The sequence below is a fragment of the Psychrobacter sp. CAL346-MNA-CIBAN-0220 genome (assembly GCF_040309805.1).
Lineage (GTDB): Bacteria > Pseudomonadota > Gammaproteobacteria > Pseudomonadales > Moraxellaceae > Psychrobacter.
In genome coordinates this window covers 1-55,787 of sequence record NZ_JBEOPF010000006.1, presented here as the reverse complement: position 1 = coordinate 55,787, position 55,787 = coordinate 1, and the positions used below count along the sequence as shown (strand labels likewise).

Annotated in this window: 66 protein-coding genes (1 of these 66 running past the window's edge); 53 read left to right on the top strand and 13 right to left on the bottom strand. The window is 42.5% G+C overall.

The genetic code is table 11. The annotated features are described in order from the left end of the window. The 22 genes from rplV to rplQ all read left to right on the top strand — a co-directional run. Window positions 1-141, top strand: partial view of a 50S ribosomal protein L22 gene (gene rplV, locus AAEY88_RS11415; protein WP_201556517.1) — the end only. 189 nt of this gene lie to the left of the window's left edge; the window shows 141 of its 330 coding nt (coding positions 190-330); the start codon falls outside the window, past its left edge; it ends in the stop codon at window positions 139-141. Window positions 142-144: 3 nt separating this feature from the next. Next, on the top strand, window positions 145-870 hold the full coding sequence (gene rpsC, locus AAEY88_RS11410) for a 30S ribosomal protein S3 (RefSeq protein WP_350562485.1): 726 nt from the start codon (window positions 145-147) through the stop codon (window positions 868-870). 3 nt (window positions 871-873) lie between these two features. Next, window positions 874-1,287 carry a 50S ribosomal protein L16 gene (gene rplP, locus AAEY88_RS11405; RefSeq protein ID WP_350562483.1) on the top strand — a complete coding sequence of 138 codons (414 nt, stop codon included), beginning with the start codon at window positions 874-876 and terminating at the stop codon, window positions 1,285-1,287. After that, window positions 1,287-1,484, top strand: coding sequence for a 50S ribosomal protein L29 (gene rpmC, locus AAEY88_RS11400; protein WP_010196696.1), 198 nt, complete (start codon window positions 1,287-1,289; stop codon window positions 1,482-1,484). The genes rplP and rpmC overlap by 1 nt, the downstream gene beginning before the upstream one ends. Continuing rightward, complete coding sequence (gene rpsQ, locus AAEY88_RS11395; RefSeq protein WP_350562481.1) at window positions 1,481-1,756, top strand: 30S ribosomal protein S17; 276 nt, start codon at window positions 1,481-1,483, stop codon at window positions 1,754-1,756. The genes rpmC and rpsQ overlap by 4 nt, the downstream gene beginning before the upstream one ends. Before the next feature lie 181 nt (window positions 1,757-1,937). After that, window positions 1,938-2,306 (top strand): 50S ribosomal protein L14, encoded by a 369-nt coding sequence (gene rplN, locus AAEY88_RS11390; protein WP_010196702.1) that lies wholly within the window; start codon window positions 1,938-1,940, stop codon window positions 2,304-2,306. 8 nt (window positions 2,307-2,314) lie between these two features. Further along, window positions 2,315-2,632, top strand: coding sequence for a 50S ribosomal protein L24 (gene rplX, locus AAEY88_RS11385; RefSeq protein ID WP_350562479.1), 318 nt, complete (start codon window positions 2,315-2,317; stop codon window positions 2,630-2,632). A gap of 21 nt (window positions 2,633-2,653) precedes the next feature. Further along, the gene (gene rplE / locus AAEY88_RS11380) at window positions 2,654-3,190 is read left to right on the top strand and encodes a 50S ribosomal protein L5 (protein WP_350562477.1); all 537 of its coding nucleotides are present in this window, start codon (window positions 2,654-2,656) and stop codon (window positions 3,188-3,190) included. Window positions 3,191-3,202: 12 nt separating this feature from the next. After that, window positions 3,203-3,508 carry a 30S ribosomal protein S14 gene (gene rpsN / locus AAEY88_RS11375; RefSeq protein WP_350562475.1) on the top strand — a complete coding sequence of 102 codons (306 nt, stop codon included), beginning with the start codon at window positions 3,203-3,205 and terminating at the stop codon, window positions 3,506-3,508. An 11-nt stretch (window positions 3,509-3,519) separates the two neighbouring features. Further along, window positions 3,520-3,918, top strand: coding sequence for a 30S ribosomal protein S8 (rpsH, locus tag AAEY88_RS11370; protein ID WP_350562473.1), 399 nt, complete (start codon window positions 3,520-3,522; stop codon window positions 3,916-3,918). 210 nt (window positions 3,919-4,128) lie between these two features. Continuing rightward, on the top strand, window positions 4,129-4,662 hold the full coding sequence (gene rplF / locus AAEY88_RS11365; protein WP_350562471.1) for a 50S ribosomal protein L6: 534 nt from the start codon (window positions 4,129-4,131) through the stop codon (window positions 4,660-4,662). Between the two features lie 11 nt (window positions 4,663-4,673). After that, window positions 4,674-5,024, top strand: coding sequence for a 50S ribosomal protein L18 (gene rplR, locus AAEY88_RS11360; RefSeq protein ID WP_068034619.1), 351 nt, complete (start codon window positions 4,674-4,676; stop codon window positions 5,022-5,024). Window positions 5,025-5,026: 2 nt separating this feature from the next. Beyond that, a complete protein-coding gene (gene rpsE / locus AAEY88_RS11355; RefSeq protein WP_350562469.1) occupies window positions 5,027-5,542 on the top strand; it encodes a 30S ribosomal protein S5 in 516 nt (171 codons plus the stop codon). A 20-nt stretch (window positions 5,543-5,562) separates the two neighbouring features. Further along, window positions 5,563-5,742 carry a 50S ribosomal protein L30 gene (gene rpmD / locus AAEY88_RS11350; protein WP_201556529.1) on the top strand — a complete coding sequence of 60 codons (180 nt, stop codon included), beginning with the start codon at window positions 5,563-5,565 and terminating at the stop codon, window positions 5,740-5,742. Further along, window positions 5,742-6,182, top strand: a complete 441-nt coding sequence (gene rplO, locus AAEY88_RS11345; RefSeq protein ID WP_350562468.1) for a 50S ribosomal protein L15 — start codon at window positions 5,742-5,744, stop codon at window positions 6,180-6,182. The genes rpmD and rplO overlap by 1 nt, the downstream gene beginning before the upstream one ends. Window positions 6,183-6,201: 19 nt before the next feature. Beyond that, window positions 6,202-7,533 carry a preprotein translocase subunit SecY gene (gene secY / locus AAEY88_RS11340; RefSeq protein WP_350562618.1) on the top strand — a complete coding sequence of 444 codons (1,332 nt, stop codon included), beginning with the start codon at window positions 6,202-6,204 and terminating at the stop codon, window positions 7,531-7,533. Window positions 7,534-7,564: 31 nt separating this feature from the next. Further along, window positions 7,565-7,681, top strand: coding sequence for a 50S ribosomal protein L36 (rpmJ, locus tag AAEY88_RS11335; RefSeq protein WP_010196721.1), 117 nt, complete (start codon window positions 7,565-7,567; stop codon window positions 7,679-7,681). A gap of 258 nt (window positions 7,682-7,939) precedes the next feature. Then, window positions 7,940-8,296 (top strand): 30S ribosomal protein S13, encoded by a 357-nt coding sequence (gene rpsM, locus AAEY88_RS11330; RefSeq protein ID WP_201556531.1) that lies wholly within the window; start codon window positions 7,940-7,942, stop codon window positions 8,294-8,296. Window positions 8,297-8,316: 20 nt separating this feature from the next. After that, window positions 8,317-8,706: a 30S ribosomal protein S11 gene (rpsK, locus tag AAEY88_RS11325; RefSeq protein ID WP_058368279.1), complete on the top strand. Its 390-nt coding sequence runs from the start codon at window positions 8,317-8,319 to the stop codon at window positions 8,704-8,706. Between the two features lie 48 nt (window positions 8,707-8,754). Further along, window positions 8,755-9,396 (top strand): 30S ribosomal protein S4, encoded by a 642-nt coding sequence (gene rpsD, locus AAEY88_RS11320; protein ID WP_010196731.1) that lies wholly within the window; start codon window positions 8,755-8,757, stop codon window positions 9,394-9,396. 113 nt (window positions 9,397-9,509) lie between these two features. Next, window positions 9,510-10,517: a DNA-directed RNA polymerase subunit alpha gene (locus AAEY88_RS11315; protein ID WP_087040762.1), complete on the top strand. Its 1,008-nt coding sequence runs from the start codon at window positions 9,510-9,512 to the stop codon at window positions 10,515-10,517. 19 nt (window positions 10,518-10,536) lie between these two features. Further along, window positions 10,537-10,896, top strand: coding sequence for a 50S ribosomal protein L17 (rplQ, locus tag AAEY88_RS11310; protein ID WP_201617858.1), 360 nt, complete (start codon window positions 10,537-10,539; stop codon window positions 10,894-10,896). Window positions 10,897-11,019: 123 nt separating this feature from the next. On the opposite strand, the gene AAEY88_RS11305 is transcribed toward rplQ, so the two are convergent. Together AAEY88_RS11305 and AAEY88_RS11300 are read right to left on the bottom strand one after the other, a co-directional pair. Continuing rightward, the gene (locus AAEY88_RS11305) at window positions 11,020-11,640 is read right to left on the bottom strand and encodes an L-threonylcarbamoyladenylate synthase (RefSeq protein WP_350562467.1); all 621 of its coding nucleotides are present in this window, start codon (window positions 11,638-11,640) and stop codon (window positions 11,020-11,022) included. A 194-nt stretch (window positions 11,641-11,834) separates the two neighbouring features. Continuing rightward, window positions 11,835-12,584, bottom strand: a complete 750-nt coding sequence (locus tag AAEY88_RS11300) for an elongation factor P hydroxylase (protein ID WP_350562465.1) — start codon at window positions 12,582-12,584, stop codon at window positions 11,835-11,837. 191 nt (window positions 12,585-12,775) lie between these two features. Here AAEY88_RS11300 and AAEY88_RS11295 point away from each other — a divergent pair, with 191 nt between their 5' ends. From AAEY88_RS11295 to lysM, 6 genes are all read left to right on the top strand, one after another. Continuing rightward, entirely contained in the window at window positions 12,776-13,372 is a 597-nt protein-coding gene (locus AAEY88_RS11295) for a YceD family protein (RefSeq protein ID WP_350562463.1), read from the top strand. 411 nt (window positions 13,373-13,783) lie between these two features. Further along, on the top strand, window positions 13,784-13,966 hold the full coding sequence (gene rpmF / locus AAEY88_RS11290; RefSeq protein ID WP_199507791.1) for a 50S ribosomal protein L32: 183 nt from the start codon (window positions 13,784-13,786) through the stop codon (window positions 13,964-13,966). Between the two features lie 420 nt (window positions 13,967-14,386). Beyond that, window positions 14,387-15,355, top strand: coding sequence for an ACP S-malonyltransferase (gene fabD / locus AAEY88_RS11285; protein ID WP_350562461.1), 969 nt, complete (start codon window positions 14,387-14,389; stop codon window positions 15,353-15,355). Further along, complete coding sequence (fabG, locus tag AAEY88_RS11280) at window positions 15,346-16,080, top strand: 3-oxoacyl-ACP reductase FabG (protein ID WP_350562616.1); 735 nt, start codon at window positions 15,346-15,348, stop codon at window positions 16,078-16,080. The genes fabD and fabG overlap by 10 nt, the downstream gene beginning before the upstream one ends. Window positions 16,081-16,342: 262 nt before the next feature. Continuing rightward, on the top strand, window positions 16,343-16,579 hold the full coding sequence (acpP, locus tag AAEY88_RS11275; RefSeq protein ID WP_195206327.1) for an acyl carrier protein: 237 nt from the start codon (window positions 16,343-16,345) through the stop codon (window positions 16,577-16,579). Between the two features lie 270 nt (window positions 16,580-16,849). After that, the gene (gene lysM / locus AAEY88_RS11270; protein WP_350562459.1) at window positions 16,850-17,359 is read left to right on the top strand and encodes a peptidoglycan-binding protein LysM; all 510 of its coding nucleotides are present in this window, start codon (window positions 16,850-16,852) and stop codon (window positions 17,357-17,359) included. A gap of 110 nt (window positions 17,360-17,469) precedes the next feature. On the opposite strand, the gene queG is transcribed toward lysM, so the two are convergent. After that, complete coding sequence (gene queG / locus AAEY88_RS11265; RefSeq protein ID WP_350562457.1) at window positions 17,470-18,636, bottom strand: tRNA epoxyqueuosine(34) reductase QueG; 1,167 nt, start codon at window positions 18,634-18,636, stop codon at window positions 17,470-17,472. Between the two features lie 209 nt (window positions 18,637-18,845). On the opposite strand from queG, the gene AAEY88_RS11260 reads away from it, so the two are divergent. Further along, the gene (locus AAEY88_RS11260; RefSeq protein WP_350562455.1) at window positions 18,846-20,639 is read left to right on the top strand and encodes an NAD(P)H-hydrate dehydratase; all 1,794 of its coding nucleotides are present in this window, start codon (window positions 18,846-18,848) and stop codon (window positions 20,637-20,639) included. Window positions 20,640-20,672: 33 nt separating this feature from the next. Here the strand turns inward: AAEY88_RS11260 and AAEY88_RS11255 are convergent, their stop codons facing one another. Beyond that, window positions 20,673-21,176, bottom strand: a complete 504-nt coding sequence (locus tag AAEY88_RS11255; protein ID WP_350562453.1) for a DUF4124 domain-containing protein — start codon at window positions 21,174-21,176, stop codon at window positions 20,673-20,675. 968 nt (window positions 21,177-22,144) lie between these two features. On the opposite strand from AAEY88_RS11255, the gene AAEY88_RS11250 reads away from it, so the two are divergent. From AAEY88_RS11250 to AAEY88_RS11215, 8 genes are all read left to right on the top strand, one after another. Beyond that, the gene (locus AAEY88_RS11250) at window positions 22,145-23,857 is read left to right on the top strand and encodes an acetolactate synthase 3 large subunit (protein WP_350562614.1); all 1,713 of its coding nucleotides are present in this window, start codon (window positions 22,145-22,147) and stop codon (window positions 23,855-23,857) included. Next, window positions 23,857-24,354: an acetolactate synthase small subunit gene (gene ilvN / locus AAEY88_RS11245; RefSeq protein ID WP_350562451.1), complete on the top strand. Its 498-nt coding sequence runs from the start codon at window positions 23,857-23,859 to the stop codon at window positions 24,352-24,354. Before AAEY88_RS11250 ends, ilvN begins: the two co-directional genes overlap by 1 nt. Before the next feature lie 179 nt (window positions 24,355-24,533). Beyond that, window positions 24,534-25,550, top strand: a complete 1,017-nt coding sequence (gene ilvC, locus AAEY88_RS11240; RefSeq protein ID WP_350562449.1) for a ketol-acid reductoisomerase — start codon at window positions 24,534-24,536, stop codon at window positions 25,548-25,550. Window positions 25,551-25,822: 272 nt separating this feature from the next. Next, window positions 25,823-26,248, top strand: coding sequence for a hypothetical protein (locus AAEY88_RS11235; RefSeq protein WP_350562447.1), 426 nt, complete (start codon window positions 25,823-25,825; stop codon window positions 26,246-26,248). A 394-nt stretch (window positions 26,249-26,642) separates the two neighbouring features. Then, entirely contained in the window at window positions 26,643-26,855 is a 213-nt protein-coding gene (locus AAEY88_RS11230) for a cold-shock protein (protein ID WP_057758834.1), read from the top strand. A gap of 327 nt (window positions 26,856-27,182) precedes the next feature. Then, window positions 27,183-27,743, top strand: a complete 561-nt coding sequence (locus AAEY88_RS11225) for a YetF domain-containing protein (protein WP_350562445.1) — start codon at window positions 27,183-27,185, stop codon at window positions 27,741-27,743. Between the two features lie 423 nt (window positions 27,744-28,166). After that, a complete protein-coding gene (locus AAEY88_RS11220; RefSeq protein WP_350562443.1) occupies window positions 28,167-28,919 on the top strand; it encodes an electron transfer flavoprotein subunit beta/FixA family protein in 753 nt (250 codons plus the stop codon). Window positions 28,920-29,051: 132 nt separating this feature from the next. Then, window positions 29,052-29,984, top strand: coding sequence for an FAD-binding protein (locus AAEY88_RS11215; protein WP_350562441.1), 933 nt, complete (start codon window positions 29,052-29,054; stop codon window positions 29,982-29,984). A 155-nt stretch (window positions 29,985-30,139) separates the two neighbouring features. Here AAEY88_RS11215 and AAEY88_RS11210 read toward each other — a convergent pair whose 3' ends face one another. After that, window positions 30,140-30,934, bottom strand: coding sequence for an RNA methyltransferase (locus AAEY88_RS11210; RefSeq protein WP_350562439.1), 795 nt, complete (start codon window positions 30,932-30,934; stop codon window positions 30,140-30,142). Window positions 30,935-30,989: 55 nt separating this feature from the next. Beyond that, window positions 30,990-31,973, bottom strand: coding sequence for a class 1 fructose-bisphosphatase (locus AAEY88_RS11205; RefSeq protein WP_350562437.1), 984 nt, complete (start codon window positions 31,971-31,973; stop codon window positions 30,990-30,992). 391 nt (window positions 31,974-32,364) lie between these two features. Between AAEY88_RS11205 and AAEY88_RS11200 the strand changes: the two genes are divergently transcribed. From AAEY88_RS11200 to AAEY88_RS11190, 3 genes are all read left to right on the top strand, one after another. Further along, window positions 32,365-33,438 (top strand): aspartate carbamoyltransferase catalytic subunit, encoded by a 1,074-nt coding sequence (locus AAEY88_RS11200; protein ID WP_350562435.1) that lies wholly within the window; start codon window positions 32,365-32,367, stop codon window positions 33,436-33,438. Window positions 33,439-33,568: 130 nt separating this feature from the next. Beyond that, complete coding sequence (locus AAEY88_RS11195) at window positions 33,569-34,750, top strand: dihydroorotase (RefSeq protein ID WP_350562612.1); 1,182 nt, start codon at window positions 33,569-33,571, stop codon at window positions 34,748-34,750. A 1-nt stretch (window position 34,751) separates the two neighbouring features. Continuing rightward, entirely contained in the window at window positions 34,752-35,291 is a 540-nt protein-coding gene (locus AAEY88_RS11190; RefSeq protein ID WP_350562610.1) for a DUF2127 domain-containing protein, read from the top strand. 112 nt (window positions 35,292-35,403) lie between these two features. Here AAEY88_RS11190 and AAEY88_RS11185 read toward each other — a convergent pair whose 3' ends face one another. The 3 genes from AAEY88_RS11185 to AAEY88_RS11175 all read right to left on the bottom strand — a co-directional run bounded on the left by AAEY88_RS11185 (window position 35,404) and on the right by AAEY88_RS11175 (window position 40,039). Further along, complete coding sequence (locus tag AAEY88_RS11185) at window positions 35,404-36,687, bottom strand: sodium:proton antiporter (protein ID WP_350562433.1); 1,284 nt, start codon at window positions 36,685-36,687, stop codon at window positions 35,404-35,406. 115 nt (window positions 36,688-36,802) lie between these two features. Further along, on the bottom strand, window positions 36,803-38,416 hold the full coding sequence (locus AAEY88_RS11180; protein ID WP_350562431.1) for a DUF2254 domain-containing protein: 1,614 nt from the start codon (window positions 38,414-38,416) through the stop codon (window positions 36,803-36,805). A gap of 111 nt (window positions 38,417-38,527) precedes the next feature. Further along, window positions 38,528-40,039 (bottom strand): YihY family inner membrane protein, encoded by a 1,512-nt coding sequence (locus AAEY88_RS11175; RefSeq protein ID WP_350562429.1) that lies wholly within the window; start codon window positions 40,037-40,039, stop codon window positions 38,528-38,530. A gap of 321 nt (window positions 40,040-40,360) precedes the next feature. On the opposite strand from AAEY88_RS11175, the gene wrbA reads away from it, so the two are divergent. Together wrbA and AAEY88_RS11165 are read left to right on the top strand one after the other, a co-directional pair. Next, the gene (gene wrbA / locus AAEY88_RS11170; RefSeq protein ID WP_350562427.1) at window positions 40,361-40,978 is read left to right on the top strand and encodes an NAD(P)H:quinone oxidoreductase; all 618 of its coding nucleotides are present in this window, start codon (window positions 40,361-40,363) and stop codon (window positions 40,976-40,978) included. Between the two features lie 215 nt (window positions 40,979-41,193). Next, complete coding sequence (locus tag AAEY88_RS11165; protein WP_350562608.1) at window positions 41,194-41,574, top strand: hypothetical protein; 381 nt, start codon at window positions 41,194-41,196, stop codon at window positions 41,572-41,574. Between the two features lie 157 nt (window positions 41,575-41,731). Here the strand turns inward: AAEY88_RS11165 and AAEY88_RS11160 are convergent, their stop codons facing one another. Continuing rightward, on the bottom strand, window positions 41,732-42,490 hold the full coding sequence (locus tag AAEY88_RS11160) for a DUF3108 domain-containing protein (RefSeq protein WP_407074455.1): 759 nt from the start codon (window positions 42,488-42,490) through the stop codon (window positions 41,732-41,734). Between the two features lie 533 nt (window positions 42,491-43,023). Here AAEY88_RS11160 and AAEY88_RS11155 point away from each other — a divergent pair. Both AAEY88_RS11155 and groL read left to right on the top strand, forming a co-directional pair. Next, window positions 43,024-43,314 (top strand): co-chaperone GroES, encoded by a 291-nt coding sequence (locus tag AAEY88_RS11155; RefSeq protein WP_144297704.1) that lies wholly within the window; start codon window positions 43,024-43,026, stop codon window positions 43,312-43,314. Between the two features lie 60 nt (window positions 43,315-43,374). Continuing rightward, window positions 43,375-45,018 carry a chaperonin GroEL gene (gene groL, locus AAEY88_RS11150; protein WP_350562425.1) on the top strand — a complete coding sequence of 548 codons (1,644 nt, stop codon included), beginning with the start codon at window positions 43,375-43,377 and terminating at the stop codon, window positions 45,016-45,018. A 133-nt stretch (window positions 45,019-45,151) separates the two neighbouring features. Here groL and yaaA read toward each other — a convergent pair whose 3' ends face one another. Continuing rightward, window positions 45,152-45,952 carry a peroxide stress protein YaaA gene (yaaA, locus tag AAEY88_RS11145; protein ID WP_350562423.1) on the bottom strand — a complete coding sequence of 267 codons (801 nt, stop codon included), beginning with the start codon at window positions 45,950-45,952 and terminating at the stop codon, window positions 45,152-45,154. Between the two features lie 309 nt (window positions 45,953-46,261). Here yaaA and AAEY88_RS11140 point away from each other — a divergent pair, with 309 nt between their 5' ends. The 7 genes from AAEY88_RS11140 (at window position 46,262) to AAEY88_RS11110 (ending at window position 51,425) form a co-directional block, all read left to right on the top strand. Next, on the top strand, window positions 46,262-47,461 hold the full coding sequence (locus tag AAEY88_RS11140; protein WP_350562421.1) for an NAD(P) transhydrogenase subunit alpha: 1,200 nt from the start codon (window positions 46,262-46,264) through the stop codon (window positions 47,459-47,461). An 86-nt stretch (window positions 47,462-47,547) separates the two neighbouring features. Beyond that, window positions 47,548-47,886 (top strand): proton-translocating transhydrogenase family protein, encoded by a 339-nt coding sequence (locus tag AAEY88_RS11135; protein WP_350562604.1) that lies wholly within the window; start codon window positions 47,548-47,550, stop codon window positions 47,884-47,886. Then, window positions 47,883-49,283, top strand: a complete 1,401-nt coding sequence (locus AAEY88_RS11130; protein WP_407074454.1) for an NAD(P)(+) transhydrogenase (Re/Si-specific) subunit beta — start codon at window positions 47,883-47,885, stop codon at window positions 49,281-49,283. Before AAEY88_RS11135 ends, AAEY88_RS11130 begins: the two co-directional genes overlap by 4 nt. A gap of 203 nt (window positions 49,284-49,486) precedes the next feature. Then, window positions 49,487-50,026, top strand: coding sequence for an acyl-CoA thioesterase (locus AAEY88_RS11125; protein WP_350562419.1), 540 nt, complete (start codon window positions 49,487-49,489; stop codon window positions 50,024-50,026). A gap of 106 nt (window positions 50,027-50,132) precedes the next feature. After that, window positions 50,133-50,345 (top strand): Fe-S cluster assembly protein IscX, encoded by a 213-nt coding sequence (iscX, locus tag AAEY88_RS11120; RefSeq protein ID WP_350562417.1) that lies wholly within the window; start codon window positions 50,133-50,135, stop codon window positions 50,343-50,345. A gap of 72 nt (window positions 50,346-50,417) precedes the next feature. Further along, complete coding sequence (locus AAEY88_RS11115; RefSeq protein WP_350562415.1) at window positions 50,418-50,936, top strand: GyrI-like domain-containing protein; 519 nt, start codon at window positions 50,418-50,420, stop codon at window positions 50,934-50,936. Between the two features lie 42 nt (window positions 50,937-50,978). After that, window positions 50,979-51,425 carry a GNAT family N-acetyltransferase gene (locus AAEY88_RS11110; protein WP_350562413.1) on the top strand — a complete coding sequence of 149 codons (447 nt, stop codon included), beginning with the start codon at window positions 50,979-50,981 and terminating at the stop codon, window positions 51,423-51,425. A gap of 163 nt (window positions 51,426-51,588) precedes the next feature. Here the strand turns inward: AAEY88_RS11110 and dapE are convergent, their stop codons facing one another. Together dapE and AAEY88_RS11100 are read right to left on the bottom strand one after the other, a co-directional pair. Beyond that, the gene (gene dapE / locus AAEY88_RS11105; RefSeq protein ID WP_350562411.1) at window positions 51,589-52,776 is read right to left on the bottom strand and encodes a succinyl-diaminopimelate desuccinylase; all 1,188 of its coding nucleotides are present in this window, start codon (window positions 52,774-52,776) and stop codon (window positions 51,589-51,591) included. Between the two features lie 105 nt (window positions 52,777-52,881). Then, window positions 52,882-53,652: a 2OG-Fe(II) oxygenase gene (locus AAEY88_RS11100; RefSeq protein ID WP_350562409.1), complete on the bottom strand. Its 771-nt coding sequence runs from the start codon at window positions 53,650-53,652 to the stop codon at window positions 52,882-52,884. Window positions 53,653-53,782: 130 nt separating this feature from the next. On the opposite strand from AAEY88_RS11100, the gene AAEY88_RS11095 reads away from it, so the two are divergent. Next, window positions 53,783-54,658, top strand: coding sequence for a 23S rRNA (adenine(2030)-N(6))-methyltransferase RlmJ (locus AAEY88_RS11095; RefSeq protein ID WP_350562407.1), 876 nt, complete (start codon window positions 53,783-53,785; stop codon window positions 54,656-54,658). 12 nt (window positions 54,659-54,670) lie between these two features. Beyond that, a complete protein-coding gene (gene pssA / locus AAEY88_RS11090) occupies window positions 54,671-55,603 on the top strand; it encodes a CDP-diacylglycerol--serine O-phosphatidyltransferase (protein WP_350562405.1) in 933 nt (310 codons plus the stop codon). The last annotated feature ends 184 nt before the right edge of the window (window positions 55,604-55,787 follow it).

Genomic DNA, 55,787 nt, shown 5'->3' with positions numbered 1-55,787 from the left:
TTAGATATTGACGACCTAAAAGTCGGCACTATTTACGTTGATGAAGGCATTACGCTAAAGCGTATCCTACCACGTGCCAAAGGTCGCGCTGATCGTATCAGCAAGCGTACCTGTCACATCACTATAAAGGTAGGGGAATAAGTTATGGGTCAAAAAGTACATCCAATCGGAATTCGTCTTGGTGTTGTAAAAAAGCATAACGCAAACTGGTATGCTAGCCCTAAACAATACTCAGAATACCTCATCAACGACATTCAAGTTCGTGAATATCTACGCAAAAAGCTAGATAACGCTATGATCAGCAACATCATGATCGAGCGTCCTACTGGCGCCGCTAAAATTACCATCGCCACTGCGCGTCCTGGTATCGTTATCGGTAAAAAAGGCGAAGATATTGAAAGACTTCAAAAAGAATTGACCAAAATTATGGGCGTACCTGCTCAGGTTAATATTGAAGAAATCACGTCACCTGACCTTGATGCTCGTCTGGTAGCAGACGGCATTGGTAGCCAGCTTGAACGCCGTGTTATGTTCCGCCGTGCCATGAAGCGCGCCGTACAAAACAGCATGCGTTCTGGTGCTAAAGGTATTAAAGTTGAGCTGTCTGGCCGTCTTGGCGGTGCTGAGATTGCTCGTACTGAATGGTACCGTGAAGGTCGTGTGCCACTGCATACGCTACGCGCTGATATTGACTATTCATCAGTACGTGCGGAAACTACTTACGGCACCATCGGTGTAAAAGTTTGGATTTTCCGTGGCGAAATTCTTGACGGTATGAACAGCGTATACAATCCCGTCAACGAAGAGAAGCCTCGTGCGCCAAAACGCCGTGGTCGTGGTGGAAACCGTCGAAACTCAGACAGAGGTTAAACTATGTTACAGCCAAAACGTACCAAGTTTCGTAAAATGCACAAAGGTCGTAACACTGGGCTAGCTCATCGTGGAAGCACCGTTGCATTCGGACAAATTGGTCTAAAATCTTTGACTCGCGGTCGTATGACAGCGCGTCAAATTGAAGCGGCACGTCGTACCATCACTCGTAAAATTAAGCGTGGTGGTAAAATCTGGATCCGCGTCTTCCCTGACAAACCTATTTCTAAGAAACCATTAGAAGTACGTATGGGTAAAGGTAAAGGTCCGGTAGAATATTGGGTATGCGAAGTCAAACCTGGTAAAGTGCTATATGAACTCGAAGGGGTCTCAGAAGAGCTTGCTCGTGAAGCTTTGACGCTTGCTGCGGCAAAACTGCCCTTTAAAACTACCATTGTTAAGCGGACGATAATGTAATGAAGATCAGTGAATTACGTGATAAATCATTAGAAGAACTGACCCAGTTACTTGATGAAAAGCAACTTGATGCTTTCCGTATTCGTATGGCTAAAGCAACCGGTCAGTTGGGAAATACCCATGAAGTCAGAGGCAATCGTCGTACGATTGCTCAGATTCAGACTTTGATTAACGAGAAACAACGAGGCGACTCATGAGCGATAACAATCAAGAAACTCAACATGTTAGCGTATTGACAGGACGAGTTGTTAGCGACAAGATGGACAAGTCCATCACGGTTTTGATTGAGCGTCTGGTTCGTCATCCTTTGTATGGCAAGCAGCTTCGTCGTTCTACTAAAATCAAAGCCCATGATGAGAATAATGTTTGCCAACAAGGCGACCTTGTACGCATCAAAGAAACGCGTCCAATTTCAAAAACTAAAGCATGGACTTTAGTTGATGTGATTGAAACAGTAGAAAAAATCTAAGTAAATTGCATTAAAAGTCAGAAGCTGTTAAAATAACCGCCTTTTTAGGGATGCTGATTGCGCCGAGCGTATATCACTCACATTAAGAGTAAAGTGCGGTTATTTTTATTAAATGCCGCCTACTCATACTGTGCTAGCGGCAGCAAATGGTTTTTATTGCCCATACGTGTGGAGTAACGCTATGATTCAGGTCGAGTCAATGCTGGAAGTTGCAGATAATAGCGGTGCAAGACGAGTTCAGTGCATTAAAGTACTGGGTGGTTCTCATCGTCGTTATGCATCAGTTGGCGACATTATTAAAGTAACGGTTAAAGAAGCCATTCCTCGCGGTCGTGTTAAAAAAGGCGATGTGATGAATGCAGTAGTTGTACGTACCAAAAAAGGCGTTCGTCGTCCTGATGGTTCTGTGTTACGTTTTGATGACAATGCTGCGGTATTGTTGAACCAAAATAAAGCACCGATTGCAACTCGTATTTTTGGACCGGTAACTCGTGAACTACGTGGTGATCAGTTTATGAAAATTGTATCCCTAGCACCAGAAGTATTGTGAGGTAACCCATGACAAAATTACGAAAAGGCGATACAGTCGTTGTGATTGCTGGTAAAGATAAAAGCAAGCAAGGTACTGTCCAAGCCGTAAAAAATGATCGCATCAAAGTTGAAGGCATTAATATTGTCACTAAACATCAGAAGCCAAATCAGGCAACTGGCGTTGAAGGTGGCATTCTTAAGCAAGAAGCTTTTCTGCATATTTCAAACGTCGCAATTCTAAATGCGCAAACCCAAAAAGCAGACCGTATTACTTACCAATTTAGCGAAGACGGCAAAAAACAGCGCGTTTATCGTTCAAATGGTGAAGTCGTGGCGACTGCGTAAGACACTAAGGGTGTAATGGTAATGGCAAGATTAAAAGCTTTATATAACAATGAACTAAAGCAACAGATCAAAGAAGAACTTGGTTTAGCTAACGTGATGCAAGTGCCTAAAATCACTAAAATCACACTTAATATGGGTGTGGGCGGCGCGTCTCAAGACAAGAAATTGCTTGAAGGTGCTGTAGCTGACATGACTGCGATTGCTGGTCAAAAACCTGTAGTCACCAAAGCGCGTAAATCAATCGCTGGCTTTAAGATTCGTGAAGAATGGCCAATTGGTTGTAAAGTAACGCTACGCGGTGAGCAAATGTACGAATTTTTAGATCGTCTCATTGCCATTGCGATTCCTCGTGTTCGTGACTTCCGCGGTTTTTCACCTAAAGCCTTTGATGGACGTGGTAACTACTCATTGGGCATTAAAGAACAAATCGTATTCCCAGAAGTAGACTTTGACAAGATCGATCGTATCCGCGGTATGGATGTGACTATCACCACGTCAGCTGGTACTGATGATGAAGGTCGTGCGTTGCTCAAAGCATTCGGCTTCCCATTTAAATAAGGTAAAGACGTTATGGCAAAAAAGAGCATGATTAACCGCGAATTAAAGCGCGAAAAAATGGTTGCTAAATACGCTGATAAGCGTATTAAGCTAAAAGAAACCATCGGTGATATGAATGCAAGTGATGAAGAGCGTATGAACGCGATGTTAGAGCTACAAGCCCTACCACGCAATTCATCGCCAGTACGTCTGCGCAATCGCTGTGCTATCACTGGTCGTCCTCATGGTTACTTCCGTAAGTTTGGCTTATCACGCAATATGCTGCGTGAGCGAGTCATGCAAGGTGATGTACCTGGTGTTCGTAAAGCAAGCTGGTAAGGAGTAACTACATGAGTATGCAAGATACCGTTGGGGATATGCTAACCCGTATTCGTAACGCACAAATGGCTAATAAAGTATCCGTAGCTATGCCAAGCTCAAAACTACGTAAATCAATCGCTGATCTATTAGTAAGCGAAGGTTATGTAGCTAGTGCTGTTGTTAATCCAGAAGATAACAACAAAGCAACGCTATCTATCGAACTAAAATACTTCGAAGGCAAAGCTGTCATCGAAACCATTCAACGTTTTAGCCGTCCTGGTTTACGCCAGCATCGCGGTAAAGACGCTATCCCTACTGTTAAGCAAGGTATGGGTGTTGCTATCGTATCTACCAGCCAAGGTATCATGAGCGATCGTGCTGCCCGCGCTGCTGGAATTGGTGGTGAAATCGTTGCGTTTGTTGCTTAAGGCAGCGTGATGATAAAGTTTATTTGTACTCTGTTAAGCTTATGATAAATCTTTATAAGATTGACATAAGCTTGTAATTCACTGAATATCTAGCAATTTGTATAAAATTGGTTGATGTTTAACGGGGTCAATTATGCTAAACTAGCAGGCTTTTTAGCCTGTTAGTTTTTTCGCTAATATAAGTCGTTAATTTTTTTAAGGAATATTCCTATGTCTCGTGTGGCTAAAGCCCCAGTGACGCTGCCAAACGGCGTAAGCGTTACTTTGAACGATCGGCAGGTCGAAGTGAAAGGCAAGAACGGCAATATGTCTTTACGCCTGCATGCATTGGTCGAGCTGAAACAGGAAGATGATGCTATTATTCTCTCACCTACAGTCGATTCAAAAGAAGCCATGATGCACACTGGCACCATGCGCGCTCTATTAAACAATTATGTTTTAGGCGTGACCGAAGGCTTTGAAAAACGTCTTCAATTAATTGGTGTTGGTTATCGCGCGCAAGCTACTGGTAATAAAGTAACCTTAAACGTTGGTTACTCACATCCAGTAGAATATACGCTACCTGAAGGTGTGTCAGCTGAAACCCCAACGCAAACTGAAATTGTTTTAAAATCAAACAATAAACAGCAGCTTGGTCAAGCAGCGGCTAATATCCGTGGTTTCCGTCCACCAGAGCCTTATAAAGGCAAAGGTATTCGTTATAGCGACGAACGTGTGGTTCGCAAAGAAGCTAAGAAAAAATAAGGTGAGTTGAAATGTTTGATAAAAAAGCAGCTCGTCTGCGTCGAGCTAAGAAAACCCGTGCACATATCCGTTTTTTAGGCGTTCATCGTCTAACGGTTAATCGCACACCAAAGCACATCTATGCCCAGATTATCTCTCCGAACGGTGGTGAAGTGATCGCTCAGGCATCTACCTTAGACGGCAGCTTGCGCTCAGGCGCGACTGGCAACGCTGATGCAGCGACGTCTGTAGGCCAAATGATCGCAGAACGCGCAAAAGCAGCTGGCATTACTAAAGTTGCCTTTGACCGTAGTGGTTTTAAATATCATGGTCGAGTAAAAGCTTTAGCTGAAGCAGCTCGCGAAAATGGACTGGAGTTTTAATCATGGCTAGAAATGATAAAAATGATAAAAATGACCAAACAGACGGTCTGGTAGAACGCCTTGTTACCGTTGATCGCGTTGCAAAAGTGGTCAAAGGCGGTCGTATTTTCTCTTTCACTGCGTTAACCGTAGTGGGCGATGGCAATGGCCGTGTTGGTTTTGGTCGCGGTAAAGCACGTGAAGTGCCAGCTGCTATCCAAAAAGCTTTAGAAGCTGCTAAACGTAATATGATTACGGTTGAGCTTAATGATGCAACTTTGTATCATCCGATCAAAGCACGTCATGGTGCAAGTAAAGTCTACATGCAGCCTGCATCTGAAGGTACTGGCGTAATCGCTGGTGGCGCAATGCGTGCGGTATTAGAAGTTGCTGGTGTCAAAGATGTTTTGACTAAATGTTATGGTTCTACCAACACTGCTAACGTTGTACGTGCAACGTTTAACGGTTTACGTGATATGTCAACTCCAGAAAAGATGGCAGCTAAACGTGGTAAATCTGTAGACGAAATTTTGGGCTAACTTAGACTAGGCGAGTTACGATGAAAACAATGAAAGTCACTCAATTAAAATCAGGTGCCCATCGCCTCAAGAGCCACAAAGCGAGCTTGAAAGGATTGGGTTTACGCCGAATTAATCATACTGTTGAAGTTGAAGATACTCCATCAACTCGTGGTATGGTCAATCGCGTTAACTACATGGTAAAAGTGGAGGAAGCGTAATGGGACTTAGATTAAATGAATTATCACCAGGTGTTGGCGCGAAAAAAACCGCCCAACGTCGTGGTCGTGGTATCGGTTCAGGTCTTGGTAAAACAGGTGGCCGTGGTGTAAAAGGTCAAAAATCACGTTCAGGTTCTGGTATTCGTACAGGATTTGAGGGTGGCCAAATGCCTTTATTCCGCCGTCTACCAAAATTTGGCTTTACCAGTAAAATGGCAATGACGACTGCAGAAGTCCGTTTGTCTGAACTGAATAAAGTTGAAGGCGATGTGGTCAGCGTTGAAACATTAAAAGCCGCTAACATTATCCGTCATGATATGAAGCGTGCTCGTATTATCTTGTCAGGCGATGTCACTAAAGCTTATACTTTTAAAGGTATTAAAGTGACTAAAGGCGCTAAGCAAGCAATCGAAGCTGCTGGTGGTAGCATCGAGGAGTAGTATCGTGTCAAAACAATCAATGTCATCGGCTGGTATTCCGCTAAACCCTTTTGCCTTCATACGTAAGTATGATGAACTGTGGTCGCGTTTGCTGTTTTTAATCGGCGCATTGATTGTTTATCGTTTAGGGTCGCACATTCCGGTACCCGGTATTAATCCGGTCAATCTGGCAGACTTATTTTCGCGTAATGAAAATACTATCTTGAGTATGTTTAATATGTTCTCAGGTGGTGCGCTTGAGCGTATGTCTATCATGGCGCTTGGCATCATGCCGTATATTTCAGCGTCAATTATTGTACAGATGATGTCAGCGGTATTACCGTCGCTTGAAGCACTCAAAAAAGAGGGTGAAGCGGGTCGACGTAAGCTTAATAAGTATACCCGTCAAGGGACGCTTGCTTTGGCCTTGGTACAGTCGTTAGGAATGTGTGCCGGTCTGATCAGTCAGAATCTGACCTTGTCTTCCGGTCTTACCTTTTATATTCCGGCGGTTACCTCTTTGGTAGCCGGCGCTATGTTCTTAATGTGGCTTGGTGAGCAAATTACAGAGCGTGGCGTGGGTAATGGTATTTCGATGCTGATTTTTGCCAGCATTGTGGCTGGTATGCCCGGCATGATTTCGCAATCTATTGAACAGGTCAGTCAAGGTCAAATGAACTTGATTGTGCTATTTATCTTTATCGTACTAGGAGTCGCGGTTACTGCCGGTATCGTCTATATTGAACGTGCCCAGCGCCGTGTTCCCGTAAACTATGCTCAAAAGCAACAACAAGGCCGCAAAATTTACGCTCAGCAGCAGTCACATTTGCCGCTGAAAATTAACATGGCAGGGGTTATCCCTGCTATTTTTGCAAGCTCATTGTTGTTATTTCCAGCAAGTTTAGGACAGTGGGTCGGGCAGTCAACAGACCCCACTTTTGTACAAAAGATATTACAAAATATGGCTCTAGTGTTGTCCCCCGGGCAGCCGCTGTATTTAGTTCTGTTCGGTGCGATGATTATCTTCTTTTGCTATTTTTATACGGCATTGGTTTTTAGTCCCCGCGAAGTTGCCGAAAACCTTAAACGTAGTGGTGCGTATATTCCAGGTATTCGCCCCGGACAACAAACTCAGCGTTATCTTGACCATGTATTAAATCGACTGACCTTTATTGGCGCAATATACATGACGGTTATTTGTTTAATGCCAATGGTCATCCAGTCAGCATTTGGTGTGCCGTTTAACTTAGGTGGTACGTCGTTACTGATTATGGTGGTTGTGGTAATGGACTTCATCTCGCAAATCCAAGCGCATTTGATGACCCACCAATATCATGATCAGACATTAATTCAGTCGCCCACTCAGTCTTAAATGAGCGGTGTGATATCTCAAGGAGCATGCGATGAAAGTTCAAGCATCAGTTAAGAAAATTTGTGGTAGCTGTAAAGTTGTACGACGTAAAGGCCGTGTGCATATCATTTGCACGGCAGAACCTCGTCACAAACAGCGCCAAGGTTAGTCATTAAGTAGAATAGGGCCGTTTGCCTATACTATAATGTGAATTAATACTTGAAAAACAATGGCGGATGCGATATCATCCGCCACTTGCCGTAGTTTATACTAAAACCTTTACCACTTGATTTTATAAGCCAGCTTGCTTAGCGAGCTTGGATTATGATGATAGGGCTAACGGAAGAGGTATTAACAGCAATGAATCTGAAGAATAATGTGCTGTTTTTAACAATAGTGCTTATTTTTCTTTAATGGAGAGAAATCAATGGCTCGTATTGCCGGTGTTAACATTCCGGATAATAAGCATGCTGTTATTTCACTAACTTACATCTTTGGTGTAGGTCGTACGACTGCTAAGAAAATTTTAGAAGCAGTTAGTATTGCCCCTACCACTAAAATCAGTCAGTTAGATGATACACAGTTAGATGCTATCCGTGCACAGATTGCAAATTACATGACCGAAGGTGACCTTCGTCGTGAGGTTTCAATTAATATCAAGCGTTTGGTTGATTTAGGCTGTTATCGTGGTATTCGCCATCGTCGTAACTTGCCTGTAAATGGCCAGCGTACGAAAACGAATGCGCGTACTCGTAAGGGTCCACGTAGAGCAATCAAAAGATAATTAACTTAGGAAGCTAAAAGATGGCAAAAGACACTCGTAGTCGCAAGAAGGTGACTCGTCGTTCAGTATCGGAGGGCGTCGCCCATATCCATGCGTCTTTTAATAACACCATTGTTACGATTACCGATCGTCAAGGTAATGCTTTGGCTTGGGCCACTTCAGGTGGACAAGGCTTCCGTGGTTCACGTAAATCTACACCATTTGCAGCCCAGGTTGCAGCTGAAGTCGCTGGTAAAGCGGCCCAAGAATATGGTGTTAAGAATATCGATGTTTTGGTCAAAGGACCAGGACCGGGTCGTGAGTCTGCGGTAAGAGCACTAGGTGCGTTGGGTTATAAAGTTAACAGTATCTCTGATGTAACCCCAATCCCACACAATGGTTGCCGTGCGCCGAAAAAGCGCCGCGTCTAATATTAAAGACGAAGCTTTTTATTTTAAAAGCTTACAGGAGACATGAATATGGCCCGCTATATTGGACCAAAACTTAAATTATCACGCCGCGAAGGTACAGACTTAGGCCTTAAGTCTGGTGTTAAACCTTATGACGTGAAAACGAAAAAAGCTGGCCGTCCGCCTGGTCAACACGGCGTTAGCCGTAATAAGACCTCAGAATATGCTCTACAGCTGCGTGAAAAGCAGAAAGTTAAGCGTATTTACGGCGTACTTGAGCGTCAGTTTGCAAACTACTATAAAGAAGCTGCTCGTAAACGTGGTGCTACTGGTGAAAACCTATTAGCCATGTTAGAGAGCCGCCTAGATAACGTGGTATATCGCATGGGCTTTGGCTCAACTCGCGCCGAAGCACGTCAGCTAGTCAGTCATCGTACTGTTATGGTAAAAAAAGCCGGCCGTGATGAGTTTGTTCGTGTGAACATTCCTTCAATTCAGCTGCAAGATGGTGATGTCATCGCTATCCAAGAGAAGTCTCGCGAACAACTGCGTATTAAAAACGCAATTGAACTGGCCACCCAACGTGGTATTCCAGAATGGCTAGATGTTGATCACAGCAAACTACAAGGCACGTTTAAACAAGCGCCTGATCGTATTGATCTACCTGCTGAAATCAACGAAAGCTTGATCGTTGAGCTGTACTCTAAGTAACTGACGTTACGACTGATGTTAATACTGATATCAATAAATATTGATATCAGTAAATAATATTAGTAAATATAAATAACGTTAATTAAACCAGTTAAATAAATCGAGGTGACATCATGATGCTAAATGCAACTGAGTTTCTAACGCCGAATGCCATTAACGTGGACACGGTTAATGAAACGATTGCGAAAGTCACGCTCGAACCGTTAGAACGCGGCTTTGGGCATACCTTAGGGAATGCCTTACGTCGCATCTTGTTATCTTCATTACCTGGCGCAGCCGTCATTGAAGCTGAGATTGATGGTGTTGACCATGAATACTCAACGCTTGAAGGTCTGCAAGAAGACGTACTTGACCTACTTTTAAACTTGAAAGGCTTGGCCATTACCCTTCATGACCAAAATGAAGTATTTTTGACCTTGGATAAACAAGGTCCAGGCACCATTACTGCTGCAGACATCGCCCTGCCGCATAATGTCGATATTATCAATCCAGAATTGGTATTGGGTACATTAAGCGATCGTGGTCATCTTAAGATGCGTCTGCGCGTAGTTATGGGTCGTGGATACGAGCCAGCAAATCAGCGCCGTGAAGATGGCGACACTAAAGCAATTGGCCGTTTAAAGCTTGATGCAAGCTTTAGCCCAGTACTTCGTGTTGCTTATCAGGTTGAGAACGCACGTGTAGAACAACGTACCGATCTTGATCGTCTTATCGTCGAGCTTGAAACTAATGGCACTATTGATCCAGAAGAAGCAATTCGTAAAGCAGCGACTATTCTACAACAACAGATTTCTATCTTTGTTGATCTAGAAGCTGAAGAAGCGCCTGAGCCTGTGAAAGAAAAAGAAGAGGTTGATCCGGTGCTATTACGCCCCGTGGACGACCTTGAACTAACGGTTCGCTCAGCCAACTGCTTGAAAGCTGAAAACATTTACTATATCGGTGATTTGGTCCAGCGTTCAGAGACTGAACTACTTAAAACCCCAAATCTTGGTAAGAAATCATTAACGGAAATCAAAGACGTGCTAGCATCTAAAGACTTAGAGCTTGGAATGCGCCTTGATAATTGGCCTCCAGCTGATTTACGTGTTGATGATCGCTTTTCTTATCGTAGCCGTTAAACTTTAAGGATATTTGACCATGCGCCATCGTAAGAGTGGAGTCAAGCTGGGTCGTACCGGCAGTCATCGCAAAGCAATGTTCCAGAACATGACCAACTCATTATTTGAGCATGAACTGATTAAAACAACATTACCAAAAGCTAAAGAATTGCGCCGTGTTGCTGAGCCTTTAATCACTATGGCTAAAGACGACAGCGTTGCTAATCGCCGTCTAGCATTCAGCCGTATGCGTAGCAAATCTATGGTAGGCAAACTATTTGGCACGTTAGGTCCTCGTTACCAAACGCGTCCAGGTGGCTATCTGCGTATCGTAAAATGTGGCCATCGTGATGGTGACAACGCACCAATGGCTTATGTAGAATTGGTTGATCGTGACTAATTTTATACGCTAATTGTATATTGCATAAAAAAAAGCTTCAATTTATTGGAGCTTTTTTTATGCTTATTATTCGAAATGTAAAGCTATCTAAAACATACTGCCTTAGTCAAAGCAGCTCTCCATTTACAATAACAATGAGCTGACGTCAGCTGCTCCCTGTCTAATGATTACAGGTTGGCCACTGGTCATGTCGACGATGGTGGTTAGCTTAGTGGTTTTAATACCTGCATTAATCAAGCCGTCTATCTGATTACCTAATAACTCTTCAATATCAAACGGATCATCTAATACATGATCATGGGTAGGCAGTATCATTGAGCTGGTCAATATTGGTTCACCCATTGCTGTCAATAATGCTTGAGCAATAGGATTACTGGGCACTCGAATACCAATAGTCTTCTTCTTAGCATGCGCCAGTTTTTTAGGAACATCTTTAGTAGCGTTCAAAATAAAAGTAATGGGTGCAGGCGTATGGGCTTTGAGCTGCTTAAATTGGACATTGTCTACTGCTGCATAAGTGGCGATCTCGCTTAAATCACGACACAGCAACGTAAATTGATGCTTATCATCAAGTTCACGGATTTGTTTGAGCTTATCGAGGGCATCTTTGGCCCCTAAACGGCAACCAAAAGCATAGCTAGTATCAGTAGGATATATAATTAATTTGTCATTACGAAGTAAGGCAGCCGCTTGTTCAATCAGGCGCGGCTGAGGGTCTTCAGGATGAATATAGAAGGTTTGCATGGCTAGCTCCTTATGTAGTACTGGCTGAATATTTTATTGGTTTTATGTTTTATACAAGATTAAAAATTACTTAATACTCAACTAGTATAGCGTTAAAGCGAAGGTAGGTCATAGAGCCGTGCCGTTAATAAAGGTAGGGAATCGTTAAGTCAGTCAATGATAAGCAGTAGTTTATAATACAGATGGTGTTTCAGCTATTCTAAAACGCATGTCGTTAATAGCGCTCGCAATAGTATTTTGGCATCTCGCGGTAGCTGTTCCGGTTGTTGAATATAAAGCTGTGCTTGCTGATAGACATCATCGGTAAAGGTACTGGCACTGGTATCAAAGGTGGAAAATAAATTATCTTGTGAGACCTGGAAAGGTCGTTTGCAGGCAAGGGCAAACAAGCACTCTAAAGCTTGGGGTTTGATCTCTACACGTTCAAAGGCCTGCTGCTGCGCTGCACTGCGGCCATCAGGTGCATACCAATAGCCAAAATCAGAGAGTTGCCTACGGTCATGACCGGCAACGCACCAATGGCTAGCCTCATGCAAAGCGCTGGAAAAGAAGCCATGTGCAAACTCAATACGCGCCACCCTAGCATCACTGGCAGGAAAGTATTCAGGCTCATGTTCACCGCGAACCAACCTTACTTTTTGAGCAGAAAACAAGTGATCAAATAATTTTATTAACCAGTCAGCAGCTGCTTTCTCGTTACGCTTAGCTAAAGTAGCTAACTCATTGTTGTTTGTATTACTCTGATCTTCAAGTCGATCAATAGTGGTTAATTTTTGCCATTGCTGTCTAAAACATTGTAAATACTCATCTACCTGGATGCTCATTGTCTCTAGAGGCTCTTTTCTTATTGCATTGTCTAACTCAATAAGACGTTGTAATAGTAATTTCTCATTATCGTAGATGAGCAAAGTCGTAAAATCAGGAGTTATAGTGTCAGATATCATAAATAAAACATTAACCAAATAAAAAATTTGTTTATTAAAACCAGCATTTTATTGTTTTTAAGCGCAAATAATAAAACGCTTCATCATACGAGGCGTCAAAAATATTAACATACTAGCGCTAGCGTCATACTACGCTTTCCGATAGTATGGCAGGCAATATTATACACCGTTTTTGATTAATGAGGCCGCGTATGTCAAGTACTCCAGCAAGCAAACCATCAGTGGTTCACGCTGATGATACCCAAGCGTCCATATCAGTGAGTATGCCTGAATATATTGCCTTAGATAAATGGGCAGACAGCGGTTTTGAATGGACAGGGCAGGTAGCACCAATATCATTTGAGCGCCTAGCCACCCAGCTGACCACAGAGCACGAGCAGCCTGAATTACAGATTGAGGCGAATCTATATCGCCGTAATAATGTACTGCATCTTGCCTTTAAACTCACCGGTGAAATATGGCTCAGTTGTCAGCGTTGCCTGCAACCTATCGCCATTGATCTAACAGATGATTACGATATCGCATTATTAGATGATGATAGCCAAGTGCGTTTGGTTAATAATGAGCAAGATTATTTATTATTAGCGGAAGTGGTCAGTGAGCAAACTCCTGAGCGTTTATTGCCATTTAAGAACTTAATTGAAGATGAGATATTACTCAAAGCACCAATGGCACCGAAGCATGATGATTGTGATATGGCTGTTGAGCAGTTCGGAGAGATACCAGAAGAAGAAAACGAAAGTCCCTTTGCCGCATTGGCGTCATTAAAAGGCAAACTGTCTGAGTAGCGGTTTCAAATATTATTTCTACATAGTGATTTAGAGCAATTCAATAATCGTACTGCTCTAACAATAAATAAACGTTAGAAATAGGCTGATAAACCGTTCTTTGTATTATCAAAGGTTATTTGTTGGCAGCTTTGTACATAAGAGTGCAAGGCAGAGCTTTATTAATCTTTTAAACATGCGTATAATGTCCGGTTTATTGCATTCTAGCAACAAGCTGCTTGTTGATAAAAACTGATTGAGCAAACTATCTATAAAGTTTAGATTTAATTAGTTTTTTAATGCATGTAGTAACCAATTAATTTAATGATGCGTAAGGTTTAGGTTGTTGTGGCTATTATAAGCTATAAGCCTGAGCCAGTATCGATTAAAGCTGAATTTCAAGCTTATCCCTTTAAGTATAGGAGCTATATCATGGCCGTTCAAAAAAGCCGCAAAAGCCGTTCACGTCGTGACATGCGCCGTTCACATCACCACATGACTGTGGCTGAGTTAAGTGTAGATGCCACCACTGGTGAAAAACATCGTCGTCATCATATGACTAAAGACGGTTTTTACCGTGGTCGTCAATTGTTTAAAGTCAGTCAAGACGCTTAAGTTATTGACTGGTTGATATTTGATGCGGAACTATCATAGTGATACCAATTAACTATAATAGCTCCGCATAAATGTCATTAGGCAGTAAGCGTTGAGCTAACAGAAGCCAAGTTATTTCGCTATCATATATTATGTAGCTAGATAACTTGGCTTTTTGTTATTTAGGCTTTATTAGAGAACAGTTAGCTTGAGGCAGTACTTAAAGCGATTGCCGTTATAAATTTAAAGGCGTTGCCTTGCATTACGGGCTGATATGATAAAGTAGCTGGCTATGATAATAGTACGCATCGGTGTATAGTTCAGTGACAATCAGTTATTATTGATAACCTACTAAAATACTATCTCAAAATAGCACTCAATCTTATAATATTACCCCATTCGTTCTAGGGACATTTCCAATTTACTTAAGGAATATTGGCTATGGCATCTGCACCTGATATAAAATCAACACCGCCATCTCGCATTGCAATCATCTTTCCTGGGCAAGGGTCACAAGCCGTAAACATGACTGCTGAACTTGCTGAACTTTATCCACAAATTCACGATACATTCAATGAAGCGAGTGAGGCTCTTGGCGAAGATCTGTGGGCAATTTGTCAAGATGAAGAGCGACTTAACCAAACTCAGTATACCCAACCTGCATTATTGACCGCCAGCATTGCCATTTGGCGTATTTTGCAAACTAAAATAAATAAAGCACCTTGCTACTTAGCAGGGCACTCTTTGGGTGAATATAGTGCGCTCTGCGCGGCTGGTGTCCTCTCTTTTGCGGATGCCGTACGACTGGTACATAAGCGTGGTCAGTTAATGCAACAAGCCGTTGAAGGTATTGATACGGCTATGGCAGCGGTATTAGGACTAGAAGATCATCGGGTCGAGACTTTATGTGAGCAGGCGACTGAGCATGTCGATGGTGCTATTGTTGGGGCGGCGAATTTTAATAGCCCAGGGCAAGTGGTCGTATCGGGTAATGCTGCCGGCGTTACTGCGGTGATTGATAAAGTACAGAATACTGGTAAAAAAGCCATTCCTTTAAAAGTTAGTGTGCCCTCGCATTGTGCCCTTATGAAGCCTGCAAGTAGTGCACTTGCTGAGGCCCTAGCAGCAATCAAATTTGATCAAGCGACTATTCCGGTTATCCAAAATCGTCATGCCAGAGTTGAGACTGGTATTCAAGGTATCAAGCAGGCACTAACCGACCAGCTAAGTGAACCGGTATTGTGGTCGCAGACTATGCAGGAACTGGCTGATAAACAAATTAATATCTTAATCGAATGCGGTAGTGGCAACGTTTTGAGCAATCTGGCCAAGCGCCAAGCACATCCTATCGCCAGCTATCCGGTAGACAAACCTGCCCGCCTAGACAAATTAATGGAGGTATTATCATGAGCCGAACGATTACATTAGTTTCTGGTGCCAGCCGTGGCATTGGTAAAGCAGTTGCCAAGCGTTTTGCTAAAGAAGGTCACTTTGTTATTGGTACTGCGACCACTGAAAAAGGGGCGGCACTTATTGATGCCTATCTACATGATACTGGCGGTATTGGTCGGGTTTTAGATGTGCGTGATGGAGCGCAGATTGATAAACTGTTTGAAGAGATCGAAAGCGTATACGGTGCGGTACAAGTACTGATTAATAATGCCGGTATCACCCAAGACGGTCTGCTAATGCGCATGAAAGACGACGATTGGGAAAATGTGGTTGATACTAACTTGTCATCAGTATATCGAATGAGCAAACGCGCTGTTCGTGGAATGATGAAAGCTCGGCGTGGCCGGATTATTAATATTAGCTCTGTAGTTGCTCAAATGGGCAATGCGGGACAGTCTAACTATGCGGCAACCAAAGCTGGCGTCGAAGGATTTAGTCGTACATTGGCACGCGAGATAGGGTCACGGCAAGTCACTATTAATTGTGTTGCCCCAGGTTTGATTGAAACTGATATGACCGATGAGCTCGATGAACGCTTGTTAAATTCTATGCTAGATGCGGTACCTATTAGTCGTCTTGGTCAACCAGAAGATATTGCTGCCGCGGTATCGTTTTTAGCAAGCGATGAAGCCAGTTACATTACTGGAGCGGTCATTCCTGTCAATGGTGGTATGTATATGTAGCACATTAATAGACGTTACGTTCGTACCATAAAACTTTGTGTGCACGAGTGTAAACTATAATAAATGGTGCTATAATAACGGACACTTTTGTGTCAAAGACCTGTATCATAACAAGGTCTTATAAGGCATCAAATAAAATGCAACGCTCGTTATGGTATGTTAAAGCTGGCATAATATATTGCATTCTACATAACGCCATCAGCTTGAACAAAGTAGCTATTTGGTGATTTTAAAAATTGATAGATAAAAAGGAGAAATCTATATGAGTAATGATACCGAGTTAAGAGTAAAATCTGCAGTAGCCGAGCAACTAGGTATGAATGTTGAAGACGTCAATAACGACGCCTCTTTCATGGAAGACCTAGGTGCTGATTCACTAGATCTAGTCGAATTGGTTATGTCATTTGAAAGTGATTTTGGCATTACTATTCCTGACGAAGATTCAGCAGAATTAACTACCGTTCAAAAAGCAATTGATTACGTACAAGCTCAACTGTAAGTAGCTCTTGTCATAGCAGATTTTGCTATACCGCTTATCTTTACGGATAAGCGGTTTTTTTGTGTCTGCTATTAACATAAGCGCTGTTAATTTAACATTACTCAACATACTCTTACTATCCAAAACTATCCAAAATACAAGCCTTTGATATACTCATAATTGGCAAGAAGCCAGTAAATCAAAATAAACTAATGGTAATAAACAGACATCATTAGCATCGTAATAGAAGAATCACTAATAATTAACAACAATACTCTAAGGAAACGTTATATGGGAATTTTTAGTTTTGCGAAAGACATTGGTGACAAAATCTTCAACCGTGATGATGAGAAGCATGATGCTAAAGTAGAAACTAAAGCAGATGCTAACATCCAAGCAAAAGATAGCGAACCTTCTGCTCAGTCGGTCGCGAGCCTCCTCTTACGCCGTATCCAACAACAACATCTTAGTATCAATAATCTAAAAGTTAAATATAACGGTTCAACAGATACTGCAGAAATCAGTGGTACGGCTAAAACTCAAGCTGACCGTGAAAAAGCAATTATTGCTATTGGTAACGTGCAGAATGTTGCAAAAGTTATTGATAATATTGACATCGAAGAAGACGCACCAGAATCTACTATGTATACGGTAAAATCTGGCGATAGCTTATCTAAAATTGCTCAAAACGTTTATGGTTCTTCAGCAGACTATACGAAAATATTTGAAGCCAACAAGCCAATGTTGTCTGATCCAGACAAGATTTACCCTGGACAAGTATTACGTATTCCTAAACCATAATGTTAATAACTGTTCTATTCAATATAGAATAATGAATAATAAAAAAACGCTTTTTAATATTAAAAGGCGTTTCTTTTACTGAATTTTTTGAATAGTTAACCTATTTATAGTCAATGTTTGATTATAATTAATTTTTCTCTTTGCTCGTCAATTGCCCAGTCGATATGCTCATCAAGCATGTCACCGTGAACGTTTAATTTAGACGTTAAATGCGCAATGATCTCCGTACTGGCATTAGCGTTACCCAGACCGATGGCAATATTGCGTAAAAAATTAACATAACCTGTGCGTCTGAGCGGACTACCTTGAGTATACTGCAAAAAATCTGCCTCTTGCCACTGCCACAGCTCAAGCAGACTGCTGTTATCAAGCTGATGCCTAGGCGCAAAGTCCTCGACCGTCGTCAGCTTAGCATAGCGATTCCAAGGGCAAATCAGTTGGCAATCATCACAGCCAAATACCCGATTGCCAATAGCGCGGCGGTACTTAGTATCAATCGCGCCATCATGCTCAATCGTTAGATAAGAAATGCAGGCTGCCGCATTGAGCTCATGAGGGGCGACAATCGCTTGTGTTGGGCAAATATCAATACAGGCGCTACAACTGCCACAATGAGCGGTTATAGGCTTATCATCGGGCAACTCAAGACTCAAGAACAGCTCACCTAACACAAAAAACGAACCGGCTTGTTTATTTAGCAGTAAAGTATGCTTACCTGTCCAGCCAAGTCCGGCGGCATCTGCTATTGGCCGCTCAAAGATAGGGGCGGAGTCACTAAACGGTCGAAAGATAAATGGGGTTTCAGCGCCAATCGCTAAATGCTGCCATTCAGGGAGCATGGACTCGATCTGTAGTGCCAACTGTTTTAAACGACCACGCATGGTTTTATGATAATCGCGACCGCGAGCATAGCGAGCGATAATGCCACTATTAGGTCGATTATTATCATCGATAGCTCGCGGCGTTGGTGCTTGGGTGAGGTAATCCATACGCACACTGATGATAGTCTTTGCGCCTTGAACCAGCTGCTCTGGATGCGCACGCAAGTCATGATTATTATGCATAAACTGTAATTGGCCCTCATAGCCTTTATCTAGCCAACGTTGTAGTTGCTGCATCTGCTTAGTAAATAAAGGATGGTGCACCGACAAAAACCCGCAGTCAGCAAAGCCTAATGCCTGAGCTTTGGTTTTAATCCAGCGTTTTACATCCTCTGCAGTAGTAAAATTTGTGGTAGCAACCACGTCAATTGTTTTCGGCGACACTTTAATATTCATAAATAGCTATAAAAGGTTAGGTCAATGCCATTATGATAAGCCAGATATCTGAGAGCGCAAGTATAAAAGAAAATAAATAGACACTTATAATAAATGGGTACTCATATTGATACATAATGCTAAGTAAGCTTTTGCTAAGCTTATATAAGTGAATAGCAAGTCATAGCAGTTACGTTATAAAATCTTAGAATAATAAATGAGGATCAACCATGCAAACCCAAACGTCTCCACTTTCAACAGGTTCGTCACTGCCTATCGCGCTATATAGCAGTCAACAGGTTTATAATATGGAGCGTGCTTGGTTTGCACAAGGTTATAGTAGCTTTGGTCTGATGCAGCAAGCAGCTTGGCAAATGGCACAACGTGTTATGCGGCTTTATGACCAGCAACAGCAATCGAAAACCTTTGGTCAAGGTATGGATATTAGGCGCGATAATAGTCAGCTGCGAGCCAGTATCTGGGTAGGGAGTGGTAATAACGGCGGTGATGGTTGGCTAATCGCACATTACTTACAGCAAGCCGGCTGGCAAGTACACGTCATGACCGTTGGTATTGATGAGATTGAAGATATTAGTGTTTCTGAAAATGCTGATTCAGCATCCTTATCTGATTCAATACAAGCACAGCGAATGGCACTAGCAGCAGGTTGTTCTTATCAGCGTTTTGAGGACAATGCCTGTGATCAAAACCAAACAGCTCAAAGTGAACAAGAGAAGCAAGACTCTCACATACTACAAAATAAAATTACTGCAAAATTTCCTGCTGATGTTTATATCGATGCGCTATTTGGTATTGGCCTTGATCGAGCACCCGCAGGTATCTATAAACAAGCGATTACGATATTTAATTATGCCGCTAAACAAGTCAAGGCTTTAGTAATAGCAGTCGACATTCCCAGTGGTTTGGTTGCCTCAACTGGACAAGTATTTGACCATGTAGCAATACAAGCCGACGTCACCTTATGTCTAGTTGCGCGTAAGTTTGGACTTCATACTAAAGACGGTATGGACTACGCTGGAGAAGTGTTCGATATACCGCTGATACCTCATGTAACAACTGAGGTAGCGGCTACGTTACTTACCACTGCATATGGCCTCTCTACACGCCGAAATAACAGTTATAAAGGCAGCTATGGACACGTTTTAGTCATTGGTGGTAATAGGGTAAATGGCTCACAAGGTATGGGCGGGGCGGCCATATTAGCGGCTGCCAGCGCTATGGCTACTGGAGCGGGTAAAATAACTGTCGCTTGTCATGATGCTTTTTACGGTGCATTATTAACCTCGCTACCGGATGCTATGACTATTGATTTGCACGATATAGACGGGGTGACACGCCTAATTAAAGAGGCCAGCATTGTGGCTATTGGTATGGGACTGGGCCGTGATGAAAAGGCACAGGGTTTATTTACAAGCTATATTCAAGTAGCAATAGCAGAGGGTAAACCGATAGTGATAGATGCTGATGGCCTTTATCATTTGGCATCCCTACCAGAGGACAATCCTAAGTTGGTCACCCAGCTTCGAGAACACAGTCAAAATTACCAAGTCTGCTTGACCCCGCATAGCGGTGAGGCGGCTAGATTATTGAATAAAAAAGTCACGGATGTAGAAGCTGATCGATTAGCGGCAATAAAGCAGTGCGCTGATATTTATGGTGGAAACTGGGTTCTTAAGGGGGCAGGTTCCTTGGTACTAGAGCAGGTATTAGAACAAGAGCAAATATACGTCTGCGCTGTCGGTAATGCTGGTATGGCAACAGCTGGTATGGGTGATGTGTTGTCTGGTGTGACCGCAGGCTTGTTAGCACAGCAGGATTTAGAGGGCGGACAGCGGAGCTTACGTCAGGCAGTAATCATTCATGGGTTAGCAGGGGATACATTGGTTAATCAGCAATCATGTGACTCTAATAAAAACGCTCAGTTATTTATCGGACAGCGGGGCTTGCAAGCACAAGATATGCCGGTAGCTATTCGTCATGTAATGCAGGTAATCACCAACTAAAAATAGCAAGATATAGACAGTCTAGTTGAACGCTCAAGTAGTAGTGTCCTTGCAGTATTGACTGAGCGCTTGCTGAACACGCTCCCGCTTAAGCTCAATCTCGCGGCTATCTAAATACTCACGCTTACCGCTAGCGTCCATCTCATAGATACGCCCGCCAACATTGAGATTGGTCAGATTATTACGTAGCGACTGACAGCGCTGAGTATTTGCTTGCGCCTCTTGGTCTTTGATACGTGCTTCTAATTGTGCGACTCGCTGTTCCTCAGCGTTTTGGGTATTCTTATTTTGGTTAGCCTCAGTTTTGCCTGCCATTTGCCCGGTATTGGTTTGGCGACCATCATTACGAAACTCAAGAATCTCAATATTTTTACCGTTTTTCGGTGGATATTGGCTGTACTTAATCTCCCCATGGACACCAATAGATTTATACACCTCTATAGCATAGCCGACATTCATGGTAAGCACCAGCATACACACCGTACTGATACTAATAAGCAGTTTGGCAGCCGTATTTATCCTAGGTGTACAGACCATAGTAGCTATCCCTTCAATTAAATAACAAGTGTATGTCTTTATCAGTGGACATCGTATCAGCGTATGGATACTCATGCTGATAGGATAGCGCTTGATTTTAACAAAAAATACTTATCAGTGTATATTATTTAATAACTAATAGTTAAGGGTGGGCTTCACAAATTTTTCTTGACAATAGTGCCTAAACCGCCGAATATAATAGCAGTTGGTTGGTCAGTGAGCGGCTTTTATACTATTGCCGTAGCACTTGAAGACTAAATCTACTTAGCTGCTTATCAGTAGTTAAGAGAGATTTATTTTCTTTGTGACAATAGCGCAGTAAAAATAGCGATCTTAACGACCGTTCTTGATAACTGTGTTTTTTGTCTCCGGACTTATCGGTCTACAATGACTAAAGTAAACTTATTGTTTTGAACACGCCAAATATGATGTCTATATTGGGTAATGGCAAGTACGATATAATCTGCTAAGCGATTTTTAAGGTACCTTACTAATAAGACTATCTTGATCTTTAATATTAGCTTCAATAGTTATTCTATTGTTATATGTCATTACATTTATAGTAAATTATGATAGCGCGTTGATTGCAAATAATAAGCCTCTTTTATAGATGCATTCGCATCTAGTCACGGTATGTCGATAACCTCCTATCACAAAGCTGACCCTATAAATTGCTGTGTACAAGTCGCAGGCTGTCTCATAAAGCAGCTGTAATTTGGCATGGTGGGCACATATTCTTGATATGGACAAAGACTAGCAAAGTGTTTTATTGAGTAGTAGACAATCACGTTTTGACGTATATATTGTTACTCATAACATAAAGCCAGTCTGCGCCGCAAAAAAAGGTGATGACAGTGACGCAAACCACGCAAAGTCCAAACATGACTGGACATACCCAAACGGGTAATGCCGCCAAAGGTTTTGATAAGAAACAACAACTGCTCGCTGAAGGTAGCGATAAGCCAGTAATGCTGTCCGGTGCTGAAATGCTGGTACAAGCGCTGACTGATGAGGGTGTCAAATATATCTTTGGCTATCCAGGCGGTGCTGTTTTACATATCTATGATGCCTTATTTCAACAAGATAATATCGAACATATCTTAGTGCGCCATGAGCAAGCAGCGGGACACATGGCAGATGCTTATTCGCGGGTGACAGGCAATACGGGAGTGGTGCTGGCAACCTCAGGACCGGGTGCGACCAATACGGTGACTGCTATTGCTACTGCCTTTATGGATTCGGTGCCAATGGTAGTAATCGCAGGGCAGGTGCCTAGTAGCTTGATTGGTGAAGATGCCTTTCAAGAGACTGACATGATTGGGGTATCACGTCCCATCGTCAAACATAGCTTTCAAGTGCGCCATGCTAGCGAAATTCCAATGATTGTCAAAAAAGCCTTTTATATTGCTCAGTCTGGCCGTCCCGGCCCTGTGGTCATTGACGTCCCTAAAGACATGACTGCGCCTAGCGAAAAATACGCCTATGAATATCCAAAAGAGGTATTTGTACGGTCATATCAACCTTCTATTAAAGGCCATCACGGTCAAATTAAAAAAGCAGTTGAAACCTTACTCGCAGCCAAACGTCCAGTAGTATATGCTGGTGGGGGTGTCATCTGGGGTAAGGCTCATGAAGAATTGACCGATCTTGCCCACCGTTTGAACTTACCCGTGACCAATACTTTAATGGGTCTTGGCACCTTCCCTGGTTCTGACCGTCAGTTTTTAGGAATGCTGGGGATGCATGGTACTTATGAAGCCAATATGAGTATGCATCATGCGGATGTCATTTTAGCAGTTGGGGCACGTTTTGATGATCGTGTGACCAATAATGTCAAAAAGTTCTGTCCTAATGCGACCATTATTCATATCGATATTGACCCTACTTCTATCTCAAAAACTATCTTTGCTCATATTCCTATCGTCGGCGACGTTAAGTCGGTACTTAGCGATATGTTAGAGATTATTGGTGAGGACAAAACCCTAGAGCAGCCTGCGCTATTAGATTGGTGGTCGCAAATTAATGAGTGGCGTAAGCGTCATGGTTTGCGTTATGACACCAGCACAGAACAGGGTATTAAACCGCAAAGTGTTGTACAGGCTTTATGCAAAGTGACTAACGGCAACGCTATTATTACTAGTGATGTTGGTCAGCATCAAATGTTTGCGGCGCTCTATTATACCTATAATGAGCCACGCCAATGGCTTAACTCAGGTGGTCTTGGTACTATGGGAGTTGGTTTGCCATATGCGATGGCTGCTAAGCTTGCTCATCCTGATCGCGATGTGGTTTGTATCACAGGAGAGGGCTCTATTCAGATGAATATTCAAGAGCTGTCAACTTGCTTACAATACAATTTACCGGTCAAAATTCTGAACATAAACAATGCGCAGTTGGGTATGGTCAAGCAGTGGCAAGATATGCTCTATGAGGGCCGTCATGCACATTCTTATATGAATTCCTTACCAGATTTCGTTAAATTGGCTGAAAGCTACGGTCATGTGGGTATCAAAATTACTGATCCTGAAACCATGGAAGCACAGATTGCTGAAGCAATGGCAATGACAGATAAGCTGGTATTTATTGACGTTTATGTCGATCGTAATGAGCATGTCTATCCAATGCAAATCGCTGGGCAGACAATGCGTGATATGTGGTTATCAAAAGGAGAGCGTACCTAATGCAACAACAACATCTGATTTCGGTATTAATGGAAAACGAAGCGGGGTCGTTGTCGCGGTTAGTCGGCTTATTCTCCCAGCGTGGCTATAATATTGAGACTCTAAACGTCTCACCGACAGACGATCCAAGCATTTCACGTTTGACGTTAACATCCATTACCTCACCTGAAAAAATTGAGCAAATCACCAAGCAATTGCATAAGCTGATTGAAGTGGTTAAGGTTCTCAATTTATCAGATACGGTGCATGTCGAGCGCGAGCTGATGCTGATTAAAGTTCGTGCTACGGGCAACGTGCGTGAAGAAATTAAACGCAGTGCGGATATCTTTCGGGCGCAAATTGTGGATGTTAATGCCAATTTATATACCATTCAAATCGTTGGTGATACCGCCAAGCTTGATGGCTTTATTGATGTCATCGGTCGCGAACGTGTCTTAGAAGTAGTACGCTCAGGTGTGATAGGTATTGCACGTGGTGAAAAAACACTAAGCGTATAATATTTTTTGTCACTGGCATTTAGCTTATTAATATACCCGCACCAATCAAAATTTACGGTATTTAAAACGTATTCAACACTTAACATCATGCTTATAATGCATACCATTTTAATATAGTGGTTTTGACATAAGCGTTTATTACCCATGGCTCTCCATGATTGAGGAAAAGGACTCTACCTATGAAAGTATTTTATGATAAAGACTGTGACCTATCTATTATCCAAAGCAAAAAAGTTGCCATTATCGGTTATGGCTCACAAGGTCACGCGCATGCGTTAAACCTTAAAGAATCTGGCGTTGATGTGACGGTTGGTCTACGCACTAATTCAACCTCATGGAAAAAAGCTGAAAATGCTGGCTTAAATGTCGCCGAAGTAGAAGAGGCGGTAAAAGCAGCTGACGTGGTGATGATTTTAACCCCTGATGAGTTCCAAAGACAGCTATACAATGACGTAATTGAGCCTAATATTAAAGAAGGGGCGACGTTAGCCTTTGCTCATGGTTTTGCGATTCATTATAATCAAGTGGTACCGCGTACTGACCTTGACGTTATTATGGTGGCCCCCAAAGCACCGGGTCATACGGTTCGCTCTGAGTTTGTAAAAGGCGGCGGTATTCCTGACCTTATTGCTATCTATCAAGATGCCTCAGGTCAAGCAAAGCAATTGGCCTTATCTTACGCAGCAGGCGTTGGTGGTGGTCGCTCAGGTATTATTGAGACTACTTTTAAAGATGAAACTGAAACTGACCTTTTTGGTGAGCAGGCAGTACTTTGCGGCGGCGCCGTCGAGCTGGTAAAAATGGGCTTTGAAACCCTAACAGAAGCCGGCTATGCACCAGAAATGGCTTACTTTGAGTGCTTACATGAACTGAAGCTTATCGTTGACTTGATGTATGAAGGCGGCATCGCTGACATGAACTATTCGATCAGCAACAACGCTGAATATGGCGAATATGTGACTGGCCCTGAAGTTATCAATGAGCAATCACGTGAAGCCATGCGCAACGCTCTAAAACGTATCCAATCTGGTGAATATGCTAAAATGTTTATTAGTGAAGGTATGAGTAACTATCCATCAATGACCGCTCGTCGTCGTAATAACGCAGAGCATGATATCGAAGTTACAGGCGCTAAATTGCGCAGCATGATGCCTTGGATTGGTGGTAATAAAATCATCGATAAAGATAAAAACTAAATTACTATTAAGTATTTAATAAAATAGCTATTCATTAATGAGTCAGTTGATCGGCCATTAAGTAGTGATTACCCATGTTATCAAATCGATAGCATGGGTTTTTTATAGCAAAGTTTACATAAATAGGTCTGTATAGACAGGTTTGTCATTGCTGCATTATTTAACTTGAAAAGTAATAGACTTTGCCTCATATAACAGTCTGGCATAATGCTTAATAGGCTAACTGCTACTTTAATTATTTTCTCTTATTTTCAAATCATAGGTTGTGTGTTGTGCAAATATCTTTTCCAGACTGGCTGACGCCGCAATTCGCATATATTGTCCTGAGCGCCGTAGTCGCTGTCCTGATTTGGATAGAAGGGGAGATGCTTAAGCGCAATGCGGGTAAACTGCCTAAATCCCCTTTGTTTAAGTTTAGCTCATTGCTTGATACCGCATGGTTCTTTGTTTCTACGATTATACTCTATATGATTGACCTGACGTCACTAGCGATAGCCGTCCCAGCTGCGTATGGTATTTATACGGTCTTTGGCTGGATATATGGCACGCGTCTGCTTAAGCGTAAAGGGATTCCTGACTCGCCTAAGGATTTAGTTATACCTTCTAAATATATTGCCTATAGCCAATCTTTTGCGCTCATATTTCTTCCATTGTGCTTGTTAGTATTAGCCTCACCTTGGCTACCGCTGCCTAGCTAATAGGTTGTAAGCGTGACTTCGAGCTCAGTTTTAATATTGAGTGATAAATGTTGGCTAGTGCCTATATTGTAAATATATATATACCTTAGCTTGTTTCATAGCTGTAGGCTCTGATAGCAGAAAGAAACGTCGAAAATATATCTAATATATATATACATATGTTGGTTAGAAATTTTGTTATTTATTTACAATATTATTCAATTTAAGCTGTCGCCTGTAATAAAAGCTGCTATACTACCTCTGTATTCATAAAGTTTAAGACAAAAACTGTGAAATATCAGTAAGATATATCATAAGATTTGTTCCAGCATTAAGCTGATAAACCAAATGAATATATATAAATTAATCGGTGATGACACATGTCTCGCCAACAGTTAAAGAGTTAGGAAAATTTATGTCAGATAAAGTTGAAGGCACTGTAAAGTGGTTTAATGAAGCTAAAGGTTTTGGTTTTATCGCTCAAGACAATGGCGGACAAGACGTATTCGCTCACTACAGCGCTATCCAAGGTAATGGTTTTAAAACTCTAGCCGAAGGTCAAAAAGTGTCTTTCATCTTAGGTGATGGCAAAAAAGGCCCACAAGCTGAGCAAATCGAGGCTATTTAATCTTAACTGCATTAAGCTTGGCTTAACCATAAGTCAAACTTATCGCTATAAGATCATGCATAGGCTTAGATTACTATGTTGTTAAAACAACAGAAATATTGTTTAGACTGTATATTAAAAGCGACCTCTTATCAGGTTGCTTTTTTTTGTCAAAAAAATAGGGTAATATTCAAAACTATCTAATAGTAAATACAAATATTATTAGCTTAAAGAAGCTTGATATAGGCCACAGTAGTATTAGGACAAGCGAGGCTGACAGTAACTTGAGCTTATGGAATTATGGTTATATCAGCAATAACCTGTGATAAGGTGGAACAAGGAAGCATTATGAAATGGCAAGCATGGTTTGCAATCGACTGGCAACAGGTTCTCGGTATCTCTTTATCGGCATTAGGGTTCTATCTTGGTCTAATGTTATTTACCCGTTTGATGGGACTGCGCAGTTTTTCTAAGCTATCAAGTCATGACTTTGCAATGACTGTCGGTATCGGTAGTATTTTAGCGTCAACCGTTCTATCTGATTCTCCATCGCTATTACAAGGACTGCTCGCTGTTGGCGTATTATTTACGATTCAGGCACTCATTTCAGTAATCAGGCGCAAAGTTAAGCCGCTAAAGGCTTTAATTGATAATCAGCCTATTATATTAATGGCCCATGGTGAGTACTTTTGGGACAATTTGAAAGAAGCTAATTTAAGCACCAGTGATGTGCAAGAGGTGTTGCGCAAAAATGGCCTGAAATCCAAAACTGAAGTATTTGCAGTTATTATGGAGACTACTGGTGATCTGAGTGTCATTAAAAATAACGATGTTACGCCAGATTGGTCGCTATTCAATGACATACGCGACAGTGAACTCTTAATTAATCCAACCGAAACCTTATCGTAAAGTGTATTGCTGCGGTAAATAATAACAAAATTTTCAGCATATGAAGACCCAGCAATGATATAAAGGTATGAACAAGTAAGGCTATATAGACAAACCGACCGCCAGGTTCTAAGCCAACATGCTATTTTTTAAGTGAGCGTTGATAAATTTATGACGCATTATTCACCGCGTGGTCTTGACCTTGAAGACAAGCTCACGCAAGATGGTTAGGTCTGACAGATAATGGTTAGATTGGGTTAAGCAGTTTCAACGAGTTAGCTACGATTAGACAAGTGTTCTTTATCTTGATAGTTGCTGGCTGTCTTTTGTTAATAAGTTTCCGCTAGTCGAATCATAGCTTTTGAGTAAAATTTTGAACGACCATTAATCCCTGGTTCTTAACTTATAATTTTTTAATTCATAATATTGATAAAAGAGGAACGTATGAAAGCATTAGTAGCGGTCAAGCGGGTCATTGATTACAACGTAAAAGTTCGTGTAAAAGCTGATAACTCTGGTGTTGATTTATCCAATACTAAAATGTCTATTAACCCATTTGACGAGATTGCAGTCGAAGAAGCGATGCGTCTAAAAGAAGCTGGTGTCATTGATGAAGTCATTGTCGCATCAATCGGTCCAAAAGAATCTCAAGAACAAATTCGAGCAGCGTTAGCCTTAGGCGCTGATCGCGGTGTCTTAGTATTGACTGACGATAAGCCTTATCCATTACAAGTCGCTAAGATCCTAAAAAGTATTGCTGAACAAGAAAGCACTGATATTATTCTTTTAGGCAAGCAAGCTATTGATGATGACAACAATCAAACTGGTCAGATGCTGGCAGCCTTGATGGGTATTGGTCAAGGTACTTTTGCCTCAGAAGTAAAAGTCGAAGGCGATAAGGTCCATGTCACTCGCGAAGTAGATGGTGGTCTGCAAACAGTTGCCCTAGATTTACCGGCAGTCATAACCACTGATCTACGTTTGAATGAGCCGCGTTACGCTAAACTGCCTAATATCATGAAAGCCAAGAAAAAGCCGCTTGATGAGAAAACACCAGCTGATTTTGGTGTTGATATGATATCGAAACAAGAAATTATCAAAGTCGTGCCACCTGCTGAGCGTAAAGCCGGTATCAAAGTGGGTTCAGTTGATGAACTAGTCGATAAGTTAAGAAATGAAGCAAAAGTAATCCAATAATTTGCTTCGGCGTGCATAGAATAATCAGTTACATCAAAGCTGCTATGTTCTAAAAGCGCTACTTATAAACGACCACCCCAATAAATGGCTATGCGAATAAACGATAACGCGAACAAATAAAGGATAAAAATAATGGCAATTTTGGTATATGCAGAACATGACAATGCCAGTCTAAAAAAAGCAACCTTGAATACCATTGCTGCTGCCAAACAAATGGGTGATGACATTCACGTGTTAGTTGCTGGTAGCGGTAATCAAGCGGTCGCTGATGAAGCCGCAAAAGTAGAAGGCGTTAGCAAAGTGCTACTAGCCGATAACGCCGTTTACGCGCACCAAATGGCAGAAAATATTGCGCTATTAGTTACAGGTATCGCTGGTGACTACAGCCATATTATTGCACCTGCTACCACTACGGGCAAAAACTTTATGCCCCGTGTCGCCGCTTTACTCGATGTCAGCATGATGTCAGATGTCACTGCCGTCATCGATGCACAGACTTTTGAGCGTCCTATCTATGCGGGTAACGCGACTGCAACAGTTAAGACTACTGAAGATAAAGTAGTTTTAACCGTGCGTACGACAGCCTTTGATCCCGTTGCTGCTGAAGGTGGCTCAGCGTCTGTTGAAACTATCGATAATGTACAAGATTCCGGCAAAGCAAGTTTTGTTAATGAAGAGATGGCGAAGTCTGATCGTCCTGAATTAACGTCAGCTGCTATTGTGGTTTCTGGTGGTCGTGCTTTAGCAAATGGTGAAAACTTTACTAAATATATCGAACCATTAGCCGATAAGCTTGGTGCTGCAATTGGTGCATCACGTGCGGCTGTCGACGCCGGTTATGTACCAAACGATATGCAAGTAGGCCAGACGGGTAAAATCGTCGCGCCAGATTTGTATATTGCTGCTGGTATTTCAGGGGCTATCCAGCATTTGGCCGGTATGAAAGATTCTAAGGTCATCGTTGCCATTAATAATGATCCAGAAGCACCAATTGCCAGTGTTGCAGATTACTTCTTAGAAGCCGACTTGTTTGATGCACTACCTGAGTTGACCAGTAAAATTTAAATCACTAATGTTTAGTAGCTGCTGGTAATCAAAATTAATCAGTAGATAGTAAATAAAAAAATCCCGCCATCATCGATAGCGGGATTTTTTTATTTACTTATATTTAGAAGTTATGTTGTATTGTCGGAGTAATAGTAATGGTTATCTTAATACTATCAGGCGTAATGTCGCTGCCGCAAAGTCTCGTACAGACAAAGTGCACCTGCAATAGCGACATTGAGACTTTCTTGGCCATTAGGTTGTGGTAGGGCAATGGGAGTGGCACATTGCATCAGCTCATTACAAACTCCTTGACCTTCGTGCCCCATAATCCAAGCGATAGGCATGCGCAAATCATGTTCATAAATTAAGGTATCGGTATGTGAGCTGGTTGCAAACAGCGGCACTTTTACCTGATTGAGAATATCTGTGCTGCTGAGTCCCTCATAGATAGTAAGCGCAAACTGCGCACCCATTCCTGCGCGTAGAGTTTTAGGTGACCACGCTTGAGCAGTGGCGCTAGTACATAGGATGGTATCAATACCAACGGCTGCCGCAGTTCGTAGTAGCGTGCCAACGTTACCGCTGTCCTGAACGTCATTAAGTATTAAGCAATCATAATCGATAGGAGGCAATATCGGCGTTGGTATAACAATAATCGCCATAATATCAATCCCGGTGCCTAAGCTACGGACACTTTGATATAGGGTATCTGCCAATATTAATACGCTGACTTGCGTTGGCAACTGACTTAGGAGTTGCTGCACTTCAGGATGCGTATGTGCCGACTCAGCTAGCAATACTTGAGTGAGTGAGTAGTCGCTACGCAAGGCTGCATCTATCAGGTGTACGCCTTCAAGGACGGTCTGACTTTGTTTTTTGCGCTGGCGCGCTTGCGTTAATAAAGACTTGGCCAGCTTTACTGTTTGATTTTTATCTGAGGTAATTAGTTCGTTGGGATACGATGTCATAGTAGACCATTTAAAAGTAAATATAAAATTAGAAATGACTCATAAACAATCTTACTTATTTATTAGCATGCTGTAGATGTAAGTCTTTAACATAGTTGACTTCGTTTTTACTGCCAAGTACTACAGGCACGCGCTGATGAATGTCAGTAGGTGCAATATCTAAGATACGGTTGACCGCATCAGTTGCATCGCCACCAGCACGTTCAATCAGTAAGCTCATAGGGTTGGCTTCATACATCAAGCGCAGTTTGCCCGCTTTATTCGCATATTTAGTATCAAAAGGATACGTAAACAGCCCACCTCGGCATAAGATGCGATGGACATCACCAACCATTGCCGCCACCCAGCGCGTATTAAAGTCGCGACCACGTACGCCCGTCTCGCCAGCAATTAGCTCATCAATATATTGCTGCATAGGCGCCCGCCAGTAACGATAGTTCGAACTGTTAATTGAATACTCGCTGGTATCGGCGTCGATTTGTACATTATTTTGCACCAATACATAGTCACCGCTATCTGGATCTAGACTAAACATGACGACGTTATCAGCGATGGTTAGCGCCAGCATGGTAGAGGTACCATATAACAAGTAACCAGCTGCCAGCTGTTGATTACCGGCCTGTAAGAAATCGCTATTTTCACTAGTCTGGCCTTGGTGTTGATAAGGTAGAATAGAGAAAATAGTTCCTACTGCCATATTGATATCAATATTTGATGAACCATCAAGCGGGTCAAATAATACCAATAGACTGCCATCAGTATGGGCAGGAATGGCATCATCTAATTCTTCTGAGGCCACACCTGCGCAATGTGGATTTTGAGCCAAGGCATCTAAAAGCAAGTCATTAGCGAGTACGTCGAGTTTCTTTTGTTCTTCGCCTTGGATATTCTGATTACCTGCTTCACCTAAGATATCTGCTAAGGCGCCTTTTCTAAGCAATTGCGAGATGGTTTTGCCCACATCAGTAATGGTAGTGATGACATCGCTGAGCGCAGAATTGGTTGTATGGTCGTTTAGGTATTGTGCTAAGGTCGTCATAAGGCTTCCTAGTAAGTGGGATAAATGGTAAAAAATAAAGAGAACAGCACTGTCAAAATTTGGTAGGTAAGGCTAAATACGTGAGTAAACACAAAATAAAGCCAAGTATCGAGCTAAATCACTAAATATGCAAATAGCAGGCACAGTATCTTTGTCCTGACTGTAAAATCAGCTACACTATATCTATTATTATTTATAACTTGGCCAAGCTTACTGCTTATGATACTTAATAAATATCTATTTATAAACGCTAATAAGACCACTTATGTCACTATGCTAAAGTGTAGCAAATAAGCGCCAAAATGTCCTTGTATCTGTATTCATATGTCGTGATATATTAATAAAAAGTCATGATTGACTCAATATAAACCAACGATAAAGACTCGCCATTATGTCAATTTCTACTAATAGCACTGCTACCAATACGACTTCACCGTCTGCCTACGGCAAGTTCGATTCTGATACTATTCAACAAAAGCTTAATACCTCTCTTAGTCGCCCACAATTAAATGCCGATGGCAGTATCCGGCATTTTTTAGGAATAGAGGGGCTAAATAAAGCGCAATTACAAGCTATTATTGCCAAAGCAGAGACTTTTTTTGATGATAATGATCAGCTGATTAACCGTCCTGAGCTTGATGGCTGTACAGTAATGAACTTGTTTTTTGAGCCCTCAACCCGTACTCGAACCACTTTTGAGGTTGCAGAAAAGCGGCTGGGTGCTAATGTACTAAATATTGATATCGAGCGCTCTAGCACCAAAAAAGGTGAAAGCCTACGCGATACGCTATGGAATTTACAGGCAATGACCGCTGATATTTTTGTAGTCCGCCATTCAGCATCTGGGGCCGCACATTTCATGGCCACTGAGGTCACACCAAACATTGCTATTATTAATGGCGGTGATGGCTGGCATGCGCATCCAACCCAAGGGATGCTTGATATGCTCACCATTCATCGTGAAGCGCCGCGTCCATTTGAGGAGCTATCCGTTGCTATCATTGGTGATATCAAACACTCACGGGTAGCGCGCTCAGATATTAGTGCCTTGCAAACGCTGGGAGTTAAAGATATTCGCGTTATCGCCCCACGTACTTTATTGCCCAAAGGGATTGAGCGCTTCGGGGTACAAGTCTATGAAGATATGAACCGCTGTGTGACTGATTGTGATGTCATCATGGGGTTAAGAATACAGAATGAGCGTATCGGCTCGCCATTACTGGCCTCATCAAGTGAATATTATAAGCATTATGGCATCACGCCTGAACGAGTAGCGCTTGCCAAGCCTGACGCGCTGGTTATGCATCCAGGACCGATGAATCGCGGCGTTGAAATTGCCTCCAGCGTGGCTGATGGTGCCCAATCTGTCATTCTAAAGCAGGTAAATAATGGTATTGCTATTCGCATGGCGGTGTTGTCACTGGCGATGCAAGGGCAACGTGCTCATCAAGCGGCTGGAAAATGATAACCAACGAAGATAAAAGCTAATATTTATAGCTGGTTTTCAATATGACCCACCTTGCTATTTTATTTATTTAATTTTTATTGATACGGTAATAGAGCTCATGTCCAATACAACAACCACTGACGTTCAGATGATCGACTTACTGCCCTCAGCCTTTAAACAATCATTACCGAGCTCAGCTACAGACGAGCTAGCAAGCCTCAGCGCGGAGAGTGAGATGTGGCTGCTACCACCCTTGGTAGACTTGTGCGCGCGTTTGCGTGAACCGGGACAACAGCAGCACGGTACCCTGGCTTCAGAAGGCCGTGCTGCCCGAGCTAATGGTTTCTTACATGTGGTCATTCCACCAGATACCAGTCCTATTCTAGAAAATGGCTCACTGCTCAAAGGTTTGCGTGAGCGTGCGCTTGAAGATGGCGGCATTTATCTGCACATTCTCGGGGCGTTGACCGCTGGTCTTGAAGGTGCGCGCCCGTCTAATATTGCCGGACTCAAAAAAGGCGGCTGTATTGCGGTCTCTAATGCACGTCAGCCTTTTACCAATGATTTGGTGCTGTTGCGAACATTAGAGTATGCCGCAACCTTTGGGATGAAAGTATTTTTTTATCCTGATGAGCCCAGCTTATCAAAAGATGGTGTAGCGCACGAGGGTTATATTGCCTCTTACCATGGCTTGCAAGGTATTCCGTGGATTGCTGAAACTGTAGCCCTATCTACCCAACTATTGATGGTAGAAGAAACTGGCATTGCTGCGCACTTTAGCCAATTGAGTTGTAAGTCTTCAGTAGAATTGATGCGCTGGGCAAAAAGTAAGAAATTGCCAGTGACTTGCGATGTGGCCATGCATCAGCTGTATTTAACCGATGACAATTTAGAAGGCTTCAATGCTCAGGCCTATGTGCTGCCACCACTACGTAGTAATACCGATCAAAAGGCGCTACGACGTGGTCTCAAAGATGGCACTATTGACGCCATTTGTAGTCATCATGAGCCCTTAAATGCCACTGCAAAACAAGCACCGTTTGAAGAAAGTACGCCGGGTATCTCAAACTTTGATACCTTTATGGCGCTGGCCTGTCAACTGGTACGTGATGAGGTGCTGACCTTAGAACAACTGGTAGATAAGATTTGTCTTAACCCCGCACGAATTGCCGGTATTAGTACCCAGTATGAACATATTGGCGGCGCAATATTGGTTGATCCTAACCATGAATGGCAAGTAACGGCAGAAGCGATGCACTCCAATGGTAAGAATACGCCGTTTTTTAATCAGCAATTACATGGACGGGTGGTGGAGACTTTCTTTGGCTAATGTGCCCCCGCAGGATGATAGGCCGCAAGCATTCTCAGCGGGTAGCAACCATAACCTATCAAGCCGTGCTAATAAACCGTTCAGCGAATCCAGCGAATCCATTAAAGTGGTGGCAATCTATGAGATTGTCAAAGGCGTTGGTGCGCTGTTAGGGGCTAGCGCGTTATGGCTATGGCATATGGATTTGGAGCATTGGCTTTCGACCGCCACTGAGTCTTGGCGGCAGAACTTCGGTCAGCTGCTCGCTCCGCAAGTTGAGAGTGCGGTACAAATTGCCCAACAAGCGAGTAAAAACTGGCCATTGTTTTTGCTGTTAATATTCGCTTATGCTAGTTTGCGTTTTATTGAGGCTTATGGATTATGGCAAGACAAAACATGGGCATATTGGTTTAGCGTGGTCGGTTACGGGATATTTATTCCCATTGAGCTATATTATTTAATGGTCAGTCCATTTGATTGGTTTAAAGTGGGGATTTTTGTCTTAAACATCATTATTGTGATTGTGGTCTATCGTAATATGAAACAAAAAGGTTTGATATAACATTCACGTTTTGGACGATGATTACTATCAACTGTTAATAAGCTCGCTAAAGAGTAACTTCTTTAGGCGGGCTTATTACTTTAATGGTTCAATCATATTGTGGTTCAAAGTTTTAAGAGGCCGCTTTTCCTGACGTTTCCTCTGGATGACAAATAGTTTTTGCAACTTTACCAATACTTAAGCCTTGAACCAAGATAGAAAACACTACCACCGCGTAAGTCAGTGCCAATAAAATATCACGCTCAGCACCTATAGGCAGCTGTAATACCAACGCCACCGAGATACCACCGCGTAGACCGCCCCATGTTAAGACTTTCCATGCGCCGGAGGGTAGTTTTAGTTGCCGCCTAAAAGTCTTGGTGGTCATACCAACCACAATGAGACGCGCGAGTAGAGCAATGATAATAGTCAGTCCGGCTGCGATAAATAGATTACCTGAGTAAGCAATCATCACTACTTCAAGACCGATTAATACAAACAAAATCGCGTTTAAAATCTCATCAATCAATTCCCAAAACAGATCAATATAGTGGCGAGTTTGATCACTCATTGCCAGCTCGCGTCCGCGGTTACCAACCATTAACCCCATCATAACCATGGCTAATGGGCCTGATAGATGCCAATGACTGGCCAGCGCATAGCCACCGAGTACTCCTGCTAAGGTCAATAACACCTCTTCTTGATAGCTATCAATACTTTTAATTAGGTAATATAAAATGGCCCCCAGCACGATACCAAAAATAATACCACCACCGGCCTCAACCGCTAGCGTATGCACCACATAATTGGCAGTTGGAATATCACCACTGGATAAAATTCCCAGTAATAGCACGAAGATAACCACGCCAATACCATCATTAAATAAGGATTCGCCAGCGATCACAGTCTCAATGCTTTTGGGCGCCCCTGCTGACGCTAAGATACCAATTACTGCAATGGGATCAGTAGGCGATATCAATGCGCCAAATAACAGACACCAAATGTAAGGTAGACCAAAACCGAAGAGCGGTAGCATAAAGTAAATTGCGCTAGCAATGAGCACCGCTGATATGATCGTACCAATACAAGCGAGGATACCAATAGGCAGTTTATAGCGCTTTAAATCACCAATATTAATATGCAGAGCCCCTGCAAATAGTAGCATGGAGAGCATACCATCAAGTAATACCTCAGTGAAATCAAGCTGGTCTAATAAACTAATCTCATAATCAATGAGCTGATCAAACCCTAAAAACCCCAAAAATATCGCCCCAATAGACAATAGGATAGATATGACCATCACGCCGATAGTGGTCGGCAAACCAATAAAGCGATGATTAACATAGGTCAATAGCGCAGTAATCGATAAAAATATAGCGCTAATTTCAAGTACGGTCAGGCTGGTTGCAGATGCCATGAAAGGGGTCTCAGGTTGATATAAAAAATTGTCATAAGCCTAATGATTACCTAGCATATATATAGTGCTGATTTTGTTATGTTGTTTAAAAATATAGGGCGCGTACCATCAAAAATTATCTCGACTGCGTTTGTAGTGCTTTATGAATCTGAGTCGAAAAATCGCTAATATATTCAAAGTGTTGGTGCTGAGCACTATCATCATGGATAAATTGCCGCGCCTGCTGACACATTGCTATTAAGTCCACTACCAGCTCACTATAGTTTAGATTTTCTTGTCCTGCACGCTCAATTAGAGTCAACTCATGCAGCAGAGTTTGCCTCTGAGCATTATTTACCCGCGCATAGTTAAGATTGGTCATGGCCTGACACAATGCCTTTAATACCATCAAATCGGCAGTAGCATAGCGGCGTATCTCACCCAGTGACATGTCGATAAAGTCGGCTATATTAGGTGTTTTAGTAATGACCGCTAATATAGCAACACGTGGCTGATTGATAGTAATGTCAGATGCATCACTATCATGTGGCGGGATATAAAAATGGTAGGAGCTGGGCGGCTGCCGGCACATCATCACACTCAGGCAACTCGTCAAGGACTGTACACAATTCACCGCAGTTTTAGGATCATTAATTCCTGGGGATAGAGCCCGCACTGCAATTTCAGTCATTTGTCCTAAGCTATAGGCGATGTCATTAGAGTGTACTGGCCGACCTTCAAGTTCAATACAGATGGCAAAACGTTGCCAAAATAGCCCGTCAGGTGCGCGTGACATAATAGCAAGATTTGAAGTTCTGGTTTTTTGTAGATGGCTTGCATGGCCTGCTGGTCGCTGATAAAAATGCCCCATGACATTCTTGTCAGTGACAAAGTTGCCAAGATTGGTACAGACTTGCACCACACCGCCATAGTCTTGTGCCAGTGAGGTCAGGGACTCAATATATATTTGTTGTAGATAGCCCGAGCTTGGGGCATAAATAGGGGTGGCAGGCCAGCTGTAGTATTGTTCAACATCCTGATGCGCCACATCTTGCTGATGTTGAATATCACAGTTATCGCTATACCAGTAATAAACATTCTTCATGGCATCATTACTAGCACCTTCAATGACATGTGACGCCTGAATAGCATGTACCATATGCTGTACAAAATACACCAGTAATAAGGCGCAACTAATCGCCATAATAATGGCAAAGGTCACCGCCAATTGCGGGACGCCAAAATCGACATCTTGCTTATGAATGGACTTTAGGACTAACAAACTATAACTAAAGGTGCCGATAAATGCACCAAGTACAAACTGATTAGAAGTATCAGTCAAAAAATTACGTAGTAGCCGTGGTCCAAACTGTGACGATGCCATCGATAGTACAGCAATAGTAATTGAGAATGTGGTACCTGCCACTCCCAATACCGCACCCGCAATGGCAGTCATGATAGCGCGCGCGGCCTCATCATCACCAGTGAAAGCAAAGCTGATTTTTTTGACCGCTTCACGATCAAACTGTTGGTCAATAGCAACTAAAAACGGTGCCAAAAGTATACCTAGCAGCACACAAGCTGTTGGGATAAACCAATACGAGCCTAGCAGTTGCTGCCACAGATTTTTTAGGCGATCAGGTAAATTGGTTAACGTCTGCAGCGACCATAAGTGCGCAAACTGTTTAAGCCAGACTATAGTATTCGTTACTATACGTTTAGGCAGATTGGGCTCAGCGTTCTTATTCACTGCCGTAAGCTCCGAGATAGTCGCAGAAGGTTTTTTATATCAACAATGTTCAGCTGGCTTTTATATTGGCATACTGTTTTTATAATGGCACCAATATTCACGTTATAAAAGCTACTTATTGGCGCTTGGATTGTCTGCTTCGGTAATGATATTGTTCTTACTACCACTGCTGTTATTTACTGACTGCTGCTGGTCGCCATTATCATCGGGAATCAAAATTTCACGATGATAATTATCGTATTCTACGCCACTGTTTTTATCATAAGCAGTGGGCTCAAGGTTTGACAGGGCATTATCATCTAAGCGGTCTTTATACTCTGAGTCATTTTTAGAAAAATGAGCAGAAGATTTATCGACAGATTTTTTGCGCGGTTGACTATGAGCAAAAATAGCGGCTAGTGGCAAATTTAGCTGCTCTTTAGCACAGGCTTCGGTATTCACGAACCGATTTACTAACAGACCTAACCAAGGTTTCTGATCCTCCTCTGTCATCTCATCAAGCTCATCTTTAATTGGTAATGGATAAGGGAGAGTGCGATAAAAATCCCATAAGGTCATTTTGCGCAGGTCTTTTTTTAGCACGTATTCATCATTTTCTGTCGTTGTAATTAAGTTGCTGTCTTTAAGATAATTAATATAGGTATACCATTTTGGCAACTCTTTTCGGCCTAATACATTGCGCAGCTCTTGCTCGCTAACCGCATCACCTTTTAGATGATGGGTATACACCAAGTTGAGCATATCCAATAAGCTCAGTAGCGGATGACGTGGATAGACTTCTTTGGTTTCAAAGATTGTTAAGGTATAGCTAATCTCAACGCCCAATAAAATCAAATTCCATGATAAATAGATCCATAATAAGAAAATTGGTAAGGCGGCAAATGCCCCATAAATGGCCTCATAACTGGTAAAGTTACTCATTACTGTACCAAAAACATGTTTTAGTAGCTCAAAGACAATCGCTACAAAAATACCGGCAATGGCCGCATTCTTTACGGGAACGCGGGCTTTAGGGATAAACCAGTACATGCCAATAAAACCAGCGACCGTCACGCTAATTGAGACTATTTGTACCCAAAATGACCAATCAATACCATAACCGCCAATCTGTTGATTTAAGAAACTCAGACTTTGTACGGTACTTGAAGCAATAAAGGCAGTGCCCAGTACTAACGGACCCAAGGTAACAATGGTCCAGTAGCGCAACATGCTTTTAAGGCCACCAGAACGATCCTCTACCCGCCAAATCTGATTGAAGGCGCGCTCAATCGTGGTTAAGGTCATGATAGTAGTGAAAAATAAAATCATCGCCCCGATGATGGTCAAGTTTGAGGATTTCTCAGCGAAGCTATTGATATATTTGCTAACTTGCAGGCTTGATTGGGGCAGTAAATTGCTATAAATGACTTCATACATTTGTGCTCTAACGGATGCTAGGGCAGGTACAGAAGACAAAATCATCAATAGTACCGTTAATATAGGCACAATTGACAACATGGTGGTATAGGTTAGGGAGGCTGCTTTTTGTTGGCAGTTATCCTCAAAAAAGTGCCGCGTCAAAAATCGTAAAAATTGAAACCAACGTTGTTGTAAAAACGGGATTTTTTTTAGTAAGTTTTCCATGTCGTCCAATTAAGAGATATAAAAGTCAGAATAGTGTAACAAAAATGTGCCGCCAGCACCTTCTCCTTATTTGTGTCAAAATGCTTAGCGGTACTCTAAATAGCTGAATTTAGATAATTTTGATTCAAGGAAATTGAGTGTAGATAGTATATAAGTCAAGCAAGCGTGGCTGCTGCTATAGCAGATTTACAGAGCTTTGAATATAATGCATTACCATCGGCAGAGGTTAGTTTGCAAGTGAGCTGATGAGTCGGGCATAATGTGACTATTACCATTACTATTAACACTCTCATCATAATAATTTAAAAGGAAGGGTTGCTAATGAGTCAAACCATGCCTTACGCTTTGGTACTCTATTATTCTAGTTACGGCACTACTAAAACGTTAGCTTATGCTATCGCCCAAGGCATTGAAGATGCTGGCATGACAGCGCGTATTCGTACGGTGCCAATGGTTGCACCTGTAACCACATCAAGTAAGCCTGCCATTCCTGATGAAGGTGATCTCTACTGTACGATGGATGATCTTAAAGATTGTATGGGTTTGGCACTTGGCAGTCCGACCCATTTTGGCAATATGGCCGCGCCTATGAAGTACTTTTGGGACAATACCGTTACTATTTGGCTGGCAGGTAATTTGCAGAATAAACCGGCGTCGGTATTTACGGCGACAGGCTCAATGCATGGTGGGCAAGAAACCACCTTGCTGACTATGATGTTGCCACTTATTCACCATGGCATGATGATTATAGGATTGCCATATGCGGAGCCAGCGCTCAATCGTACCCATCGTGGTGGCACACCTTATGGCGTGAGTCATGTTAGCGGTCCTGCCCATGATCAACCGGTATCTGCTGACGAGCGTGAATTAGCGATAGCCCAAGGTCGTCGCCTTGCCATCAGTGCTGCAGCATTGGCAAAAGCTGATTGGAAGCGCTAAACTATCTACCTGCTAGTGCCCTAAGCATAACGATCTAAATTAGGAAGTAAACATATCTAATGCCTAATCGCCCTGATAATAAAATCACAGATCAAACCCCAGCACCGATTAACAACGAGGCTAGTGTTAAGCCAACTAGCGCGTCAGCTAGCCGTACTCCTACGCCTACAAAAAAATCGGGCAAGCTTACTAAGCCCAGTAAACCTATTGCACCGATGCAGCGACGTTTAATGTTGACATGGTTGGTATGGCTGGTCTATCGATTACTAGGATTACCGGTTTTAATCAGTATTTTTAACCCGATGAACCCTGATATTATTGGCGGTATTGCATGGCAAGCGCTGTGGCTGGTACCCGCATTTATCTTGACTCCGTGGATACTACGTGGGCGCTCACCTTATGCGTTATTGGTTGGTAGTATGATTACCCTAGTATATTTGGGTGCCAGTGGCGTGGTGTTATTTACCCGCATTTATGGTAGCAGCTGGGCTGAAATCTTGGTTTATGTGTTTGATTTTGTTTTATTGCTATCCATTAATACCTGGCTATTCATACTATTAAAGTGGCTACCTTCGATGAATAATGTAGAAAAGTAGCTCAATTATCGAATTGTTAGCTTATCAAATAATGAGGTTGTCAAAAGCCTCGTTCGCTCTTATAAATGAATAACAAAAAAGCGGCGCCCTAATAGTTAGAGCACCGCTTTTTTGCGACATGTTTTTGCCGCAAGTTAAATTATTAATTATTAACGGCTTAATTTACTTTGGTTAGTTCTAAATCCATTTTCTTACCGTCATTGATTTGGCTGACTTTCACCGGTAGATAATCTAAGCTCGGTGCTAACCAAAAGCTGGTAGAGCGGCTGTTGTCATCATGAACGCGATCAACGCGCACCGTATCAAATGTACCTGCAGGTACCGTAATTTTAGTATTGGCCGACTTTTTAAAGGGAGTCTTTTCTATCTTATCGTGTTTGGCCATGTAGTAATTGCCAGAGAATTTACCATTAAGTAAGTCTTGGCGAATTTGTACTTCAAGACTTAGATCGTCAAAAGCTTGCTGATCCATATTTAAGTTAGTACTTTTACCTTTATAATTGCTCATTACTTGCTTTTTATTGGGGTCAAAATTGAGTTTATGGGTGCGGCCAATACCCAATATTTTATAAGTAGTACTGGCTTGAGTTGGGCTAACATTATTACCATTAATAGTGAAGGCGCTACTCTGTGAGGCGCTAGCGACGCCGGCAACGCGTGCCTTAACATCATATTTCCAAAGATTGCCTGATTTACTTAACGTTCGAGTAGCCGATCCTTTATATTTATCTTCTATGGTAAAGCTATAGTCAGCACTGGAAGGCTGTATGTTTTTTGCGCTGGCAAGGGTGGGGGCGGTCATACTTAGCGCTCCAATAGCAGCAATGCTTGCACCTGTCGTCAATGCTGATAGCAGTTTGTGTTTACTGCGTTTTATGTGAGTAGAAGGGTTGTTTATAGAATGTAATGGTGTCATAGATAGTCCTTAATCAATCAATTTGAGCGCTGCTATTTACAAGCTTTGCTTCATAACTATTATTCAAGTCTTTATTACTTAGCAGCTATAATGGCCATACTCTGTAACATTTTCAAGAGTAAAGAAAGGGGAAGCCGTTTGGATTTTGTTGTTAGTGTTGCCAGAAGCCCCCGCGCTATTACTTGGTGATAATGAGCTGTGAGTAAAATTGCTGATTGGCTTTAATGCTCTAATGGGTGTCTATTATTGTATTAATAAATAGCTCTTGTTTGCTGACAGATGGCTGCTACTTCTTGATAAGTAACCATGATTTTTATAGTCTTATTCTCAAAGTTTGAACTGCTTGATGATCGTTATCACTAGTGTCTGCTATACAGTATTCTTGTAAGTTTTTTGACTTTGTACTTGAAGCCATTTGAGCTTGCCCCCACTTTTGGGGACAAGCTCAATGATTATCTTTAAGATATTGGAGTTGAGTCTCTTAACTTAAATAATTTTTCAATTCAGATAACCAACCTTTTGGAGTCATATCGATGAATATCCGTCCTTTACATGACCGTATTGTCGTCCGCCGCATAGAAGAAGAAACAAAAACGGCTGGTGGTATTTTATTACCAGGTTCAGCACAAGAAAAACCGTCACAAGGTGAAGTGTTGGCAACTGGTAACGGTCAGATTCGTGACAATGGCGAAACGCGTGCGCTAGACGTAAAAGTTGGCGACAAAGTATTGTTCGGTCAATATGCGGGCCAAACCGTTAAAGTTGACGGCGAAGAACTACTGATTATGAAAGAAGCTGATGTATTGGGTGTTCTAGAAGGCTAGTTTATAGCATTTTTGCCCCCTTTCTCAGAACCCCTACATTTATTATTGGAGTAATTTAACATGGCAAAAGACGTAAAATTTGGCAGCGATGCCCGCAAACAAATGATGGACGGCGTGAACATTCTAGCAAACGCGGTCAAAGTCACCTTAGGCCCTAAAGGTCGTAACGTGGTTATCGATAAGTCATTTGGTGCCCCAACCATCACTAAAGATGGTGTTTCAGTAGCCAAAGAAATCGAGCTTGAAAACAAATTTGAAAACATGGGCGCGCAGTTGGTCCGTGAAGTTGCTAGCCGTACTAATGACGTGGCTGGTGATGGTACGACTACTGCGACGGTATTGGCGCAATCTATCTTGCAAGAAGGCATGAAATCAGTTGCCGCTGGCATGAACCCAATGGATCTTAAGCGCGGTATTGATAAAGCGGTACGTGAAGCGGTCAAACAAATTCATCTGCTAGCCACCCCAGCTGACGATGAAAAAGCCATTGCCCAAGTGGGTTCTATCTCTGCTAACTCAGACACCAAAATCGGTGAATTGATTTCGCAAGCGATGCAAAAAGTCGGCAAGCAAGGCGTTATCACCGTCGAAGAAGGGTCAAGCTTCGAAGATACCTTAGAAGTTGTTGAAGGTATGCAGTTTGACCGTGGTTATATCAGCCCATACTTTGCTAATAAGCAAGACAGCTTAACCGCTGAATTTGAAAATCCTTATATCTTGCTTGTTGACAAAAAAATCAGCAATATTCGCGAAATTGTGCCATTACTTGAGCAAGTAATGCAGCAAAGCAAACCGTTGCTTATTATTGCTGAAGACGTTGAAAACGAAGCATTGGCAACCTTAGTAGTTAACAACATGCGTGGCGGCTTAAAAACTTGTGCGGTAAAAGCACCAGGTTTTGGCGATCGTCGTAAAGCAATGCTACAAGATATCGCTACGCTAACTGGCGGTACCGTTATCTCAGAAGAAATTGGTCTGAGTTTAGAAACAGCTACTCTTGAGCAGCTTGGTACCGCGAAAAAAGTCACTGTCGGTAAAGAAAATACCGTTATCGTTAATGGCGCAGGTAACACCGCTGATATCAATGAGCGTGTAGATTCTATCCGTCGTCAAGCTGAAGAATCAACCTCTGACTACGATAAAGAAAAGCTACAAGAGCGCATGGCAAAACTAGCCGGCGGTGTTGCGGTGATTAAGGTTGGCGCAGCAACTGAAACAGAAATGAAAGAGAAGAAAGATCGCGTTGATGATGCCTTGCATGCGACTCGTGCTGCGGTTGAAGAAGGGGTTGTTCCTGGCGGCGGTGTCGCATTGGTTCGTGCTATGAATGCATTGGCTGATCTTAAAGGCGATAACGACGACCAAGACGCCGGTATCAATATCCTACGTCGTGCAATGGAATCACCACTTCGTCAAATCGTGACCAACTCAGGTGAAGAAGCTTCAGTTGTCGTTAACGAAGTGAAAAACGGTACGGGTAACTACGGTTACAACGCTGCTACTGGCGTTTATGGCGATATGCTTGAAATGGGTATTCTTGATCCAGCGAAAGTTGCGCGCTCAGCTCTAGAAAATGCTGCTTCTATTGCCGGTTTGATGCTCACAACCGAAGCGATGATTACTGACCTACCAGAAAGCGATGACGGCATGGCTGGCATGGGCGGTGCTGGTGGCGGAATGGGCGGTATGGGCGGCATGATGTAAGCTGCTCTAAAACTTATATTTCTATCTGCTAAAAATCATCAATGATAACTATTGGTGATTACAGCACAAAAAAAGCCCCAACTCAATGAGTTGGGGCTTTTTTTGTGCTTATCTACTAGGGCTGTTGCTGTTATTACTGGTCACTCTCATCACGTCTAAACGTCCAAGTCTTATCATCTGATGCTTCTGCACAGTAACGATATCCTGCTAGATTAAAGTCCTTTAGCTGCTCTGCGTGAGTAAGCTTATTATCAGCGGCATACTTTACCATCAGTCCGCGTGCTTTTTTGGCGTAAAAGCCAATCACTTTATATGTTCCATTCTTTTCATCTTCAAAGCGTGGAGTAATAATATCTGCCTCCAGCGCTTTTTTCTTAACCGCATTAAAGTACTCATTTGATGCTAAGTTAACCAAAACCTGTTCTTCACTCCCTGACTGGGTTTCTTTGATACGTTCGTTCAGTAGCTCAGTAATTTTCCCATCCCAAAATTCATATAAATTAGCCCCGCGCTCGTTTTCAAGCTTAGTGCCCATTTCTAACCGATACGGCTGCATTAAGTCTAAGGGTTTTAGCAGACCATATAAACCAGATAAAATCCCTAAGTGCTCATTTAAGTAAAGTATGGCTTCCTTATCCATGCCATAACTGTCTAACCCAGTATAGACATCACCATCAAATAAATAGCTGGCAGGTTTAGCGTTGTCAGTAGTAAAAGGCAGTTGCCAGTCATGGTTGCGCTCCGCATTTAAGGTCGCAAGGTCGGAAGAGATTTTCATGAGTTCTTGTAGATCTATGGGATCTTTGGTTTTGAGTTGCTTAATGAGCTGTGCTGATTCCTTAATGAATGCAGGCTGGCTGTAATAATTACCCAGATTCAGTGGCACAGGGTCGATTTCATTTAAAGATTTAGCAGGGGAGAGTACAAAATACATAGTCATTCCTTATGGTTATACAGTCATTGAAAAAATAAAAATTCTAAATATAGCAATAAAAATTATGAGAATGGGGTGAAGAGTTAGCCTTTAATGCTACTTACGGGTCATCAATAGTCAATGAAAGTTAGTAAAAAATATCTTTATAATAAAAAGGCATGATGGTAATGTGATTATCATTTATTAAATTGATACCATTGGATTCAAACCTTTGGTTTGAACAATGGCCAAGGCTTTCTTTGCTGGGTGGGTTTATGAGTTAAATCATAGGGCACCAGCAAGTTATGCAATAAGACATAAGGAGATGTTATGAAAATCGGTGTCATTAGTGCAGATTTTGCCCACGAGAATCGTGTAGCGCTGACCCCAGACGCAGTTAAAAAGTTACGGAAGCTGGGGTTTGAGGTGGTGATACAGTCTGGTGCAGGATGTGCCGCTTATTATGCTGATGATCTGTATCAAGCTGCGGGTGCCAGTATTGTAGGCGGTAGCAGCGACGTCATTGCTGCTGCGCGTATTATCACCACGGTCAATGATTTGCCATCAACGATAACCGAAAGCTTAGCATCTGGACAGATTGTCATCGGCATGCTCGACCCTTACCGTAATACCCAGCTTGACATTTATGCCGCAAAAGGTGTATCCGCTTTTGCAATGGAGCTGCTACCGCGCACCTTGTCACGAGCGCAAAATATGGATGTGTTGTCATCGCAGGCCAACCTTGCCGGCTATAAAGCGGTACTGCTTGCTGCCAATGAATACTCGCGTCCTTTCCCGATGTTTATGACTTCAGCGGGAACGGTAAAGCCCGCTAAAGTAGTCATCTTAGGTGTTGGGGTGGCAGGCTTGCAAGCGATTGCTACTGCCAAGCGTTTAGGGGCAGTCGTTGAGGCCAGTGATTTACGTCCTGCTGCTAAAGAACAAGTGGAGTCGCTTGGTGGTAAATGGCTTGATGTACCCATGAGTGAAGAGGAGGCGCAAAAGGCTAAAGCCACTGGCGGCTACGCGTGGACACCGTCAGAACAGTATATCAAAGACCAAGCGGCGGTGGTGGACAAAGCGCTAAGCGCCGCTGATATCGTCATTACGACCGCGCAAATCCCCGGTCGACAAGCCCCGCGATTGGTACACCAAGCGACCATTGCCAAAATGAGAGCGGGCTCAGTGTTGATTGATATGGCTGCTGCGACCGGCGGTAATGTTGAGGGCAGCGTAGAAAATGAAACGATTACTACTGTTAATGGGGTGCGTATCGTTGGTGCGGGTAATATTCCCTCTATGCTTGCCGCGCAATCCTCAGATTTCTATGCTAATAATCTGGTCAATTTCATCACTACCTTAATCGCATCTGAAGGAACTTCTGAGGCAATCCTCGAAGCCACTACTGATAATAATAACTCAGATACCAAAGTAGGCAGCAAACTAACCCTTCACTTAAACATGGAAGATGAGATTCAGGGCGCATTGGCAGTCACGCATGATGGTCAGGTACGCCTTACTAAGCGCTAATTTTTTTATATTATCAGTAATCAATAAACTTTTAGGAGGATAAGATGATTGTCACTGTATTAGCCATGTCTCAAGCTGGAGAAGTCATGAGTAGCACACCATTTGTAGCGATTTTTACGGTATTCGTGCTCGCCATTTTTGTCGGATATTACGTCGTTTGGGGCGTGACGCCAGCGCTACATACGCCATTAATGGCGGTGACCAATGCGCTATCGAGTATTGTCATTGTCGGTGCGATGCTGCAGACCGTTACTATCGACGGATCTATGTTTACAGTGACCAGTTTGCTTGGCGCTTTTGCGGTATTTCTAGCCAGTATTAATATTTTCGGTGGTTTTGCGGTGACTGAGCGTATGCTCGCCATGTTTAAACCAAAACCTAAAAAAGCTCCTGTGACATCTGCTGATAGCGGAGGTGACGCATGAACGATTTAACTAACATGATAGCTACCAACGCTGACTGGTTTTACTTAATCGGTGCTATATTATTTGTCTTAACGCTACGTGGACTCTCTAGTCCAAAAACTGCTATTCGTGGTAACCGTCTAGGTATGGCAGCAATGGCCATTGCGGTTGTGACCACGTTTTTCTTAGCTGAAGGCCCCGTACTATGGCTAATTATTGGTGCGATGGTATTAGGTGCTATCGTCGGCATGTGGAAAGCAAAAACAGTTGCAATGACCCAAATGCCAGAAACTGTGGCGCTAATGCACTCATTTGTTGGTTTAGCAGCAGTGGCCATTGCGCTGGCAACGGTGCTACATACTGAGCAAGCACATGGTACAGTTGCACGCTTAGAGCTATTTATCGGTTGCTTTATCGGGGCGATTACCTTTTCAGCTTCCGTCTTTGCTTTTGGCAAACTTGCCGCTAAGAGCTGGGCAAAAACCTTAGTTGGCAGTTGGGTCAAACCGGTACAAGCGATTCTGTTTATCGCTATGATTGGTTTTGGAGCAATTTACTTTATGACTGATTCACTACCAGCCTTTTATGCGATGGCAGTCATAGCAATCGTGTTTGGTTGGATGTGGATTGCACCTATCGGTGGCGGTGATATGCCTGTGGTGGTGTCTTTACTCAACTCATTTTCAGGTTGGGCAGCAGCCGGTATTGGCTTTACGCTTGGCAACTCGATGTTGATTATTGCCGGTTCACTAGTCGGTTCATCCGGTGCTATTTTGTCTTATATCATGTGTCGCGCCATGAATCGCTCACTACTTAACGTATTATTTGGCGGTATGGGCACAACAGCTGTTGCTGCGGGCACAGATGATGGCGCACCCAAAAACTATAAATCGGGCTCAGCAGAAGATGCGGGGTTCTTAATGGCCAATGCTAGCGATGTGATTATCGTTCCTGGGTACGGTATGGCACAAGGTCGCGCGCAAAATGCAGTAAAAGAATTATATGAGCTACTAAAAGAAGAAGGGGTTAATGTCCGCTTTGCCATACATCCGGTCGCAGGACGGATGCCGGGGCATATGAACGTCTTACTGGCTGAAGCTGACGTGCCTTATGAGGATATTCTCGAGATGGATGAGATCAACTCGGATTTTGCGAGTACTGATATTGTAGTGGTCATTGGTGCTAACGATGTGGTGAATCCTTCTGCCAAAGACGATCCGACCTCACCGATATTTGGTATGCCTATCTTGGAGGTGAGCAAAGCACAAACGGTCATGGTCATCAAGCGTTCAATGAGCACGGGTTACGCTGGCTTAGACAACAGCTTATTCTATATGGATAAGACTATGATGATATTTGGTGATGCCAAAAAAATGGTCGAAGAAATGGTACGCAGCATCAATGGTGCAGGTCATTAATCTCACTGTTAATTAAACGCTAGCGTCTAGGCTGTCTGCTGTTGCAAATTGGTAGTAGTGTTAGAATAGATTGAAGAATATTTGTTATGAGATGTTGTTAGTTATTAAAAGTCACTGAGGTGGCTTTTTTTGCGTTAAGTTTCTTCGCCTTTTTCTTATAAGCCACTTCCATTCATCCACAATACTTAATAAGAGAGTGACCCATGAACATGTTGCTGCGTTTTTTTATTATGATTGGCTTGCTTAAGCAGCAACTTAAACAGCAGGCGGTTGATGGTCGGCTCAGTATGGAGCTACTTACTGAGCCTGTTGTGCGCCACTATCGAGTGTTACCGCATGATATGGGTTTTCGTGATCACTTACCCAATTATCGCTACTTATCCTTTATTGAGCTAAACATTACTCGCTGGCTGCTGGCATGCTGTCATCAAAAAAACATCAAGTCATTGCAATGGATTATTGCCATGCAAGAGATGATTTATCTTAAAGAAATCAAATTTTTAGATAAAATGACCGTTAGTAGCACCCTCGCTGGTTGGGATCATAAATATGTTTACTTTGAGCATCGTTTCTTTGTAAAAAATCAGCTGATGGCAGTGGGAATGACCAAGTTTGTATTGATGAATAAACAAGGTAAATGCGAGCCCAGTTGTCTAGATATGGCAGGGGAGCAGCTCACCGATGTCATCACTTCTTGGAATACCCATCAGGTAGCAGTGAAATCTACCCCAACGCATCAATAGACGGTTACTAATAATTGTGAGGCTTGGCTATACATTATCCGGCGAAGTTTGCTAGGATAGAGCACAATAACGTGATCATATTAATATTTAATTTTAAGGAGCAGTTATGACCCCGCAGCCATTAAAATGGACAGATAGCTTAGACATCGCTATTGAGCTTTATGAAAAATTTCCTGAGACTGATCCACAACAAATACGTTTTACTGATTTACATCGTTGGATAACAGAGCTTGAAGGCTTTGATGACGATCCAAAAAAATCGAACGAAGGTATATTAGAATCTATTCAAATGAACTGGATTGATGAAGCCGCCGACTAGTTCGATTCTTTTACTTTAACTATGACCTTAAATAACGATGCTCTTAAACAAAAGAACAGGACAGGCAGCACCATGACTTCACAAATTAAAGAGCTCACCGAAGCGGTAGCTTGTAAAGGTATCAGCGTTCGTACGACCAATATTGCTGAAATCAGCCATGACACTGCCAAATTAGGTAGATTATGGCAAAAATTCTATCAAGATCATGTTAGTCATCTTGAAGAAGGTGAGGATATTTATGGTATTTATCACAACTATGAGAGCGATGACGTCGGCGCTTTTGATGTAGTGGCCAGTTGGAAGGTAGGTAGTCAGCAAGGCGAGCAAGATCAGTCAGGCAAGGACGCTACTCTTAGTGCTGGTCTCAATGCTGGCAATGTGGTAACGGTGACTATTCCTACAGGAAAGTATATGGTATTTTCTGAACATGGTAACATGCCTAATACGGTGATGAATGCTTGGGAGAAGGTTTGGGCATACTTTAATGACCCAAGCTGTGAGCACACCCGAGCTTACGATATCGATTTTGAGCACTACATCGATGGCAATCTAGTATACGGTCAAGTAGATCTATATATTGGTATCGAGTAAAGCTATCAACACCATAAAAAGTAAACTCTAAGAGGATAGTCTGTGACAAGGCAGCAAGTGACCTATCAAATCAACACCGCTATTAGCCCTGAGCAGTTTGTTGAGTTGCTTGGTAAATGTAGCTTAGGTATACGCCGACCGTTAGATAGTTACTATATGATAAAAGGCATGCTTGATAATGCTGATTTATTAATAACTGCATGGACTGATAAGCAGTTAGATAATAATGAAAAACAGCTGATAGGCGTCGCACGTTGCGTTAGTGACTTTAGCTATTGCTGTTATCTATCAGATTTAGCAGTAGTAGAAGATTACCAACATCAAGGTATTGGCAAGCTGATGATCAAGAAAATTGAGCAGCAGTTACCACCCAGCTGTAAGATTATTCTACTATCTACGCCTGATGCTGTTGGGGTTAGCAATGAGACAGTCTATTCTAAGATTGGTTTTGAAAAAGATGATAACGCATGGGTTAAAGTGGTGAGTTAATAATAGTTTCAAATCAAAACTAATTATATATAGCTGGCTATAGTTTGAAACCAACAAATTATGATTTGCAGCTCGCCATCATCCTTATTAGAATAAAAAAGCGCCATCTGCTAAGCAAGTGGCGCTTTTTCATGGGAACAATAGTATTTATCTGCTTACAGTTTTAATCTAATAGTAAGTTCTCTAAGATACCTTCATAAATCTGCGCTAATCGTCCCAAATCATCAACCTCAACTTTTTCATCAACTTGATGAATAGTGGCATTGCGCACACCCAGCTCAACCACTTGCGCGCCAGTTGGGGCAATAAAGCGACCGTCAGAGGTGCCGCCAGAAGTTGATAACGTCGTATCGATATCCGTAACTGACTTAATAGCTTGCTGGCAAGCCGAGACTAATTTACCTTCAGGAGTTAAAAATGGCTTGCCGGATAGTTTCCAGTTGATAGTATAACTGGCTTTGCTGTCTTTGAAATACTTATCAAATATCGCATGGGTTTTAGATTTGAGTTCTTCAGCCGTGGTTTCAGTCGAAAAGCGAAAGTTAAAGACCGCCTCTAACGTTTCCGGAATGACATTAGTCGCGCCAGTACCGCCATTGATATTGGAGATTTGCAGTGAGGTGGCGGGGAAGTACTCATTACCAGCATCCCAAGTCGCAGCGGTTAATTCTGCTAATGCTGGCAAGACCGCATGAATAGGATTGGACGCTAAATGTGGATAGGCGACGTGACCTTGTTTACCAGTAACGGTTAACACCGCACCCAGTGAGCCACGGCGACCATTCTTGATAATATCGCCTAAAGTATCGGTACTCGATGGCTCACCAACAAGGCAATAAGTAATTTTCTCATTTCGTGCTTCTAGTGCTTCAATAACTTTTACGGTGCCATTGATTGACGGCCCTTCTTCATCTGAGGTGATCAGGAAGGCGATAGAACCTTTGTGTTCAGGATAATTACGTACGAAGCGTTCAGCGGCAACGGTAAAGGCAGCAATTCCAGTTTTCATGTCAGCGGCCCCGCGTCCCCATAAATAACCATCGTCAATCGTTGGCGTAAATGGCGGATACGTCCAATTCTTTTCATCACCTGTTGGCACCACATCAGTATGACCAGCAAAGCAAATCACTGGCTCAGATATTCCGCGCCGCGCCCATAAGTTTTTGACCTCAGCATGTTCACCGCTTTTTTTCTTATCACCGAAGTACATAAACTCGCAGTCAAAGCCCGCTTGTGATAATCGTTCTGACAAGATGTCTTGGCAACCGGTATCATCAGGCGTCACTGAAGGGCGCGCCATTAATGCAATACTTAAATCTAGGGTCGCTTGTTGTGAGCTATTGTTGGACATTAATGAACCTTTTATATTATAAATTGAGATGATAAATACGCATGATCAGACAGTAGGTGGAACTAAATATAAATTATTGATAATTTCTAATAAGCTTTATAAGTCTTAAATACCATCTTTAATAAAAGGCACTAAGTTATCGCGGCGCATCCATGTGGCAATAGAGTAACGCTGGCGATGAGCGATTTGTACTTGGTGTTGCAGGTTGCTATCAAATATTATCAAGCGATTGGCAGCTGGCATAACGTGATGATATATACCGTCGTTATCTATAATCTCCAACGCTCCGCCATCACTTATTGTCCATTTATCATTGAGATAAAACACCGCTGAGATGACGCGTTCATCGCGACCAGCAGGATTGTCACTATGCCATTGATAGCCGAAGCCAACCGGATAGCAAGCATAATGCGCTTCACTATGACGAATGCCCGCGAACAAACTGCGATTAAGCACGGCGGCAAGCGCATTGATACTTTGTAAATAATAAAACCCGGCAAAAAAGTCTTTAGTAATCCAGCGTATTTTATCACCGCGGATGTTACTAATGCGAATACCGGCGGTGAGCTGCGCTTCTCGATAATCAATAAAACCACTTTCCGCTTGCAAGGCTAATAAGGCTTTATGGTCGAAAACATCATCAAGGATGACCCAGCCATTATTGACTAGCTGATCAAGTTGCGTATCAGTAAACCTATCTTGCCAGTTAACTTCGAAATCGGACAGTTGTAGTTCATGTTGGGTAAGTGGCGTATCGTTAAAATCATCGACGTTAGGAGTAAGCAGCGGCGGATTATTATCTCCTATCGGATTATCGATAGCTGACTCTGTCGAGCTTAGGCCTGTCAAGTGAAGGTTGCTGATAATCTCGGTCATTTTATCCCTTATTAATAGCTGCCCTTATTAATCAGTAATCAATCAACGCCTGTTTACCAAAACCATCGTTATTTTTTACTGTTCCTATGCTACCATAGATGCAATTTTTCTTACTTAAACTTTTGAACTTATGAACTATAAACACGCCTATCACGCCGGTAACTTTGCTGATGTGGTCAAACACATTCTATTGGTACAACTGCTTAATCAATTAGGCCAGAAGAACAAGCCTTTTTACGTGCTTGACGCTTATGGCGGTCGTGGCCTGTACTCTCTTAGCAGTGAAGAGGCGCGCAAGACTGGTGAAGCTAAAGGTGGCATTCAAGCGATTATGAAGGCTGACACTGAGAAAGCACCTGCGGCTATTAAAGATTATGTGGAAGGTATTAAACAAGCTAGATTCACTTATGATAATAAAGTCTATCCAGGTTCACCGTGGTGGATTGCCCACCATGTTGAAAAAACCCCTGATGGCGGCGTCCGTGGTGAAGCGTTTGAAGCCAAAGCCACTGAGTATGATGCCCTTAACTATCAATTGCATAAATTACCCATCGGTATTCATCATCGTAATGCATTTGAAGGTATTGCTGCCGTTATTCCGCCAAAAGAGAAACGTGGTCTGATTTTGCTAGATCCTCCCTATGAGCAGGAACACAAAGACTTTACCCGTCTGATCAATTTATTGGTTGCCTCGTATAATAAATGGCCACAAGGTACGTATGCGCTATGGTTCCCAATTAAAAACATTGAAGCGGTAGAGCTATTTTATAAAAAAATGAAACGTACCGAAATAAAACGTCAGTTGGTTTGTGAGCTAAATATCTATCCTAATGATATTGCTGTTGGTCTTAACGGTACTGGCATGCTGATTATCAATCCGCCGTGGCAGTTTGATAACCATGCGCGTGAAATCCTACGTTTCTTACAGCCGATACTAAAAGTTGCTGATGCACCAGACTTATCCCCTGATAGCGCCACCAATGTGCGCTGGCTGGTTGGCGAATAAGAGGACCCTTTTATGACCACTGAGCAACCACCTAACAACTCAAATAGCTTAAATAAAAATCGTTCAGAGGATAATAATTTGAATGATGGACTGTCAAAAGAACCTCTGTTACAAGATAGCGCGGCTACTCAGCCGCCCTTTGTCGATGAGCATGAGTTTAATATTCGCTTAGCGGATAATGACAATTATGACGGTCTGACTTTTGAAGTCATTGAGGCAGAGGTCGCCGAAGGTAAGCGAGTGGTCAGTCGTGGCGTTTATTTAGCACCCAACTTAATCACAACGCTATCATTACTTTCTGGTTTCTTTTCTATTTTAGCCAGCACCCAAGGTGAGTTTTATAAAGCATCTTTGGCGATTTTCTTATCGGCCATCCTCGATGGTGCAGATGGTAGGGTCGCGCGGATGCTAAATGCGCAAAGCCCGTTTGGTGAGCAGTACGACTCCTTAGCCGATATGCTGGCCTTTGGTGTCGCCCCTGCTATTTTGATTTATAGTTTTGCGTTAGAGCCATTAGGTCGTATTGGTATTGGTTGCGCTTTCGTTTTTACCGCTTGCGGTGCTTTTCGTTTGGCTCGTTTTAACGTGCAGATTGGCGAAGTGGATAAAAAGTACTTTGTCGGTCTCGCAAGTCCACTTGCCGCTATCTTAGTAACGGCTGCTGTCATGGTCGCCGTTGATCATAACGAGTGGGTCGGACAATATGATACCTTAGTCATGATGTTGTTTGCCGCTTGGGTCGTTATTTGTGGCTTGCTGATGGTCAGTAACGTCAAGTATTATAGCTTTAAAGAATTTGATAAAAAGAAAGTTCCTTTTGTTGTGCTTATTGTTGGCGTCCTAATAATGAGCATAGCCTTGTATGACATACCGGTTGGCATCTTAGCTATTGGTATCATTTACGCTTTATCAGGTATCTTTACAACGTTAAAAAGTAAGATGTAGACATAATACGAGCTTAAATTCGTAGTAGATAGATCATAAGCTTTATGTTCCAAAAAGAGCCGCCCTATTTAGGATGGTTCTTTTTTTATTGCTGATTTAAATTAATTATAAAAACAATCCACGCACCCCTTGACGCCCGCTTCAAACTGCGTATAATGCGTCCCAGTCGGAAGGGAATAGCGGC

Coding starts and splice junctions, on each gene's coding strand:
- AAEY88_RS11260 (WP_350562455.1), top strand. CDS start 18,846: ATGCAAACCCAAACGTCTCCACTTTCAACAGGTTCGTCACTGCCTATC.
- lysM (WP_350562459.1), top strand. CDS start 16,850: ATGGGAATTTTTAGTTTTGCGAAAGACATTGGTGACAAAATCTTCAAC.
- AAEY88_RS11210 (WP_350562439.1), bottom strand. CDS start 30,934: ATGACATCGTATCCCAACGAACTAATTACCTCAGATAAAAATCAAACA.
- pssA (WP_350562405.1), top strand. CDS start 54,671: ATGACCACTGAGCAACCACCTAACAACTCAAATAGCTTAAATAAAAAT.
- rpsD (WP_010196731.1), top strand. CDS start 8,755: ATGGCCCGCTATATTGGACCAAAACTTAAATTATCACGCCGCGAAGGT.
- rpsN (WP_350562475.1), top strand. CDS start 3,203: ATGGCAAAAAAGAGCATGATTAACCGCGAATTAAAGCGCGAAAAAATG.
- AAEY88_RS11315 (WP_087040762.1), top strand. CDS start 9,510: ATGATGCTAAATGCAACTGAGTTTCTAACGCCGAATGCCATTAACGTG.
- AAEY88_RS11205 (WP_350562437.1), bottom strand. CDS start 31,973: ATGACGACCTTAGCACAATACCTAAACGACCATACAACCAATTCTGCG.
- AAEY88_RS11220 (WP_350562443.1), top strand. CDS start 28,167: ATGAAAGCATTAGTAGCGGTCAAGCGGGTCATTGATTACAACGTAAAA.
- AAEY88_RS11125 (WP_350562419.1), top strand. CDS start 49,487: ATGAACATGTTGCTGCGTTTTTTTATTATGATTGGCTTGCTTAAGCAG.
- AAEY88_RS11115 (WP_350562415.1), top strand. CDS start 50,418: ATGACTTCACAAATTAAAGAGCTCACCGAAGCGGTAGCTTGTAAAGGT.
- AAEY88_RS11230 (WP_057758834.1), top strand. CDS start 26,643: ATGTCAGATAAAGTTGAAGGCACTGTAAAGTGGTTTAATGAAGCTAAA.
- AAEY88_RS11195 (WP_350562612.1), top strand. CDS start 33,569: ATGATCGACTTACTGCCCTCAGCCTTTAAACAATCATTACCGAGCTCA.
- AAEY88_RS11095 (WP_350562407.1), top strand. CDS start 53,783: ATGAACTATAAACACGCCTATCACGCCGGTAACTTTGCTGATGTGGTC.
- rpsC (WP_350562485.1), top strand. CDS start 145: ATGGGTCAAAAAGTACATCCAATCGGAATTCGTCTTGGTGTTGTAAAA.
- AAEY88_RS11305 (WP_350562467.1), bottom strand. CDS start 11,640: ATGCAAACCTTCTATATTCATCCTGAAGACCCTCAGCCGCGCCTGATT.
- rpmC (WP_010196696.1), top strand. CDS start 1,287: ATGAAGATCAGTGAATTACGTGATAAATCATTAGAAGAACTGACCCAG.
- rpmD (WP_201556529.1), top strand. CDS start 5,563: ATGAAAACAATGAAAGTCACTCAATTAAAATCAGGTGCCCATCGCCTC.
- fabD (WP_350562461.1), top strand. CDS start 14,387: ATGGCATCTGCACCTGATATAAAATCAACACCGCCATCTCGCATTGCA.
- rpmJ (WP_010196721.1), top strand. CDS start 7,565: ATGAAAGTTCAAGCATCAGTTAAGAAAATTTGTGGTAGCTGTAAAGTT.
- ilvC (WP_350562449.1), top strand. CDS start 24,534: ATGAAAGTATTTTATGATAAAGACTGTGACCTATCTATTATCCAAAGC.
- AAEY88_RS11200 (WP_350562435.1), top strand. CDS start 32,365: ATGTCAATTTCTACTAATAGCACTGCTACCAATACGACTTCACCGTCT.
- rplF (WP_350562471.1), top strand. CDS start 4,129: ATGTCTCGTGTGGCTAAAGCCCCAGTGACGCTGCCAAACGGCGTAAGC.
- secY (WP_350562618.1), top strand. CDS start 6,202: ATGTCATCGGCTGGTATTCCGCTAAACCCTTTTGCCTTCATACGTAAG.
- iscX (WP_350562417.1), top strand. CDS start 50,133: ATGACCCCGCAGCCATTAAAATGGACAGATAGCTTAGACATCGCTATT.
- AAEY88_RS11155 (WP_144297704.1), top strand. CDS start 43,024: ATGAATATCCGTCCTTTACATGACCGTATTGTCGTCCGCCGCATAGAA.
- rplN (WP_010196702.1), top strand. CDS start 1,938: ATGATTCAGGTCGAGTCAATGCTGGAAGTTGCAGATAATAGCGGTGCA.
- dapE (WP_350562411.1), bottom strand. CDS start 52,776: ATGTCCAACAATAGCTCACAACAAGCGACCCTAGATTTAAGTATTGCA.
- rplQ (WP_201617858.1), top strand. CDS start 10,537: ATGCGCCATCGTAAGAGTGGAGTCAAGCTGGGTCGTACCGGCAGTCAT.
- AAEY88_RS11165 (WP_350562608.1), top strand. CDS start 41,194: ATGCAGCGACGTTTAATGTTGACATGGTTGGTATGGCTGGTCTATCGA.
- queG (WP_350562457.1), bottom strand. CDS start 18,636: ATGAATATTAAAGTGTCGCCGAAAACAATTGACGTGGTTGCTACCACA.
- acpP (WP_195206327.1), top strand. CDS start 16,343: ATGAGTAATGATACCGAGTTAAGAGTAAAATCTGCAGTAGCCGAGCAA.
- rpsH (WP_350562473.1), top strand. CDS start 3,520: ATGAGTATGCAAGATACCGTTGGGGATATGCTAACCCGTATTCGTAAC.
- AAEY88_RS11250 (WP_350562614.1), top strand. CDS start 22,145: ATGCTGTCCGGTGCTGAAATGCTGGTACAAGCGCTGACTGATGAGGGT.
- rplR (WP_068034619.1), top strand. CDS start 4,674: ATGTTTGATAAAAAAGCAGCTCGTCTGCGTCGAGCTAAGAAAACCCGT.
- AAEY88_RS11215 (WP_350562441.1), top strand. CDS start 29,052: ATGGCAATTTTGGTATATGCAGAACATGACAATGCCAGTCTAAAAAAA.
- AAEY88_RS11135 (WP_350562604.1), top strand. CDS start 47,548: ATGAGTAGCACACCATTTGTAGCGATTTTTACGGTATTCGTGCTCGCC.
- wrbA (WP_350562427.1), top strand. CDS start 40,361: ATGAGTCAAACCATGCCTTACGCTTTGGTACTCTATTATTCTAGTTAC.
- rplO (WP_350562468.1), top strand. CDS start 5,742: ATGGGACTTAGATTAAATGAATTATCACCAGGTGTTGGCGCGAAAAAA.
- AAEY88_RS11295 (WP_350562463.1), top strand. CDS start 12,776: ATGTCAAGTACTCCAGCAAGCAAACCATCAGTGGTTCACGCTGATGAT.
- AAEY88_RS11300 (WP_350562465.1), bottom strand. CDS start 12,584: ATGATATCTGACACTATAACTCCTGATTTTACGACTTTGCTCATCTAC.
- AAEY88_RS11100 (WP_350562409.1), bottom strand. CDS start 53,652: ATGACCGAGATTATCAGCAACCTTCACTTGACAGGCCTAAGCTCGACA.
- rpsQ (WP_350562481.1), top strand. CDS start 1,481: ATGAGCGATAACAATCAAGAAACTCAACATGTTAGCGTATTGACAGGA.
- rplX (WP_350562479.1), top strand. CDS start 2,315: ATGACAAAATTACGAAAAGGCGATACAGTCGTTGTGATTGCTGGTAAA.
- ilvN (WP_350562451.1), top strand. CDS start 23,857: ATGCAACAACAACATCTGATTTCGGTATTAATGGAAAACGAAGCGGGG.
- AAEY88_RS11160 (WP_407074455.1), bottom strand. CDS start 42,490: ATGACACCATTACATTCTATAAACAACCCTTCTACTCACATAAAACGC.
- AAEY88_RS11185 (WP_350562433.1), bottom strand. CDS start 36,687: ATGGCATCTGCAACCAGCCTGACCGTACTTGAAATTAGCGCTATATTT.
- rplP (WP_350562483.1), top strand. CDS start 874: ATGTTACAGCCAAAACGTACCAAGTTTCGTAAAATGCACAAAGGTCGT.
- rpsE (WP_350562469.1), top strand. CDS start 5,027: ATGGCTAGAAATGATAAAAATGATAAAAATGACCAAACAGACGGTCTG.
- rplE (WP_350562477.1), top strand. CDS start 2,654: ATGGCAAGATTAAAAGCTTTATATAACAATGAACTAAAGCAACAGATC.
- AAEY88_RS11255 (WP_350562453.1), bottom strand. CDS start 21,176: ATGGTCTGTACACCTAGGATAAATACGGCTGCCAAACTGCTTATTAGT.
- AAEY88_RS11130 (WP_407074454.1), top strand. CDS start 47,883: ATGAACGATTTAACTAACATGATAGCTACCAACGCTGACTGGTTTTAC.
- groL (WP_350562425.1), top strand. CDS start 43,375: ATGGCAAAAGACGTAAAATTTGGCAGCGATGCCCGCAAACAAATGATG.
- AAEY88_RS11140 (WP_350562421.1), top strand. CDS start 46,262: ATGAAAATCGGTGTCATTAGTGCAGATTTTGCCCACGAGAATCGTGTA.
- AAEY88_RS11175 (WP_350562429.1), bottom strand. CDS start 40,039: ATGGAAAACTTACTAAAAAAAATCCCGTTTTTACAACAACGTTGGTTT.
- rpsM (WP_201556531.1), top strand. CDS start 7,940: ATGGCTCGTATTGCCGGTGTTAACATTCCGGATAATAAGCATGCTGTT.
- rpmF (WP_199507791.1), top strand. CDS start 13,784: ATGGCCGTTCAAAAAAGCCGCAAAAGCCGTTCACGTCGTGACATGCGC.
- rpsK (WP_058368279.1), top strand. CDS start 8,317: ATGGCAAAAGACACTCGTAGTCGCAAGAAGGTGACTCGTCGTTCAGTA.
- yaaA (WP_350562423.1), bottom strand. CDS start 45,952: ATGTATTTTGTACTCTCCCCTGCTAAATCTTTAAATGAAATCGACCCT.
- AAEY88_RS11225 (WP_350562445.1), top strand. CDS start 27,183: ATGAAATGGCAAGCATGGTTTGCAATCGACTGGCAACAGGTTCTCGGT.